This is a genomic window from uncultured Granulicatella sp., assembly GCF_938030755.1.
Lineage (GTDB): Bacteria > Bacillota > Bacilli > Lactobacillales > Aerococcaceae > Granulicatella.
In genome coordinates, this window is record NZ_CALHIF010000010.1 from 1 (window position 1) to 45,367 (window position 45,367).

42 protein-coding genes and 4 pseudogenes are annotated in these 45,367 nt (G+C 38.8%); 4 read left to right on the plus strand and 42 right to left on the minus strand.

Going from position 1 to position 45,367, the window contains the following annotated elements:
• On the minus strand, positions 1-280 hold a 280-nt coding region (locus Q0594_RS00765; RefSeq protein ID WP_298729107.1), incomplete at its 3' end, for a hypothetical protein.
• Positions 281-787: 507 nt separating this feature from the next.
• Between Q0594_RS00765 and Q0594_RS00770 the strand changes: the two are divergent.
• Positions 788-1,143: pseudogene (locus tag Q0594_RS00770) on the plus strand (helix-turn-helix domain-containing protein).
• 67 nt (positions 1,144-1,210) lie between these two features.
• Here the strand turns inward: Q0594_RS00770 and Q0594_RS00775 are convergent.
• Together Q0594_RS00775 and Q0594_RS00780 are read right to left on the minus strand one after the other, a co-directional pair.
• Positions 1,211-1,360 (minus strand): cysteine-rich KTR domain-containing protein, encoded by a 150-nt coding sequence (locus Q0594_RS00775; RefSeq protein WP_083281642.1) that lies wholly within the window; start codon positions 1,358-1,360, stop codon positions 1,211-1,213.
• Between the two features lie 48 nt (positions 1,361-1,408).
• Entirely contained in the window at positions 1,409-2,026 is a 618-nt protein-coding gene (locus Q0594_RS00780) for a Type 1 glutamine amidotransferase-like domain-containing protein (RefSeq protein ID WP_070445635.1), read from the minus strand.
• Positions 2,027-2,117: 91 nt separating this feature from the next.
• Here Q0594_RS00780 and Q0594_RS00785 point away from each other — a divergent pair, with 91 nt between their 5' ends.
• Positions 2,118-3,059, plus strand: a complete 942-nt coding sequence (locus tag Q0594_RS00785) for a YafY family protein (RefSeq protein ID WP_298729108.1) — start codon at positions 2,118-2,120, stop codon at positions 3,057-3,059.
• A gap of 58 nt (positions 3,060-3,117) precedes the next feature.
• Here the strand turns inward: Q0594_RS00785 and Q0594_RS00790 are convergent, their stop codons facing one another.
• The 9 genes and pseudogenes from Q0594_RS00790 to Q0594_RS00830 all read right to left on the minus strand — a co-directional run bounded on the left by Q0594_RS00790 (position 3,118) and on the right by Q0594_RS00830 (position 9,981).
• Positions 3,118-3,504: a conjugal transfer protein gene (locus Q0594_RS00790; RefSeq protein ID WP_298729109.1), complete on the minus strand. Its 387-nt coding sequence runs from the start codon at positions 3,502-3,504 to the stop codon at positions 3,118-3,120.
• Between the two features lie 16 nt (positions 3,505-3,520).
• Positions 3,521-3,835 (minus strand): annotated as a pseudogene (locus Q0594_RS00795) (YdcP family protein).
• A gap of 200 nt (positions 3,836-4,035) precedes the next feature.
• A complete protein-coding gene (locus tag Q0594_RS00800) occupies positions 4,036-4,863 on the minus strand; it encodes a trypsin-like peptidase domain-containing protein (protein ID WP_070445625.1) in 828 nt (275 codons plus the stop codon).
• 183 nt (positions 4,864-5,046) lie between these two features.
• The gene (gene rlmD / locus Q0594_RS00805; protein WP_298729110.1) at positions 5,047-6,405 is read right to left on the minus strand and encodes a 23S rRNA (uracil(1939)-C(5))-methyltransferase RlmD; all 1,359 of its coding nucleotides are present in this window, start codon (positions 6,403-6,405) and stop codon (positions 5,047-5,049) included.
• A 111-nt stretch (positions 6,406-6,516) separates the two neighbouring features.
• On the minus strand, positions 6,517-7,542 hold the full coding sequence (locus Q0594_RS00810; RefSeq protein WP_298729111.1) for a YdcF family protein: 1,026 nt from the start codon (positions 7,540-7,542) through the stop codon (positions 6,517-6,519).
• Positions 7,543-7,631: 89 nt separating this feature from the next.
• Complete coding sequence (locus Q0594_RS00815) at positions 7,632-7,922, minus strand: helix-turn-helix transcriptional regulator (RefSeq protein WP_298729112.1); 291 nt, start codon at positions 7,920-7,922, stop codon at positions 7,632-7,634.
• A complete protein-coding gene (locus tag Q0594_RS00820) occupies positions 7,864-8,136 on the minus strand; it encodes a hypothetical protein (protein ID WP_263090524.1) in 273 nt (90 codons plus the stop codon). Before Q0594_RS00820 ends, Q0594_RS00815 begins: the two co-directional genes overlap by 59 nt.
• A 326-nt stretch (positions 8,137-8,462) precedes the next feature.
• On the minus strand, positions 8,463-9,164 hold the full coding sequence (locus Q0594_RS00825) for an ABC transporter permease (protein WP_298729113.1): 702 nt from the start codon (positions 9,162-9,164) through the stop codon (positions 8,463-8,465).
• Entirely contained in the window at positions 9,157-9,981 is an 825-nt protein-coding gene (locus Q0594_RS00830; protein ID WP_005607705.1) for an ABC transporter ATP-binding protein, read from the minus strand. Before Q0594_RS00830 ends, Q0594_RS00825 begins: the two co-directional genes overlap by 8 nt.
• 267 nt (positions 9,982-10,248) lie before the next feature.
• On the opposite strand from Q0594_RS00830, the gene Q0594_RS00835 reads away from it, so the two are divergent.
• On the plus strand, positions 10,249-10,803 hold the full coding sequence (locus Q0594_RS00835; protein WP_298729115.1) for a GNAT family N-acetyltransferase: 555 nt from the start codon (positions 10,249-10,251) through the stop codon (positions 10,801-10,803).
• A 335-nt stretch (positions 10,804-11,138) separates the two neighbouring features.
• Here the strand turns inward: Q0594_RS00835 and brnQ are convergent, their stop codons facing one another.
• The 16 genes and pseudogenes from brnQ to Q0594_RS00915 all read right to left on the minus strand — a co-directional run bounded on the left by brnQ (position 11,139) and on the right by Q0594_RS00915 (position 30,613).
• Positions 11,139-12,482: a branched-chain amino acid transport system II carrier protein gene (gene brnQ / locus Q0594_RS00840; RefSeq protein ID WP_298729116.1), complete on the minus strand. Its 1,344-nt coding sequence runs from the start codon at positions 12,480-12,482 to the stop codon at positions 11,139-11,141.
• A gap of 76 nt (positions 12,483-12,558) precedes the next feature.
• A complete protein-coding gene (metG, locus tag Q0594_RS00845; RefSeq protein ID WP_298729140.1) occupies positions 12,559-14,616 on the minus strand; it encodes a methionine--tRNA ligase in 2,058 nt (685 codons plus the stop codon).
• 500 nt (positions 14,617-15,116) lie between these two features.
• Positions 15,117-16,379, minus strand: a pseudogene (locus Q0594_RS00850) (nucleobase:cation symporter-2 family protein).
• Positions 16,376-16,956: pseudogene (locus Q0594_RS00855) on the minus strand (xanthine phosphoribosyltransferase). Before Q0594_RS00855 ends, Q0594_RS00850 begins: the two co-directional pseudogenes overlap by 4 nt.
• A gap of 216 nt (positions 16,957-17,172) precedes the next feature.
• Positions 17,173-17,604, minus strand: coding sequence for a GtrA family protein (locus Q0594_RS00860; protein WP_298729117.1), 432 nt, complete (start codon positions 17,602-17,604; stop codon positions 17,173-17,175).
• Positions 17,605-17,713: 109 nt separating this feature from the next.
• Positions 17,714-18,325 carry a DNA-directed RNA polymerase subunit delta gene (rpoE, locus tag Q0594_RS00865; protein ID WP_298729118.1) on the minus strand — a complete coding sequence of 204 codons (612 nt, stop codon included), beginning with the start codon at positions 18,323-18,325 and terminating at the stop codon, positions 17,714-17,716.
• A gap of 77 nt (positions 18,326-18,402) precedes the next feature.
• The gene (locus Q0594_RS00870) at positions 18,403-18,822 is read right to left on the minus strand and encodes a DUF1934 domain-containing protein (RefSeq protein ID WP_298729119.1); all 420 of its coding nucleotides are present in this window, start codon (positions 18,820-18,822) and stop codon (positions 18,403-18,405) included.
• Between the two features lie 511 nt (positions 18,823-19,333).
• Entirely contained in the window at positions 19,334-20,764 is a 1,431-nt protein-coding gene (gene gatB / locus Q0594_RS00875; protein WP_298729120.1) for an Asp-tRNA(Asn)/Glu-tRNA(Gln) amidotransferase subunit GatB, read from the minus strand.
• Between the two features lie 14 nt (positions 20,765-20,778).
• Complete coding sequence (gene gatA, locus Q0594_RS00880) at positions 20,779-22,236, minus strand: Asp-tRNA(Asn)/Glu-tRNA(Gln) amidotransferase subunit GatA (protein WP_298729121.1); 1,458 nt, start codon at positions 22,234-22,236, stop codon at positions 20,779-20,781.
• The gene (gatC, locus tag Q0594_RS00885) at positions 22,233-22,541 is read right to left on the minus strand and encodes an Asp-tRNA(Asn)/Glu-tRNA(Gln) amidotransferase subunit GatC (protein WP_005607728.1); all 309 of its coding nucleotides are present in this window, start codon (positions 22,539-22,541) and stop codon (positions 22,233-22,235) included. The genes gatA and gatC overlap by 4 nt, the downstream gene beginning before the upstream one ends.
• Before the next feature lie 65 nt (positions 22,542-22,606).
• Positions 22,607-23,734, minus strand: coding sequence for a CamS family sex pheromone protein (locus Q0594_RS00890; RefSeq protein ID WP_298729122.1), 1,128 nt, complete (start codon positions 23,732-23,734; stop codon positions 22,607-22,609).
• Between the two features lie 12 nt (positions 23,735-23,746).
• Entirely contained in the window at positions 23,747-25,753 is a 2,007-nt protein-coding gene (gene ligA / locus Q0594_RS00895; RefSeq protein WP_298729123.1) for an NAD-dependent DNA ligase LigA, read from the minus strand.
• 3 nt (positions 25,754-25,756) lie between these two features.
• A complete protein-coding gene (gene pcrA / locus Q0594_RS00900) occupies positions 25,757-28,078 on the minus strand; it encodes a DNA helicase PcrA (protein WP_298729124.1) in 2,322 nt (773 codons plus the stop codon).
• Between the two features lie 24 nt (positions 28,079-28,102).
• Positions 28,103-29,227, minus strand: a complete 1,125-nt coding sequence (locus Q0594_RS00905; RefSeq protein WP_298729125.1) for an ATP-grasp domain-containing protein — start codon at positions 29,225-29,227, stop codon at positions 28,103-28,105.
• A 43-nt stretch (positions 29,228-29,270) separates the two neighbouring features.
• Positions 29,271-29,981, minus strand: coding sequence for a glycoside hydrolase family 73 protein (locus Q0594_RS00910; RefSeq protein WP_298729126.1), 711 nt, complete (start codon positions 29,979-29,981; stop codon positions 29,271-29,273).
• 71 nt (positions 29,982-30,052) lie between these two features.
• Positions 30,053-30,613, minus strand: a complete 561-nt coding sequence (locus Q0594_RS00915) for a hypothetical protein (RefSeq protein WP_288294453.1) — start codon at positions 30,611-30,613, stop codon at positions 30,053-30,055.
• Positions 30,614-30,724: 111 nt separating this feature from the next.
• On the opposite strand from Q0594_RS00915, the gene Q0594_RS00920 reads away from it, so the two are divergent.
• Entirely contained in the window at positions 30,725-31,231 is a 507-nt protein-coding gene (locus tag Q0594_RS00920) for an aromatic acid exporter family protein (protein ID WP_039849251.1), read from the plus strand.
• A gap of 40 nt (positions 31,232-31,271) precedes the next feature.
• On the opposite strand, the gene Q0594_RS00925 is transcribed toward Q0594_RS00920, so the two are convergent.
• The 14 genes from Q0594_RS00925 to Q0594_RS00990 all read right to left on the minus strand — a co-directional run bounded on the left by Q0594_RS00925 (position 31,272) and on the right by Q0594_RS00990 (position 45,179).
• On the minus strand, positions 31,272-32,450 hold the full coding sequence (locus Q0594_RS00925) for a hypothetical protein (protein ID WP_298729127.1): 1,179 nt from the start codon (positions 32,448-32,450) through the stop codon (positions 31,272-31,274).
• A gap of 13 nt (positions 32,451-32,463) precedes the next feature.
• Positions 32,464-33,267 (minus strand): hypothetical protein, encoded by an 804-nt coding sequence (locus Q0594_RS00930; RefSeq protein WP_298729128.1) that lies wholly within the window; start codon positions 33,265-33,267, stop codon positions 32,464-32,466.
• Positions 33,264-33,953: an ABC transporter ATP-binding protein gene (locus tag Q0594_RS00935; protein WP_298729129.1), complete on the minus strand. Its 690-nt coding sequence runs from the start codon at positions 33,951-33,953 to the stop codon at positions 33,264-33,266. Before Q0594_RS00935 ends, Q0594_RS00930 begins: the two co-directional genes overlap by 4 nt.
• A gap of 18 nt (positions 33,954-33,971) precedes the next feature.
• Entirely contained in the window at positions 33,972-34,325 is a 354-nt protein-coding gene (locus Q0594_RS00940) for a GntR family transcriptional regulator (RefSeq protein WP_298729130.1), read from the minus strand.
• A 155-nt stretch (positions 34,326-34,480) separates the two neighbouring features.
• Positions 34,481-36,361 carry an acyltransferase family protein gene (locus tag Q0594_RS00945; protein ID WP_298729131.1) on the minus strand — a complete coding sequence of 627 codons (1,881 nt, stop codon included), beginning with the start codon at positions 36,359-36,361 and terminating at the stop codon, positions 34,481-34,483.
• 242 nt (positions 36,362-36,603) lie between these two features.
• Positions 36,604-37,410: a ferredoxin reductase gene (locus Q0594_RS00950; RefSeq protein WP_298729132.1), complete on the minus strand. Its 807-nt coding sequence runs from the start codon at positions 37,408-37,410 to the stop codon at positions 36,604-36,606.
• Between the two features lie 8 nt (positions 37,411-37,418).
• Positions 37,419-37,742 (minus strand): hypothetical protein, encoded by a 324-nt coding sequence (locus Q0594_RS00955; RefSeq protein ID WP_298729133.1) that lies wholly within the window; start codon positions 37,740-37,742, stop codon positions 37,419-37,421.
• Between the two features lie 103 nt (positions 37,743-37,845).
• Entirely contained in the window at positions 37,846-38,433 is a 588-nt protein-coding gene (locus tag Q0594_RS00960; protein ID WP_298729134.1) for a TetR/AcrR family transcriptional regulator, read from the minus strand.
• A 738-nt stretch (positions 38,434-39,171) separates the two neighbouring features.
• Positions 39,172-40,443, minus strand: coding sequence for an NAD(P)H-dependent oxidoreductase (locus tag Q0594_RS00965; protein ID WP_298729135.1), 1,272 nt, complete (start codon positions 40,441-40,443; stop codon positions 39,172-39,174).
• A gap of 16 nt (positions 40,444-40,459) precedes the next feature.
• Positions 40,460-41,074, minus strand: a complete 615-nt coding sequence (locus tag Q0594_RS00970) for an NADPH-dependent FMN reductase (RefSeq protein WP_298729136.1) — start codon at positions 41,072-41,074, stop codon at positions 40,460-40,462.
• A complete protein-coding gene (locus Q0594_RS00975; RefSeq protein WP_298729141.1) occupies positions 41,067-41,993 on the minus strand; it encodes an FAD:protein FMN transferase in 927 nt (308 codons plus the stop codon). The genes Q0594_RS00970 and Q0594_RS00975 overlap by 8 nt, the downstream gene beginning before the upstream one ends.
• A gap of 651 nt (positions 41,994-42,644) precedes the next feature.
• Positions 42,645-42,974, minus strand: a complete 330-nt coding sequence (locus Q0594_RS00980; protein WP_298729137.1) for a zinc ribbon domain-containing protein YjdM — start codon at positions 42,972-42,974, stop codon at positions 42,645-42,647.
• A gap of 31 nt (positions 42,975-43,005) precedes the next feature.
• A complete protein-coding gene (locus Q0594_RS00985) occupies positions 43,006-44,247 on the minus strand; it encodes a U32 family peptidase (protein WP_298729138.1) in 1,242 nt (413 codons plus the stop codon).
• A gap of 11 nt (positions 44,248-44,258) precedes the next feature.
• Entirely contained in the window at positions 44,259-45,179 is a 921-nt protein-coding gene (locus Q0594_RS00990; RefSeq protein WP_298729139.1) for a peptidase U32 family protein, read from the minus strand.
• Between the last annotated feature and the right edge of the window lie 188 nt (positions 45,180-45,367).

Here is a 45,367-nt window from a genome sequence, read left to right on the forward strand (position 1 = left end):
CACGTTTCTTGTCTGGCAACTCACGTAATGCTTCACTCAACAAATCATTTTCAACACCAACGGATATTCCATTGAGCGATAAAATCTGAAAATCAGATGAATAAGTATCTGTCGTTGCAAACTGATTGACAATATAATCGCCAATATCCGAAAAGGACACTTCTCGATTTGAAATCCTTGAAAGATAAAGCATATAATTCTTACGTTCGTCTTCCATCGCACGTTTACAGATATAGTCAAACTGATTTTCTATCGTTGTTTGAAAAGAAGATGGTTTCATGTTTCTCACCTCCTTTCTTTTGAAAGGAAGTGAGCCTTGCTCTTTTATCTCCTTTCACTCTTAGTCCCAACGTGAAAGGGGAATTTGTTGCATTATCGATTAAAAAAATTGAATATATGCTCTAAACAACCAAAAAAGCACATAAACAGATTGATTTATCTGTTTACATGCTTTAATTGTTCTTTCTATATGATTTGTAAAACACATTGAACGACGTATTTATCTATCGCTGGCTCATAATTTTTTTTGATAAATATTCAATGTAGGGAACTTGATTGTATATGATATACTTCATGGCGACTTAAACCTCCAACGAACCGCCATTTGGAAGTAATCAATAGTTTTCACCAGCACAAAATAGCACTACCAAATAACGATTTTTTTATTGGTGTTTAGTAGTGCTTATTATGAAATGCATCAAACACGAACTCATAAACAATATAATGCGTTTTTCTATACCTGTTTCTAATTTAATAGGAACAGTAAAATGTATAGAGGTGGTTTATTATGCGTAAAAAAGAAGATAAATATGATTTTAGAGCCTTTGGTTTAGCCATTAAAGAAGCTCGATTGAAACGAGGTTTAACTCGTGAACAAGTGGGAGCATTGATTGAAATTGACCCACGGTACTTAACCAATATTGAAAATAAGGGACAACACCCCAGCATACAAGTTCTTTACGACCTTGTATCATTACTTGATGTCTCCGTTGATGAGTTTTTCTTACCACGTAATGATCTGGTGAAATGCACCAGATCATTACGTGGTAAGAAAAACTATTGGATAACTTCACTGATAAAGAACTGTCATTGATTGAAGCTTTAGCCAATGGTATCAAGGAAGTTAGAAGTATTAAAGACTAAGCATAATGAGAATACATAACAGAAAGAGCCGATAAGATGAGATTGATTAAACCTCAAATTATCGGCTCTACGTCTTTGCGTCTGGCTCTTTGATTACTGTTATTTTGAAAGAATCCACACTTATTAAAGTTTCTTGTTTGCATTTAGGGCAGTATAGCGGAAAGTTCTGAACTAGGGTATCTTTCCGTATCTTTACTCTTGTTTTAGATTTACAAATTGGACATAATAATCAATATTTAACCCCATGATTATCACTCATTTCAATTTAGTTTGCTTTAGTAACTGTTTCTTTGCCATCTACCAAAATTACTTCATTATTACTAATTGGTTTTAATATCAATTCAGATGAATAATCTTCAAAAATCTTGTGTGCTATTTTCATAAAAGGCTGATTGGTATAATGAGGTAACACATGAAAATCAACAAAGCCAAAACCTTTAATATCGATTAAGTCAGGTGCTTTTTCTGGGCTATCCATCGACTTAATATACTCTATACTTGGAGCAGTTATAACCGCTCCCGCAGATTCTCCAATATATAGTTTTCCTGAATTAACTTCATTGATAATTAACTTATCTGCACCTGTTCTTATCATTTCCTGAAGTAAGAAAAATGTATTGCCCCCAGTAACATAGATAATATCATTATTGGTTATTTTTGATTCTATTTCTTCGGCAGTTGCTGTAGACAACTCTAATTCATCAACAATTAATCCAAGTTCCTCAAGTGCCTTTTTGCCTGATTCAACAAAAAATGCTACTTGCTCAACGATACTTGCAGTAGGTATAAAAGTTACCTTTTTGCCTACAAGATTTTTCTCGAATTCTGGAAGTAAGGTCACCACATCTTCGAAAGATGATGATAAGAAAAGTTTTTTGCTCATTTTGATTTCCTCCTGTATTTTTGATATATCTATAGTATACTATATAAAGATGTCATTTCATGACACCTTTATTAGCGAAAGGAGTTATCTTATGAATAAATCAGAACGTCTTCATGATATGATGATATATCTAAACAATAGGAATTATTTTAATTTAAGTGATTTAATGGAGAAGTATAATATTTCAAAAAGCACTGCACTAAGAGATATTCAATCTCTGGAAAATATCGGTATGCCAATATTTTCTGAACATGGTAGATACGGAAGATATGGCGTTCTACAAAACCGTTTATTATCCCCGATTATCTTTACTCTTGATGAAATGTACGCTATTTATTTTTCAATGCTAACTTTAAGGGAGTATCAATCAACCCCTTTTGACTTAGATTTACAGAAATTGAAGCAGAAATTTGAATGCTGTATTTCTAAAGAACATCAGCTAAATTTAGATACAATGGAAAGTGTCTTTAGTTTTGTTTCTTCAAAACAGGTAAATGAATGCCCACTCTTAAAGGATATTTTATATTCTGCCATAAACAATTCAGTAAACGATATTACTTATAAAAGGTTAAACACGAATCATTCATATACAGTTCAATTTCTGAATATTTCTACATCATTTGGTCAATGGTACGTTACTGCTTATAATCATGATAGCGAGAAACTCCAAGTATTTCGTTGCGATAAAATACTGTTATTAGCAAGTAACGAAAATAGGTTTCCTATTGATTCTGAAATACTACAATCTCTCACTGAACAGCAATTTAAGGAAAAGGACGCAACTGATTTTGAGGTATCAATAACAGATAAAGGTGTTGATATATTCATAAAGGAAAATTACCCCTCAATGAAATTAGTCTATACTGCTGGAACTCCGATGATTAAAGGCTACTATAATAAAAAGGAGGAAAATTTCATTTCAAATTACTTTCTGTCTTATGGAAAAGAAGCCATATCTATCAAACCAACTAAACTAAAGAATCTAATTGTAGAAAAAATGAAAGATAATCTATCTTATCTTAATAATATATAGTTTCAAAAAACAGCGTATAGATCACAGAAATATGTGTGGGCTATACGCTATTTTCATTTTACTTTATAATTTTCCAGTTACTACTGCTCTTTTCAAGTGTTAAATTGAATTGAGATACTTGTGTCGCTTTTATCTGCTGGTCAAGATATTTTACTGACAGCGAAACCGTCACTTGATTATCCTTTCGATTGTAAATCGGATTGACCAGCTCTTGAAAGATATAGTCTTTGCCAATAGTTTTCAAAATACCCTCATTCACATAATAAGATAATTCACTCATGGTTGAAGTAGGATAGAGCTTAAAAAATGTTGTCAAGAACTCATTGATTTCATCTGATACTGTACCGTCTTCATTTTGGATTCTTACTTCACGACGGAGTGCAGAGAACTTTAATTCCCCGAATGTAGGGTCTTTTTCTAAAACAATGCCATTGGCTAATCTCATAATTTTTCCTCTCTTTCTATTCCTTAATCATATCGTCAGCTTCTAAGACGTAGTTGGTAAAGCCACGAGTGCCGATTTTATAGCCCTCGGCAGTAATACGCGGATTGATGAGTTTTACACGTTCTTCAAAGCTAAAATGTTTTTCGCCAGCTTCAGCGGGAAGTACCACCACAATATCATCTGCACGTTGTACATCTGATTAGAGGTTATAGCTTCTTGACAAGATGGCAAGCTGTCCGTTGATTCTTCGCTGTAGGATTTTATCCTCACCAGCAAATTCTAAATTTCCGAATGTTTTTTCCATGTTGGGAATCACAAATTTAAGTTCCATATTGTTTCCTATCCTTTCTTATGGTTGAATGAATCTCATTTGTTTGATGGTTTTTCACGGTGGTGAGCGACCTTTGTTTTCTTGTTTTTCTATTTTCGTAGTACCACGTCCTTTCAAAAATTGGTAAAAAAATAGACGCTCCTTTTAATCAGAACGTCTAAGCATATTTAGATTTATTTGTTTTTGAGTAATAATTAATTTCAATTGTTATTTTGCTGGGCTATTTTCTCTTGAATAATGGTTTTAAATTCAAGTAATTCTGCAGATTTAACATAATAGCCTAGATTAGTCATTACTGATGTTCTGCTGACTACTTTTTGTTGTGTAGGTATATCAATGACTGATACCTCACCGTTTGCATTCATTGTTGGACCCGCATAAAGAATACCTAAAAAAATTAACCTGCTATTCCCAAAATACGTGTTACCTTTTTTATCAGAGTAACTACTTTCATTTAAAATATAAATTGGGGACCCAGATGACCCTGGAAATGCAGAAATGTCTGCTAAAGCTATCCCTTTTTTGTTAAAATCATAAGCAGGGTGTGACGCTGTATATCCTTTTCTAAAAATAGGATAATTATTCTTACTGTCCCATAATCCTATTGGATATCCAATCATTACAATTTCTTCTAAAGCACTCAATTCCATTAATTTCTCTAGACTAGGAATCAAGCTTTCCTCGCTAGCTAAATAAAACACTTCTTTTCCTGTTCGCTTTTTTACTTCCTCAAATATTGGATTTATAAATGTGAAACACAAATCTTTTTCAGAATGAAAAAACCATTCTGTCTGTAATGTAAGTGCATAGTTTTCTTTAGTTTCATCATCTTCTTCTCTTAAATGTAGAAGAAACTTTACTGTTTCCGTTCTATTATAGTTTACAACATGTTTGTTGGTAATAAGAACAGGAATCGTAAGCTCTCCTTGCTTAAAGTTAAAAAAGAATCCTGTTCCAGAAGAGCCATCAAGAGTTTCTATTCTCACAGTATTAAACATTAATTTTTCTGCCAAACTAATCGGTTTCATATTAACCCTCCTAAATGTAAATAAGTTTCCTATAAACGTAGCCTGCCTATTTCCTTGTATCTCCACACTCCATATCAATCACTACAGAAACATTGATGTAGTCTTTTATCTCCTTATTTCTTATTTTATCGCCTTGTCCTGTAAAGACGATATGCTTAAAAAAGTGCTTGAAATAAAGGATTTCTACGTATCTGCTCGTTGTAGCAACACAATTGTCTCCACATGCGCAGTCATCGGGAACATATCCACGGGTTGCACATACTGTGCCTTGTAGCCTCGTTCCTTGAAGTGTACAAGGTCGCGAGCAAGGGTTGCTGGGTTACAGCTGACATACACGATGCGTTCAGGACCTGTTGCACACGCCGCTTCGATAAAGGCAAGGTCGAGCCCTTTGCGCGGTGGATCCACCACAATCACATCTGGCTGGATGCCTTCTTCCTTCCAGCGTGGCATGATTTTCTCAGCCGCACCCGTTTCAAAGTGCACATTCGTCACACCGTTGAGTTTCGCATTTTCCTTAGCCATTACAATCGCATCATCCACGATTTCCATGGCATAGACTTTCTTCGCATCGCGGGCAAAAGCCAAGCTCATTGTCCCGATTCCGCAATACGCATCCACGACCGTCTCGCCGCCCTTCAAATCCGCAGCGTCGATGGCTTGTTGATAGAGCACTTCGGTTTGCACGGTGTTCACTTGGAAGAACGAACGCGCGCTAATCTTGAACGTGAATTCGAACAACTTCTCCTCGTACACATCTTCCCCGAATAGCACTTTTGTCTCACGTCCCATGATGACATTCGTTGGCTTCGGTTGGATATTTTGCACGATAGAGACCACTTCTGGATGATCTGCTGTAATGTCTTTTACAATCGCATCCGTTTGTGGCAGCACCTTTGTTCTCGTCACGAAAATAATCATCACTTGCTTCATACGCAAGCCGCGTCGCACAATAATATGCTTCAAATCACCAGTATTGTTGGCTTCATCATACGCCACCACTGGATACTTTCTTAAAATATCACGCACGGCCACAATCAAGCGGTCGATTTCAGGGTCTTGAATATGGAAGTCTTCAATCGGAATCAAATCATGCGAGTTCTTCTTGAAGAAGCCCGTCGTCAACTGACCCTCTACTGTACGCACTGGAATTTGCGCCTTGTTTCGGTAGCCCAGCGCACTCTCCATCCCAAGCGCCCTACGCACTTCTAATTCTGGCATCTTCGCGATTTTCGTCATCACATTTTTCACTTGTTGCTGCTTAAAGGCCAGCTGGCTCTCATACGTCATATGTTGCAACGGCATGGTTCCCACACGTGTACCGAGGGCGTCTTTTACCTCCACACGGTTCGGGCTCACTTCCAGCCACTCCTCCACACGCGCGTAGCCATAACTTTTTCCAATCTTCATTGTCTTCACACGCACGACTTCACCTGGAATACTATTCTCGATAAATAGCGGGAATCCATCGACCTTCCCAACCCCAAGTCCTTCATGCGTTAAATCCTCGATGCTTACTGTATAAAATTCGTTTTTCTTCATTTCTGTTCCTCCAGAGTTTATCACGTCTATTATACCGTCTTTTAGCATAAATAAAAAGGCAATCCCCCCATACAAAAAAGCTACTCTAACCATGTTAGAGTAGCTTTGCTATTACCATAAAATCCCCTTGTAAGAGAGCGTAATCGCCATTGCCAGAAGCAAGTAGAATCCGATAAACATCCATTTCATTTTCACACAAAGAGCCACATACTCCCGGATAAAAGCAGAAGGAATATAATAGCTCGCCGTTGTACAGCCAAGCCCATCCCCTTGCATGCCGATCATCTTAGCGTAGGTACTGGTTCGAAAGACATGATAGTCGTTCGTTACAAATAAGAATCGGGGTTCTTTGAGGATTGTTTCCCCTAATCGTTTTGAGAACAATAGATTCTCATAGGTCGTTCTCGACTCTTCTTCGAGCAATACGGACTCTCTTGGAACATCCGTTTCTTCCATTAAGTAATTCAAAATCGCCTGCGCTTCCGAAACCTTCTCATCGGCTCCTTTCCCACCACTTGCGATTAGTTTAATATTGGGATTTTTTGATTTTTTAAAAGCCTCGACCGCCTTGTCAATCCGACGTTTTAACAGCGGCGTTACTCGTTCTCCGTCTAATAATCCAGCCCCATGAATAATGATGAAATCATATTGTTTTCTCTTTGGAATAAACACATACAAAATCGAATAAAACAGGAAGCCGAAAAAGGCAAACCCAAAAATGACATAGGTGTAGATAAAAAAGATTAAGAAAATATTCACCCAGTGATTTTCATAAAAATACTGATTATTGAGTGCACGAATAATGATCACGCCAAAGAATAGTAAAATCAAAAAGCCCATCCCAAGCGATAAGAAATTCGACTTGGATTTTCCCTCACGCTTCAAAAGAACGATTCCATTATAAATAAAGAAAAAGCCACTCAGGAAAATTACAAAGGGCACGCCTAAAAATCCGACCATTAACACGAGAAGATGTCCTGCCTCGCTTCCAGATTGATAGACCACCTGAACTACTGATAAATATCCAAAAAACACCGCAATAATAAGGAGTGCTGGGTTCCATAAGCTGCGATTATCCCGCCACATTGAAAAAATAAGAGCTGCCACTACCACTCCAGTAATCAGATAGATTCCCATTTTCATTCCTCCAATTCTACTCTTGTATTATAACAAACTCCCAAGAGAAACGATAATCTGATAAGAAATGAAGCGACAAACTACCTGCCTTAGAATTTTTGAGGTTTCAACTGAATATCCACCTCATATCCGTTTTTGTAAGCTAGTTCAATCAACGTCGATAGACTAGGCGTTCCTTCCCCACGCTCCAACCTAGCCAGCGCTGTCCGTTTAAAGCCTACTTTCTTTGCATATTCCTCTCGGGATAAATTACTTTCCATTCTAAGACGAATTATACGGAGTACAGCCCTATGTCTCGCCAATTCTTTCGCTACATCCTCTTTAAAGTTCGGATAGCGCGATGCAATAATCGAGAATGTCTCTTCTCTTAAAGAACTCACTACCATTCACCCCTTCCATAATATCTTCTACTTCGAAAACCAGATACATAATTCCTTCTTCTTCGTCATAATCTCCCCATTTTTCAATCATCTCTGGAGTAACACCTTCTTCTTCAATCAGTTGTAAAATCGCTGCCGCCTTTACCATTCTCCCATACGGCATCTCCAGTAACTCTTCAAAGTTCTGCTTTGTAAATTCACGTTTATACCTCATAAATACACCTCCATTTTCTTGAGTGTAACATTTTTGTTACGTAACAAAAATGTTACATCTTGCTTTTTTTGGATACTTTTTTGCTCCAAAAAAGCCTATCATTCTCATGTTTTTTATGCTTAAACATCAACTAAAAAAGTTGCTTTCCCACAGTTGTAGAAAAGCAACTTTGTCATTCGCTAATTCATTGTGCCGTTTATTTTAACATACCATCTATTCATGTAAACTTTTGGAAAAAATAGCTAATTCACTCTGAAAAATCATGAAATGCAAAAAGAGCAGCTTTGCTTTATAAAGCAAAACCACTCTTTTTGAAGTTGTTTGTTTTAGTTTTGAGCTTTTGGTTTCAATAGGAAGAAGTTTAACACGATGAGCACAGCCATCCACACGATTGGAACGAGCATGCTTTGGAAGTTCAACGTGAATCCTTTGTCTAAGAAGAAATCGATGAAGTTCCCCATGAATGTGTAATGAGCCACTTTTGAAATAGACTCACTAAATTGAGAGAACATCGGTAGAAATGCAACGGCCATCATCGGAATAACTCCATTTACTTGTGCTTTCGCTTGAGTATCGGTCACTGCCCCCACCAATAAATTCACTAAGATAACACAGATTGCAACACTAGTCATCACTATTCCATATTCCACTATATGGTTTGAAAGATTCACATTTAAAATGAGCGGGAAGCTAACAATCGTAATGCAACCAAGGATAATTGGATAGAATAAGATGGAGATTAGATACTCGGCTGAATGAATTCCACTAAGGAATAAAGTTTTCAAATTCTTTTTCTCTTTTTCTTCCGCCAACATAATTGTAATCATGGTTCCCATTGATAAACTAAACGCGAGCGGTAACATGATAAACAAGATTTGAGTCGACTTGCTTGGGTCATGGTCTGGATTTAAAAACCGATCATAGAGGATGAGTAAAGCATATGGGAAAATAATTTGGAACAGCATTGCTCCATTACTTACAATCATTTGTGTACGTAACCAAATTAAGGCGCTAATTCTTCTAATCATTTAATTTCTCTCCTGTCAATTGAATAAAGATTTCTTCAAGGGTTGGTTCCATTGAGTGCATCATTTCTACTGTCGTTAAGTCTTGCTCTTTTAACGCTTCAAAAGGCACTACTTTTTCAGTATGGTCTTTAAACGTTACTTTCACTCGTTTTTCTTTATTGTATTTTTGAATAATGTCTCGTGGTGTTCCAATTTCTACTAAGTCCCCTTGGTTTAGCAAGGAAATGCGATCACACATCTCTGTTGCTTCCACCATGTCATGGGTGGTGAGGAAAATTGTTGTTCCACTTTCCTTCAGCTCATTTAATAATCGGTGAATTTTTTGAGAGGTCATTGGATCTAAACCACTCGTTGGTTCATCTAAAAAGAGTAATTCTGGTTTGTTGAGAAGCGCTCTTGCTAGAAACATTCTTTGGCGCATCCCTGTAGAAAGTTTTTCTGCAATCACCTTTTTACTATCCAGAAGTCCTACTTGTTCTAATACTTCATCAACTCGACTATTCGGAAGTCCATAAATTTTTGCGTAAACGATGAGGTTTTTCTCGAGGGAAAGTTTTTCATAGTATCCACTCGAATCTCCCACTAATCCGATATGCGCTAAATCTTCTGGTGCTAAATTCTTCGTTTCTTTTCCAAGGAGCTCTGTCGTTCCTTCATCGGCTTTCAATTGTCCAGTTAAAATATTGATGAGAGTTGTCTTCCCAGCTCCACTTGGTCCTAAGAACCCAAAAATTTCTCCTTTATCAACATTGAATTCAATTTGGTTTAATGCTGTCTTGTTTCCAAAACGTTTGCTAATTTGATGTACTTTAATCATGGTCTGCCTCCGTACTTGTTCTTGATGATTTAACTTTATCAAAAACCAAGGTCACTCTGTAGGCCCTCCAGTCACGAAGTACCATGACTAAAGTCACGATAAAAAATGTCACCAGAATTTGACAACTTCTATCAAAGAAATAGGAAAATATCCGTTTCTTTCAGATATTTTCGGAACCCTTTTCATTATTGTTATAAAAGCAATTTGCACCCTTTACTTTCCAACAGATTACGACTATAATGCAGGTAGAGAAAGGGGGTAACGATTATGAACGTACCTACACTAGAATCACAACGTATCACTCTTAGGCCCTTTCACGAAACTGACATGGAAATTATCAAGTCATTGCTAAACGATCCTTTAGCAACGTCTAACCTTCCATGGGTATCTGCACCGTCTCACTTAAATGCAGAGAACTTTTATACACGACTAATCGCGAATTCTCCGTACTTTTTTATCATCGAAATGAAGAATTACGACCTTCCAATTGGCTTTATGAAAGTCTCCACAGAACAAAACAATCTAATGGATTTCGCATTATTGCAAGAATACTGGCAACGTGATGTTTTGATTGAAGCATTTCAATTAATTCAGCCGTACCTCGTTCAACAAGGAATACCGAGCCTTTCAATACAAATTGCAAGTGACCATGAAGACTCTTGTAATTTCGCCAAACGTACTGGATTTTTATATGAATACTCCTATTCCATTGAAGATGGAAGCACGGTCCGTCTTTATCAGAAGATTCTCAATCCCCAAAAAGCTAGATTTAGTCCAGATATGTGGAAAGAATATTCCGAACACTTTATCGAAGCCATTTAGATACAAAACACCGACTGGAATCCCAGTCGGTGTTTTGCTTGTTTAGAACAAATTTATCTTTTTATTGGAACTTTTTTGAAGCCTTCAAAGCATTTCCACAAAATAAAAACCACAAACTAAATAGATGATTACTCAGTATCCTACGGATTCTATAGCAATGGAAATAATGTGTGTAACCGAAATGAATTAGGGCGTCAGTGGATTCATCAACTTGACGCCCTTTGAAGTTCGGTAGGCAAAGAGACCTTGGCTCTTGTCGGTACAGTTATTTCCATTACTATAAAGACATCCGTAAGGATACGAAGTAATCATCTAGCAGTAACCATTTAGCAGTTTTATTTTGCTTGAAATGCTTCGAAGTCGAATGCTTCGCCTTTGATTTTGTCCGGTAAGATGAGCGCGATTAAAATACCGATCAGCGCCGGTCCCATCCATCCCAGTGACAAGCTTTGTAGTGGAAGAATGTCCAAGGCTTTTACTAATCCTTCCAATTTCAATGCAGAAGCAACACTGGAAACAGTTGAAATAATCGTTGTCAACGCAACCGTCAGCTGCATCCCACTCTTCGAGAACGCCACTTTCTTGTTCACTAATACTAAAAACGCAATCACAACCGTAATTGGATATAAAATCATCAATATTGGAAGTGAGAAGGCAATGATTGTTTGAAGTCCAAGCGTTGCTACGCCAAATCCGATGAGCGTAAACACAGTCGCATACACTTTATAAGAGAAGCGCGGGAATGTTTCTTCGAAGAACTCCCCTACTGATACGATTAATCCTACTGTTGTTGTCAAGCAAGTAATCACAACCATTACCGCCAAAAAGGCTTGTCCAAACGTTCCGAACAACTCACGTGAAGCCATGGTTAATACGTAAGAACCCACGTTTAATGTTGAATCTTGTGCTAGGGCACTCGCCACGTTGAAATGATTCCCAAGGAACGCAAGACCGATATACAACACACTGAATCCAATGGCTGTTACGAACCCCACGCTCATAATTGTTTTCATGTACTCTTTTTTAGAGTTGAAATGGAACTCTTTTAGCGTGTTTACAGCAACGACTGAGAAGGCTACGGCTGCTAAGGCATCTAGGGTATTATATCCTTCCACAAAACCATTTCCAAAAGCGATCGATACGGTTAGAGTTGTTTGTCCTGCTAATTCTGGTGAGCTTTGTCCATATTTAAACGCTCCAACGACCACTAAGATTAAAATTAATCCTGCAAAAATCGGTGTTAAGATTTTACCGATGCTGGATAAGAGTGATGAACGGTTATACGCCAAGAAAAAGGCTACCGCAAAGTAAATCGCTGCATAAATCAGAAGACCTGAATTAGAATCCGGTAAAAACGGCGCTACCCCGATATTATACGATACCGTTGCTGTACGCGGAATCGCAAAGAAAGGTCCAATGGATAAATATAATACTACTAAAAATGCTAATGAGAAGATTGGATGAATCTTTTCGTCCAATTCTTTTTTGAATCCACCATTAATCACTGTTCCAATTAATAACGTTCCAATCGCCAGCCCCACTCCAGATACAATAAATCCGATGACTGCTGGCCAAAATTGATCAGCAGATTGATAGCCTAAGCTTGGTGGAAAAATTAAATTACCTGCTCCAAAGAAAAATCCAAAGAGCAATAAACCTGTTAATAAACCTTTTTTCATCTCTACTCCTTCTAAAAAAAGACCCTTCAAATGCCTTTCTTTGCATCCGAAGGATCCTTTTTTTATTCTTAGTTCATTAAGCTACTGTTGAACCGTTTGGCATCCCTTCTGGTGCAAACAACACTTGGAGAACACCATCTTTTTCAGCCGAAAGAATCATTCCTTGGCTGATTTGTCCACGCATTTTACGAGGTTTCAAGTTCGCAACAATCACGACTTTTTTACCAATAAAAATACTTGGATCTGGGTACCATTCCGCAATCCCTGAAAGGATTTGACGGTGACCACCCGCATCTCCAGCGTCTAAGCGGAATTGAAGCAATTTATCTGCTCCTTCTACCGGACCACATTCAATGACTTCTGCGACTTTCAATTCAATCTTGTCGAAGTCGTCGTATTTGATACTTTCTTTATCGCTTGAAAGTTCTACTTCTTCTGGATTCCAGTCTGAGTTTTCTTCTTCCACTGCTGCTCCACCCATTTTTGCTTGGATATAAGCCACTTCTTCTTCAACGTCTAAACGTGGGAAGATTGGTTGCCCTTTTTCAACCACTTTCGTCCCTTCAGGAATGACACCGAATGTGTGTAATGAAGGGTAATCCATTAACGCACTGTCCGTAATTCCTAATTGAGCCAAGATTTGGCCAGGAGTTTGCGTTAAGAATGGTTGTAAGGCAACGGCAATGATTCGTAAGCTTTCTGCTAAGTAGTTCATTGTACGCGCTAATTCTTCTTGGCGTGCTTCATCTTTCACAGCTGCCCAAGGAGTTGTTTCATCGATATATTTATTCGTACGAGAAACAAATTTCCAGATTGCAGCAAGTGCCACTGAGAATTGCATGTTTTCCATCGCTTCTTCGACTTCCACGATCATCGCTTTGGAAGCATCGACTAATTCTTGGTCAAATGTGGAAACAGGTGCAGTATATGCAGGAATGGTTCCATCGAAATACTTATTAATCATCGCAACAGTACGGTTTAATAAGTTTCCTAAGTCATTGGCTAAGTCATAGTTAATTCGTTCTACGAATGATTCTGGAGTGAAAATTCCGTCAGAACCGAATGGCACTTCACGTAATAAGTAGTAACGAAGTGCATCTAATCCATAACGTTCGATTAATGTATTAGGGTCTACGACGTTTCCTTTTGATTTAGACATTTTGCCGTCTTTCATCAATAACCAACCATGTGCGAAAATTTTCTTCGGTAATGGTAAATCTAAGGCCATTAACATAATTGGCCAGTAAATCGTGTGGAAACGAACGATTTCTTTTCCGATGAAATGCACATCCGCTGGCCAGTAGCGATTAAATAATGTTTCATCATCGCTACCATATCCTAGTGCTGTAATATAGTTCGATAACGCATCAATCCATACGTAAACCACGTGTTTTGGATCGTTTGGCACTGGAATCCCCCAATCAAACGACGTACGCGAAACCGCTAAGTCTTCCAAACCTGGCTTGATGAAGTTGTTAATCATTTCATTTTTACGTGATTCAGGTTGAATGAAATCTGGATGCTCTTCGTAGTATTGCAATAAGCGGTCAGCATATTTGCTCATTCTGAAGAAATAAGATTCTTCTTTAACAAGCTCTACTTCATGTCCACTTGGCGCAACCCCACCAATCATATTTCCTTCAGCATCACGGTATACTTCTACCAATTGTGTTTCTGTGAAGTACTCTTCGTCGGATACAGAATACCAACCTTCGTATTCACCAAGGTAGATGTCTCCATTATCGACAAGCTTTTGGAAAATCTTTTGAACAGCTTTCGTATGGCGTGGTTGAGTTGTACGAATAAAATCATCATAAGAGATATCTAACTTTTTCCACAAATCTTGAATGCCGAAAATGATTTTATCGACAAATTCAATTTCTGAAACGCCTGCCTCTTTCGCTTTTTCTTGGATTTTTTGTCCGTGTTCATCTGTTCCTGTTAAAAAGTAAGTGTCAAAACCTTGTAATTTTTTGTAGCGGACCATCGCGTCACTGGCTACAGTTGTATAGGCATGACCAATATGTAAATTACCACTCGGATAGTAAATCGGAGTCGTTAAATAGAATGTTTTTTTGTCTTCAGCCATGTTGGGAAGAGCCTCCTTGAAATTCTTTAAACATAGGGTTAGTATACCATACCTATCAAAAAAATACGAGAAGTGAAAACAAAGTGGAGCGTGCTTAAATAAGAACTTCACTAATTTCTGCAAAGATTTAGTTTGATGCTTCTAGAATTTGTTTTGAGTTGATGATTTCTTCGAATCCTTGCGGATTCTTTTTATAATCGCTGTTACGGGGCACCGGTGCAAGCCTAGGTCTTGCACCTTCGAAGCTTCAAACGCGGAGTACGGGATTTTTCCCTACTCCGCGTAGTTCACATTCGATGCGATTCCCCGTTACTGCGATTATAAAATCCGCAAGCTTCTCCGAAATCATCTATATAGAAATCCAACTGAATTGAGTTCTTTTTCTGCTCCACAATGTTTTCAGTTTGCTTCTCGTATTTTTTTGAGTGCTTGGGTACTAAGACCGTTCCTGGAGATTAGATGGATGGAGTAAAGAAAACTTCAAAAGAGAATAGAAAAAAGAGAAGGGGGAGACCTTCTCTTTGGGTGGAGATAACGTATTCTATTTATTTCTTTTTACGATTTAGAATCGCGTTCAGGATTACGGCAAGGATGCTGGCCATCACGATTCCGTTTGAGAAAAACATTCGAAATGCAGTTGGGAGGCTATTGAAGAGATTGCTATTATTGAATCCAACCCCTACTGCAATAGACACCGCTGCAATGAGAAAGTTATGCTCATTATTGACAAAATCTACACGAGCAAGCATTTGCATTCCTTGAAGCGATACGAATCTAAACATAACGATCATTGCCCCACCAATGACGGGACTTGGAATGATTTGTGCAAGAGCTCCAAACTTTGGAAGTAGTCCAAGGAGAACAAGAAAGCCTGCTGCATAGTAAATCGGTAGTCGTGTTTTAATTCCGGACATTTTCACTAAACCAACATTTTGAGAGAAGCCTGTATAAGGGAATGTATTAAACACCCCACCAAGGAGTACCGCTAATCCTTCTGCTCGGTATCCGTTGCGAAGTCGTGTTGCATCGATTGGATCCTTCGTAATATCGGATAAGGCAAGATAGACCCCTGTTGATTCCACCATTGATACCGTCGCAATAATACACAACATCACGATGGAAGAAAATTCAAATGTTGGAGCCCCAAAATAAAACACGGTAGGAATATGAAAGATGGGTGCTTAGCTCACAGGTGTAAAGTTCACTTGACCCATTCCTGAAGCAATCAAGGTCCCAATTACTAAACCTAGTAGGATCGAAATGGATTTGAGGAATCCTTTTATAAAAATATTAACGACTAAAATAATGAGAACTGTAATGAGAGCGAGTATTAAACTATCTAGAGACGGATTTGCCACGTTATTTCCCATATTTCCAATGGCAACCGGAATGAGTGTGAGTCCGATAGTCGTAATCACAGAGCCGGTGACAATGGCAGGAAAATAGTTCGCCAGTTTTGAGAAGATTCCCGAAACTAAAACTACAAAAATCCCAGAGACAATCAGCGCACCAAATATCGCTCCACTTCCATGGCTCTGTCCAATAATCGTTAATGGGGCTACCGATTGGAAAGCCACGCCTAAAACGACTGGAAGACCAATTCCAAAATATTTATTGAGTTGTAGCTGAAGAAAAGTGGCTACCCCACACATAAAAATATCTGTTGAGACTAGATATGTCAGTTGTTCGCTATTATAGCCAAGCGCCTGTCCAATCATCATCGGTACTAAAATCGAACCTGAATACATTGCTAATAGATGTTGAAGTCCCAGTACCATTGCCCTGGAATGCTTTTCCTGTTGCATTATAGGTCCGCCTCCTTAAACACGACTTTCCCGTTTTCAAACCGTTCTAGACGTGCAAGAGAAAAGACTGGAATGCTCGCTTCTTCTAATAACCGTCTTCCATCTTGGAAAGATTTCTCGATGACAATTCCAACCGCTTCTACTTTAGCTCCTGCCTGTTGAACAATCTCTACTAATCCTTTTGCGGCTTGGCCATTCGCTAGAAAATCATCCACAATTAACACTTTATCCTTCTCTGAAAGGTATTTACTTGCAATCGATACTGTATTTGTCACTTGCTTTGTAAAAGAAAACACCTCTGCTGTTAGAATCCCTTCGTTCATCGTGATATTTTTGATTTCTTTGCAAAAATCATTGGAACTTTTAAGGCATCTGCCGTATACAGTGCTGGAGCAATTCCTGACGCTTCAATGGTGACCACTTTTGTAATTCCAGCATCCTGAAACTTCTTAGCAAAAACATCCCCAATTTCTTTCATCAAGTGTAAATCTACCTGATGCGTTAAAAACGAGTCTACTTTAAGGATATTTTCACCTAACACATAACCATCTTTTAAAATACGAGCTTCTAATGTTTCCATAACTCCTCCTTAAACCTGGGGATTAAAAAACGGACGTTAATAACTTGCTGGATTGAGATAGTTCTTATTTTACAGTTACAACTCTCGTTTTTCAACTGTTTATAGAGTCTTTTTTCTATTTTTTACGAATAATTAGCTCATTTTCCTTTTTAATGTTCTTTTTGGATCCTTCTCCAACAAAAAAACGAGCAGAAAATCTGCTCGTTTTGCTTCTCTTTAATTGTTTGTAGGTTCGTTTTGTTTAAATGCCCAAAACCTTTGTCCCACATAGTTTAGCAATACAAAAAGGCCCATTCCAGTCACTAAAGCCAAGTTTCCTTGAAGCTTTTCACCAAGACCTTCAAACAAGTACAACACAAGTGGTTTCGCGATGCCATATGCTACGATATAACAAACCGTGATATTAATGGTAAAGCGAACAATCGATTTTTTCGTCGTTTCTTCCACTTTAAACGTAAACTTTTTATTCAGAAAATAACTTAAAACACTGCCACAAAGATAATTCATCGCCGAAGAAACCCAGTATCCCAAGTTTAAAATATTATAACAAAAGAACATGATAGCCATTCCAAATATTGTATTGACCACTCCCACAGCAATAAAGGTTAGAAAGGTCTTATCGAACACCTTTTTCAATTTTTCTTGCACGTTCTCGCCTCCCAAGTCTCAAGTTCATCCTATTATACAATAAACTGCAAAATAAAACACAACTCATGAGATCATAAGTTGTGCTTTGATAGTTGTTATTATAGAAAGATTATTCTTCCTCTTCTTCGTCGAAGTCGCTATCAAGGTCTTCGTCATCAATGATGATTAGATCTTCTTCCACACTCACTTCATCTTCTAGGTCTTCATCTGCACCTAATTCATTTAAGTCAGAACGGTAGGCATCGATTTCATCTTCATCATCGTCGTCTAAATCAACATCGATATCATCGTCTAAGTCATCGCTATCAAGATCTTCATCATCAAGAAGTTCCTCATCTTCTGGATCATCGTCATTGTAATCGATAAGATCATCTTCAGTTCCGAACGCGTTAACTTTCTTACGTTTCTTACGAGGTTTCTTCACTTCTTCATCTTCCATTGATGTTGCAATTTCTTCATCGATTGAGTCAATTGGATACCAATCGCGTAGACCCCAGCGATTATCTCCAAGTGAGATAAAGCTTCCATCAATATTTAAATCTGTGTAAAAACGAGCCATACGAGCTTCTAATGCTTCGTCGCTTAATTCCATGTATTCTTGAATTTCTACTAATAATTGATTGAAATCTAAAACTTCATTCTTCGCTTCTAAAATAGCATGCGCTACTTCGACCATTGATAATTCGTTTTTGTTAATGCCATCGAGTTTCTTTAATTCCAATGGTTACACTTCCTTTCCAGTTCATCTTAAACAGTATAGCATAATTTTTAAAGTTTATGCTAGTTTAGCGAGATTTTTTATACATTTTCCTTGATTTGAAGCTGAAAGGTCACTAAAGAGCTCGTAATCAGTTGTTTTTGTTGGAATAATTGGTATTCCAGTACTAATAACACCATCTCTTCCGTCTCTTCGAGGTGTAATTGTTTGGTTTGAATCTCAAAATGCATTTGTCTTCCTGCGCCTAACTCATAAATCCCTTTAGTCGCCTTCGTATGATTGAAGTCCATTTGACTACGCGCATCGCCTTGACGGTGTAAAGTGACATGCGGGACCGCTTCTGTTGTATTCACTTCTACTTTTACTCGTGTATTCGTTTCTTCTTCTACATAACTGAGTACAAAACCAGAGTCCTTACGAAGACGAGTCGCATCCGCAAACATGCGTTGCTTCATCGTTTCCCCGCCTTGACTCAATACCGTTTCAATCGTTAATTTCATATGCCATCCCCCTCTCAAGCCTGTATCTTGTTTCTTCCTACCCACCCTTTTGGATTGTTAGTGCTCAAGCAAACTCCACGTTGCAACACTTTTCCAAAAGGTTTGTAAATTCAAAAAAGCCTTTGACGGCAGTGAAACCTAAGAAACTTTTTTGGGTGGAAGAACCTTACAAATTCTACTGTAGTTGTCTTGTACACAAACTACAACGCACCCAACCTCATTCTTATCCATCCAACCTTCTTTGAATTCCAAAAGGGCAAGCAAACTCTGCGTTGCAGCTCCATTCCAAAAAGGTTTAAAAATTCAAAAAGCCTTTGATGGCGGAGAATTTTTCGGATTCTATAGTAGCAGTAATAGGGAAAGCATTAAAACGAATAAGGGGGAGTTAGGAATTTATTTCCTTACTCCCCCTTTGAGGCTTTAAAGGCGAGAGACTTTGGCTCGAGCCGTTGCCCTATTACAGCTATTATGAAGACATCCGAAAAATACGTAGCCATCAAACATATATATTTTAGTATTTCGCTAACTCTTGTTGTAATAGTTGGTTGACAATGCCAGGGTTTGCTTTCCCTTTCGTTTGCTTCATAATCTGCCCAACTAAGAACCCAACAGCACGGTCTTTCCCATTCTTGAAGTCTTCAATAGACTGTGCATTGTTAGCCAACACCTCTTGAATAATCGGTAATAATTGAGCAGGATCACTCAATTGAACCATACCGTGTTTTTCAACTACGCCTTTTGCAGTTCCGCCTTCTTCGGCTAATAACAAGAAGACTTTCTTCGCCAATTTCGAACTGATGGTTCCGTCCGCGATTAACTGAATCATTTCTGCTAAGCTTTCTGGCGTTAATTTCAAGTCTTTTAATTCTAATTTCTTGCTATTCATGTGCGCTGAGATGTCACCCATTAACCAGTTTGACGCTTGTTTAGGGTCGGCTCCAGCAGCAACTGTTGCATCGAAGAAATCAGACATTTCTTTTGTTAACGTTAATACCATTGCATCATATTCCGGTAAGCCAAATTCGCTCACATAACGTTCACGACGTTTGCTTGGCATTTCAGGAATCGAAGCACGCACTTCTTCAATCCATTCATTTGAGATTTGGAAGTTTGGTAGGTCTGGTTCTGGGAAGTAACGGTAGTCACTTGAACCTTCTTTGACACGCATTAAGATGGTTTGACCCGTCGCATCATCAAAACGACGTGTTTCTTGTAGGATTTCTCCTCCATTACGTAGGACGTTCGCTTGACGAACTTCTTCGAACGCTAACCCTTTTCGGACGTTGTTAAATGAGTTTAAGTTTTTCAACTCTGTTTTTGTACCGAATTTTTCTTGACCATAAGGACGAATTGAAATGTTCGCGTCACAACGCATGGAACCTTCTTCCATCTTCACGTCAGAAACACCTGTAAACATGATGATTTGACGAAGGGCTTCAAGATACGCATACGCTTCTTCAGGAGAACGCATATCCGCTTCTGATACAATTTCGATCAGTGGAGTTCCTTGACGGTTTAAGTCCACATAGGAGAATCCGTCTGTTCCGTGCGTATTTTTACCTGCATCTTCTTCAAGGTGAACACGTTCAATACGAATGCGTTTTGTTTGTTCTTCTACTTCGATATCAATCCAGCCATCATGACCGATTGGGTAATCAAATTGAGAGATTTGGTACGCTTTTGGATTATCAGGGTAGAAATAGTTTTTACGGTCGAATTTTGTATCTTGAGAAATGGTACAGTTCAACGCAAGAGCTGCACGCATGCCGAATTCTAACGCGCGTTTATTGACGACAGGAAGCACCCCTGGATATCCCCAGTCGATTACGTTTGTATTTGTATTTGGTTCCGCACCGAAATGCGCTGGTGATGGAGAGAACATTTTTGAATCAGTTTTTAATTCAACGTGGCACTCTAAACCAATAATTGTTTCAAAGTTCATGTCATTGTTCCTCCTTATAATTGTGGGCGGCGTAAGTAGTAATCATTTGCTTGTTCAAATGCATACGCTGCTTGATAAATCGTTTTTTCTTGGAAGTAATTTCCGATTAATTGAATTCCGACTGGTAAGCCTTCGCTTGTGAAGCCAGCAGGAACTGAAATTGCTGGTAGTCCAGCTAAGTTTACAGGAACGGTTAATAAGTCCGCCATGTACATTGCAAGAGGATCATCGCTGTGTTCGCCTAATCCAAATGCTGCAGAAGTCGTTACAGGACCTAAGATTAAATCATGGTTTTCAAATACTTTTGCAAAGTCTTGTTTGATTAATGTACGTACTTGTCCTGCTTTCTTGAAGTAAGCATCGTAGTATCCTGAACTTAAGCTGAATGTTCCAAGCATGATACGACGTTTTACTTCCATTCCGAAACCTTCAGAACGGCTCTTCACGTATAAATCTTCTAATGTTTCTGCTTCTGTTGAACGGTGACCATAACGGATTCCGTCAAAACGTTGCAAGTTCGAAGAGGCTTCAGAAGAAGCGATAATATAGTACGCTGGAATCCCGTATTTAGAGTGAGGTAGACTCACTTCTTCAACGATAGCGCCCATTTCACGGTATTGGTCAGCCGCTTTTAATACAGCTGCTTGAACCTGCGCGTCTACACCTTCTGCAAAATATTCTTTTGGCAACGCGATACGCATGCCTTTAATGTCGCCTGTTAATCCTTTATGGTAAGCAGGAACTTCTTGTGGCACACTTGTTGAATCGCGGTGGTCATATCCAGAAATCGCGCTTAATACTAAGGCGTTATCTTGAACGGTACGTGTAAATGGTCCGATTTGGTCTAAGCTTGACGCAAAGGCAATCAAACCGTAACGAGAAATACGGCCATATGTTGGTTTCATCCCAACAATTCCTGTGAAACTTGCAGGTTGGCGGATAGAACCACCTGTATCAGAACCAAGAGATGCTAGTACTTCGCCTGAAGCAACCGCAGCGGCAGAACCACCTGAAGATCCACCAGGCACTTTTGTTAGGTCCCAAGGATTCTTTGTTTTCTTGAAGTAAGAAGTTTCTGTTGAACCACCCATGGCAAATTCGTCCATGTTTAGTTTCCCAACGTTCACCGCACCTTCTGCTTTTAATAATTCCATCACGTACGCGTCGTAAATTGGGTTGAAGTCTTCTAACATACGGCTTGAAGCAGTTGTTAAAAGGTCACGTGTTACGATATTGTCTTTAATCCCGATTGGAAGACCTTGAAGAGAAGCTTCTTCTCCGTAACCTTTTGCATCAGCAGCTGCTGCTTGTTGCAGAGCTTCTTCTTCATTTAATGTCACGAACGCTTCTACTTTAGGTTCTAAAGCATGGATACGCTCGAATGTTTCTTTGGTTAATTCCACAGAAGTGAATTCTTTATTACGAAGACCTTCGTGAAGCTCAACTAATGTTTTGTTTTCAATAATACTCATGCTTCACCCTCCTCGTTTTCACCCATAATTGCAGGCACTTGAATAAATCCATCTTCGCTTGTTTTTACATTACGCATTAATAAGTCGCGGTCTGTTCCTTTTTCAGCAACATCTTCACGCATGACATTCACTAATGGGTAGCCATGTGTCGTTACAGGAACTCCTGTCGTATCCACTTCTTTTAATTGTTCCACCATATCAATGATATCGCTCATTTGTTCTGTAAAATGAAGGATTTCATTATCGGCAAAAGCTAGCTTTGCAAGTTTGGCAACGTGTCTAACTTCTTTTTCCTCAATGGCCATTTCTTTTCCTCGCTTTCAAAATCATTACTTTTCTATTGTAAACACTTTAAGCATTGTTATCAATATTAATCGAATATATGGTAAGTGAACACACCTTGCGTTAAATCTTGCATCAAGAACGCCTCTACTCCATTAATGGAACTGATGCGCACTTCTACTGGAGTGGTTTTTGATAAATATTTATTCGCCGCATCTGTGACATGTTGCGCTAAGGCAATGATTTCAGATTCGCCATAAAATTGCGTCATAATATTCACGACCATTTTTTTCGCCACATTATCTTGATATTTCACTCGAGCTGTAACCCCTGAAAGATTTGGGAAGAAGTTTTGTACTTCCGTCTTGAAATTCTCAAAAGCGGTAGATTCTTCCGTTGCCGCTTCGTTTACTAGCGGTAGCACTGTCACTTTCTGGTTCACATTTGTCCAATTCGTAATTTCGGTTCCTTCAACAGAAGTCGCTTCTAAGACATACACGCCTCCACCAATGTCATCTTTTGAAGTTTGTCTAAAGACCCCAAAGACAATTGGCACAGCTTTAAGCGCATCATTTTGACGCAGTCTTGTTAAGATTTGGTTCACGATCGTTTTAGCTTGTTCAATCATGACTTCTTTTGAAATTTCAGTTTCTGCATCACGATCGCCATTGGTATAGTAATCCACACTATTCATCGCAACCCCAATACTAATTCCACCTAATTCAAAATTGTTCTCTGTTTGAATCATGTAGTCTTGTTCCAAAATTTGCGCTAAATAAAGTGGAGCACGTCCAGTCGGAGAAGTGTCCCCATTATCAGCAGGGTTGAGCCCTTCTGGATTTTTATCACTTTTACGAGCAATCCATTTTGCAGTTGTCTCCGCATCGATGATTTGCCCCTCACGATAAAAATATTGATTTGTAGGAAATACATTTCTTGAAAGGTCTATTAAACCTGTCTCAAAATTTTTCAAGTTAAAGCCCGTATTCAAGCTTAAAGTTGCTCCACGGTTTTGGCTCACTTGATATTTCCCATTTGTAATCAACGCACGATAAAAATTATTGGAGAGTTGATTTGTCGTAGACTGAACCACTTTTGTATTGGTATCATTTTTCGTATTTGTATTTTGGCGATTGGCTTGAGTAATATCTGCGCACGCGGCTAAGGTGAACACACTCATTAACCCTAATAACCCCAAGCGTAATTTATGTTTCATGTGAGTTCCTTTCTATGCAAGAGAATCCAGAAACTGTTGTTCACTCCACACTTCAATCCCTAGTGCGTTGGCTTTATCCAACTTGCTCCCGGCTGAATGTCCAGCAATCACAACGTCTGTCTTCTTAGAAACAGAGCCTGTTACTTTTGCTCCAAGCGATTCCAATTTTTCTTTTGCATCTTGTCTTGTTAATTGTTCTAATGTCCCTGTTAATACAACGGTCTTACCACTAAGGACGTGTCCTGAAGCGATAGAATCGTCTTTTGTCACTCCAAGATAGGTCATATTCACGCCTCTATCTTGCAATTCTTGAATTAACTGTTGAACAGATGGTTGTTCAAAATAAGTTTTTACACTATAAGCAATAATATCACCTAAACCATCAATTTCCAACAATTGTTCAATGCTCGCCTCTTGTAAAGCCTTCATATTTCCAAAATGTTGTGCCAATTCTTTAGCAGCCTTGGTTCCGACATGACGAATTCCCAGCCCTGTTAGAAGGCGTTCCAAGGAATTGGCTTTACTCTGTTCGATAGCTTCAAGAATATTTTCCGCACTCTTTTGTTGAATTTTGTCTAAGACTAATAGCTGATCCATAGTTAAATTGTATAAATCTGCCACATCTAGAACTAGACCTTCTTCAAAAAGTTGCTTCATCACACGTGGCCCAATTCCACTCATATTCATCGCATTTCGTGAAACAAAGTGGCTCATCCTTGCTGTCAATTGAGCAGGGCATTTTGGATTCAAGCAGCGAATCGCTACCTCTTCTTCCAAATGCTCTAATTTTTCATGACAGGCCGGACAAGTTGTCGGAAACTCGTAAGGCTGGCTCGTTGTAGGACGTTTCTCTAAAATTACGCGTGTGACTTCTGGAATAATATCTCCTGCCTTATGAATCACAACGGTGTCTTCTAGACGAATGTCACGCTCCTTAATCAAGTCAATATTATGCAAGCTCGCACGGCGTACCGTCGTTCCTGCTAATTGAACAGGATCCATCACTGCAGTTGGGGTAACCACTCCGGTACGTCCCACCGTCCACTCCACATCGCGGACAACCGTTCGCGCTTCTTCCGCTGGGAATTTGTACGCAATGGCCCAACGCGGTGCTTTTACCGTATAGCCGATTTCTTCTTGAGTGGCAAAATCATTGACCTTAATCACCATACCGTCGATTTCGTATGGTAATTCTTGGCGTTTCTCACCAATCGTCTCGATGTAATTCCACACTTCATCAATCGTTTGGCATTTTAAGCGCTCAGGATTGGTTACAAAACCAATCTCTGCCATCTTCTCCAACAACTCTTCTTGGGTTGAAACATTTAGCTCTTCCACACTTGGACTACTATATAGAAAGACGGACAAGTTTCGCTTCGCCGCAATTTTAGGGTCAAGTTGGCGTAGGCTTCCTGCCGCTGCATTTCTTGGATTGGCAAAAACTTCAAGTCCTTCTTCTTCGCGCGACTCGTTTAATGCCACGAATGATTTTTTCGGCATATAACATTCACCACGCACTTCGATATTCCAAGGCTCTTTTAAAGACAATGGTACTGATTTAATGGTACGCACATTGCCCGTTACATCTTCACCTGTCGTCCCATCTCCACGGGTTGCCCCAAGTTGAAGCTGCCCGTTTTGATACGTCAACGCAATAGAAAGTCCATCGATTTTTAGTTCACATACATACTCGATTGCTCGGTTCGTTAACTTGCGAAGACGCGCATCAAACTCTTCCAAATCTTCCTTCGAAAAGGCATTTGAAAGGCTGAGCATCGGATTGGTGTGAGTGACCTTCTGGAACTGCTCGAGCACTTCTCCCCCCACCCGTTGCGTAGGAGAATCAGCCGTCACGAACTCTGGATATTCCTTTTCTAAAGCTAGTAATTCATGATAAGCCTTATCGTACTCTGCATCTGTTGCAGTGGGTTTATCTTCCACATAATACTCATGACTCCAACGATTTAATTGTTCTTTAAGTTGTTCAATTCTTTGTTGAATCGTTGTATTCATCTTCATCCTCTATTCTTTGATTTTTTCAATTGGGGCAAAACTTGCAAGGAGTCGCTTGATTCCCATCCCTGCAAAAGCCACGTCAAGTTCTTGACGATCTCCTTCACCGGTAATACGGACTACCGTTCCTGTTCCCCATTTTTTATGCGATACTTTCATACCAACTGTCCATCCATCAGTTGAAGTAGACGTTGGCGTTGGTTTTTCTACGCGCTGAATGTTTGCTGTAGAGTGAGGTTTCTTTTGTAAATACCCCTCATTCTTTTGCGCACTCGTGTTGCGGTAACGATCAAATAGTCCCCCACCTGTTGCAGAAGAACCTCTGTTATAACTTGGTTTTTCTGAGTAGAAACTACTTGAATAATAAGAATCGCTAATCGTTTCTCCTTCTTTTTGAAGAAGTTTATCATCAATTTCTTGCATAAAACGAGACTCGCGGTAATGTTGCATTTTCCCGTAGAGCAGTCTTGAATACGCACGTGTCATAAAGAGCTTTTTCTCTGCACGTGTAATCCCTACGTAGGCCAATCGACGTTCCTCTTCTTCATCACCTTCTTGTAAGGTTCTTGCAGAAGGAAAAATTCCGTCTTCCATCCCTACAAGAAACACGACCGGGAACTCTAACCCTTTTGCCGCATGCAAGGTCATCAATGTAATTTGTGAAGCACTCGTTTCTTCTTCATTTTCCATATCCGTCACTAAGGATAAATCCGTTAAGAATTGGACTAAAGCTGTTTCTTCTGCTTCAGAATCGAACCGTTTTTCTTCGAACTCTTTAGCTACGGATAAGAATTCCCGCATATTATCGATTCGCGCATCTGCTTCCATCGTATGCGCCTGTTCAAGAGAAGCAATGTAGCCTGATTTTATCATGACTTCTTCGATTAAATCGGTTAGCGAGACGAACTCTTGCATCTTCGTTAAATCGCTAATCAATTTCGCAAAATCGGCTAATCCTTTTCCTGCTTTCCCACTAATCCCATTAAGAGTCGTCTCAGCGGAAGCTTCTAAAAGAGAAAAACCGTGCATTTGAGCAAAGTCTTCTAATTTTTCAATACTCTTTCCACCAATACCACGTTTTGGCGCATTCACAACACGTCTGAAGCTAAAGTCATCGGTCGGGTTCACTAATAAACGTAAATAGGCTAGTAAATCCTTGATTTCCATGCGCTCGTAGAATCGTTGCCCCCCTACCATTTTGAAAGGCATATTCGCTTTTAATAAATCTTCTTCCAGGGTCCGTGATTGGGCATTACTACGGTATAAAACTGCAAAATCACTATAATCGTATCCGTCAAAATTCACCATCTTTTGAATCGTTCTCATCACATAACGAGACTCTTCATAACCGGAAGCCGCACAATAATAGGTAATCTTGTCCCCTGCTTCATTTTCGGTCCATAGCTCTTTTGGTTTACGATTTTGATTATTTTCAATTACTTGATTGGCCGCTTTTAAAATTGTCTTCGTTGAACGATAATTTTGCTCTAGTAAGACCACTTTCGCCTGTGGATAATCGTGTTCAAACGACAAGATATTCTCCATATCGGCTCCACGCCAACCGTAAATGCTTTGATCGGCATCCCCAACCACGCAAATATTTTTGAACTTATCCGCTAGCAGTTGAACCAGTAAGTATTGTGCATGGTTTGTATCTTGGTACTCATCCACATGGATATAATGAAATTTTTGTTGATAATACGCTAATACATCTGGATGCTCTTTAAACAATTTCACCGTTAACATGATTAAATCATCAAAGTCAACGGTCATATTTTTGCGTTTTTCTGCTTCGTATTCGACATAGCACTTCGCGGTTATTTGGTCCATGAAGTTTGTATGTGTCTTTGCGAAGGTTTCCGCATCTTCAAAATTATTTTTTGCATTACTAATACTTGCTAAGATTCCACGCGCATCAAACTTATCCGAATCAATATTCAACTTCTGCATAATGCGTTTCATTTCGGATAGTTGATCCCCAGAATCGATAATCGTAAACGACTTTGCAAGACCGATGCGTTCACAATCTCTTCGTAAAATACGAACGCACATCGAGTGGAAAGTGGAGACCCACATATCGCCTGCTTGCTCGCCTACTAGAGCACTAACCCGCTCTTTCATTTCGCTGGCCGCTTTATTCGTAAACGTAATCGCTAGAATATTCCACGGTTGAACTTCTTCCTCAGCTAAAATATAAGCCATTCGATGCGTCAACACGCGCGTCTTTCCACTTCCAGCCCCCGCCATTACGAGAAGCGGACCTTGTGTATGCATGACCGCTTCCTTTTGGCGAGGGTTCATTCCCTTAATTAATTCGCTTGAATTTTTCACTTACTCTTTCCTTTCCTTGAGGAACTATTTTCCATTAAAGAACAAATCTGAAACTTCAATCTCTCCAAGTAGATCCACACTGGACCCTCCACTTAATCGAATCACTCCTAAGATATCTGTCGTTCTCTTAGGTGAAGTTTGGAAAAATTCAAAATCCCATTTTGGTTTCAATAGTGTTAATAAACTTGCTTTTTCGAGCATGGATTCATAAATCGGCACTAGAATCATTTCTTCAGTAGGTTCCTTGTATTCCACTGGAAGTCCTGTGGCTACTCGCGTAATGATTTCCGATAATCCTTTTCCTAGTTGTGCACTTCCAAATTGTTGTTGAACTAAAGGCAATTGATTAATCGATTTCACATAAAAAATACCATTATTTCCCATCAACACTTGAATCGATAGCACCACTGACCCTGAAAGATAATCCACGACTTTAAAAGCAATCCTCTTCAACTCTTGAACCCATTCTGGATTCATCCGACGTGAAGCAATACTATACTTTAATTTTCCAGAGATATATACATCTTCTGTAATTGGTAGAATCGTTACACGATCCTCATAGTCGCGAACAACGGTTAATGAAAAATGGCGTTGAGCTGGCACAAAGGCAGTCAACATACTTGGCCCTTCTTCAATTTTTCCCAAAACTCGCTCGTCAATATCTTGATCGTATAATTCGATAGGTTCTTCATATCGACTATGGACTTGATTACTTTCTAGAAAAGCTGGAAGTCCAATACTTTCTAATAAAGTAGGTAATTCCCCAACATGGGTGACAATCCCATAAGGAGCTACGTTGATTGCATGTTCTTCTAAAAATAATTTTTCGACCGTACGATTTTGAGAAATTTCGGCTAGCTCCAATGATTGGTAATATCTTGTTTTACTACTTAGAGCCACTAATGTGTCTACAGAAACTAAATTCGTCATCAGAAGGAGAGTATCTACTTTTTGGGCAAAATCAAGTAAGGATGCACGGTCATCATAGGAAGACACAATTTCATATTCTGCCATCGAAATAGCAGCCTCGTTCGATTGATGGTAGCTATATACAACATACCCCATCTTTCTAGCAGCAATTGCAACAGATGCAACCTGCTCGTCTCCCCCAATGATTCCGACAATGGATCCTGGTAATAATTGACTCATGTTTATCCTCTCCTTTTGCATACGTTAAAATGAATTTAATTTCTTAAGATCCTCTTCTCACAGATACGGTCGTTTCTTCACTTGGCAATTGATCATATTGATACAATTGGTGTTCTTCAATCATTTGAATCAGCTTTTGTGCATAAGTTGGGTCAGTGGCATATCCTGCATCTTGCAAGGCTTGAGCTGCTTGTTTATAATTTCTAGCCCCTAACACTTTATGATATAGCGTTGGATCCCAATCTACCCCATATGCCAATAGTTGTGCATGAGCTTCCACTGAATCCGCCCAGCTATCATATATACGAAAACGACCATTAATCGTAATCCATGTTTCATTGACAAATTCTGCTGTCTCAAGCACTACATTCGGCTGTACAGTCGTCGCTTTTACCCCATATAAATTATAATATTTGCTCGCTAATAAGCTTTCGCCCCAGTTCGATTCGAGGATTGCTTGCGCCAAACTGACACTTGGCAATACTCCATAATCGCGATATGCTTTTTGGGCAGCTGGAGCAATCGTCTCTATGAAGGTCTCTCTTGTAGACGTCTCTGCCTTGTGCTGCGGTTTATTTTCAGACAACCATGTGATGGTTCCGGCTAAAAGAACACTCGTTACAGCTACGAGGAGAAGCGCCGTCAATTTAGATAATGACTTAAACCACTCTACAAGATGAAACGCGAATTTACTTTTTCTTTTCTTTCTTTTCGCCACAATTTCACCACTTTCTTTATCTTTCAATTTTATCATAAAATACCCTATAAAAAAATGGATACCCCCTTGATTTAAAGAGAGTATCCGTGATTTTAATCATTCATTTTTTATTCTGCATCATTTTCTGGAACAAATACGTTTTTACCGTATTCTAAGTATTTCTGTTGGGCTTTTTCGTCCCTGATCCACTCGAGTAAGCCTTGTTTCTTTGTTCCAATTTGTTTATGTGTAATCCCTACAATTCGAATTTCAATAATATCTTGATAACTCCAGCTTCCATAATTAGTCGCAATGCGTAAGATGGTCACATTCTCTTTGAATTTCCCTTTGCTAACAGCAGCTGTCTTCCATTCCACTCGTACATTTTCTTGACGAATCCAATGATTAGCAATTTGGACTTTTAGCCTTAAATACTCTGCCACCGGATCAGAAGCCACTTCAGGAAGAACGTCCGCATTTCTGGCAATTTTGTGCGCCAGCATCCACTCGTAATCCGTAAACAGCATTGAAATCTTCTGCATATTTTCAGATTTCAATCCTCTCTCTCCATTCTTCCATCTTGTCCAACTTTGCCCGCTAATGCCTAATTCTTGTGTGTAAAATGCTTTTTCTGAGAGATATCTTTCTCGAATGGCATTTACAACAATCAATACAAATGCTTCATGCATCTTCATCACCTCTTATCATAATTATACACCTATTAGGTTCATTTTTCAAATTTTTGTCATTTTTCTACCTCGTATATTATAATAACGTTATCTTTATTGAGAGGTGAGAGTGTGTCCCAAACTTCAAAAAATCCATTTCATATCGGACTACGTACTTTAAAAACCGCTATATCCGTATTTCTTTGCGTTGTGCTATTTAGAGTATTACATCGTGGTTCTCCGATGCTAGCTGCACTGTCCGCCATCTTTAGCCTAAGAACCGACCACGAACAAACCTTTAAATTTGCGCTCTCTCGTTTTGTAGGCAACACTACAGGTGGAGTGGTCGCTATTCTACTGTTCCAATTAAGAGCCATTCTTCCGTACCAAGAATATACGGATTTATTACTAGCACCGATTGGCATTATCTTAATCATTTTATTTTGTAATCAATTCAATAAAACCGGCGTCATTAATTCTTGTTCAACTTTCTTAGTCATTTTCTTTAACGTTGAAGCAGGACAAAACACCGCCTATGCGATTCAAAGAATTTTGGATACCCTCATCGGCGCATTGATTGCCATTGGAGTAAACCATCTTCTTCCAAACCCGCACTTGAAAACTGAAGAAAAAGCGTAAACGAAAAACTACGTTAGGATAACCTAACGTAGTTTTTGTTTTAACGATCTCCACCACGATAGCTATCGGCATTCGTAAAGAACACTTTTTCAATCACATCGATTGGTTTGGATAATAAAATATCTTTTGTTTTGAGCGATTGTACTCTTAGTGTTGGTTTTCCATCTACTAAAGAAATCATCACTAAATTCCCTTGATTTAAGTATGGGAGTGGAGCGTATGGATCTGTTTCAATGGTTTGACTAAGCTCTAATCGATGGTTAGCACCTAACTTGTATAGATTCCATTCATTATTCTTCCGCTCGCTTGCTTCCTCATATCCTTGACTTCGATTCCATTCTTTTTCTTTGGCTTTAGAAGATAGTAGATACACTTGATCTTCCACTACATACACACTCGTATTTTCAAAAGCCATTGTCTCGGTCGATTCAATCTCAGTGAATTGTTTCGTCTTCGCATCAAAAGTCATCCAATAGAATTGATTTTCTTTCGAAAAAGACGACCCCATGACAAGACGTTGGGGATCATAGACTCTCTCCCTTGAAGCAGTTCTCCAGTGAAAAGATTGTAATTTTTCTGGCAAATCCACTCTTTCCACTTTAGAAGGAGTTCCCGTCTTCAAGTCAATCGAAAACGTTAATAGATAAGACTTCGACTGTGCTTGACCTGCATCACTCCATTGTATCGCTGCATATAAAGTATCCCCGTCTCTATAGAAGCTAGGCGATTCAATATACGTACGGTCTCCGCGGATTTCTTTTGGAATGGATACCGTATTGGAAACTATCTCTTTCGTCTCGGTATTCATCAATGTATACCCAATCGCTGGATTTGAATTCGTCTGATACACATTGAATTGTGCCCCGTAATAAAGTTTATATCCTTTAAAAGTGATGGAAGTTCCGTAGCGCGGTCTATTGAGCAGTGAAAAATCTCTCATTTCATTTCGTTTACCGTACGAATAAGGATTTTCTCCGAACCCGATTCGCTTCACTTCTCCATCTAAAAGTGCATAAGTAGCACCATTATGATTGGTAATATCTTGTGTATAGGGAGTAAACTGAAACATTGCCCCTTCAACAAGTTTTTTCTCTTCTTGCGATAACTGCAGAGATGCAGGAGCAGGTTTGACATCTTTATAGACTGCAAATCCTACACTACTAAGGAACATGAGACCACCGAGCGCAAAGATGACTGTTGCAAATTTTCTTGATTTCATTGTTCAAACCTCCTTATACGCTCACCTTATGATTTAATAAATAATCACTGAGTAATAAATTTCCGATAATCCACACGAATATTCCCGTCCCTAAATATAGAATTGTTTCAGACCCGATGAAATGGAAAGTCCATTGGTATCTAGAGACTATTCCTACATAAAGAATAGCGATTAAGATATATCCGATGATGCTCATTAATTTCATCGTTGTGGATTTCTTTTCAACTCCTACCACTAATAAAGTGATTTGGAAGATGGTAATAATAGTAGCTACTCCAAATAGGAAGAAGAATAAAAATTGAGTCGCATATTTTGGAACAACTGTCTGCATAACAGTGGAATTCGTTACAAGAGACCACGGTGTCACATGATGGGAATCAAGACTCGGAATAAATAATTTTGAAAGGGTGTAATTTAAGAATACCCCAATCACTTGAACGCCTTGTAGGAAGAACGTGATAATCAGCATTGTTAGTAACTTCGATAAATACACACTAAAGCGAGACCCCGGCAACATCAATAAACGGTAAATGAAGGAGCCTTTTGTACTCCACTCCGTAGACCAAATCACCGCACTATAGACAAGAATGGCCACTCCAGCGAAAAATACAGGTAATCCAATATTGTTTTCCACAAGAATTACTCGAAGAATTTCTTCTTTTTCAGTTAAATTTCTCATTCCACTTAGTAGTCCGGCATTCACTATCGTTAGAAACTGAAGACCGATTTGAATCAACACTTGAATCAGCGCGGTAACGAGAATAAATCCTTTGGCTTGACCTAAATTATAAAGCGTTAGTTGAATGACTTTTCTCATTGTAAGTATACCTCCCTCATCACATCTACGATAGACTTCCCTTCTTCTTCACGAACTTGTTCTGGATAAAATTCTTTAACGATTTTTCCTCCGTCTAGTAAGAGTGCCTTGTCTACAATGTACTCAATATCATTAATTTCATGTGTTGTAATTAATACGCCTCGTCCGTCTAATAAATCACTCGTAAACACGCGTGCAATCTCTTCACGTGTAAAGACGTCAATTCCGGAGAATGGTTCGTCCATCAAAATATAATCCGTGTCTAGTCCCATTCCAAGCAGTAAATTCAACTTGGCTACATTCCCTTTTGAAAGAGACCTCACTTCGTCTTTTAAGTTTAATCGGAAGAACTTCAATAAATGTTCTTCTTTCGAACGATTCCAGTTTGGATAGAAGGTACGCATAAAATCAATCGCTTCATCTACCGTTTGATTTGGGGAGATAATAGAACTATCCGTAATATAGCTGACTTTTTCAGCAAACACCTTACGCACTGGCATATCATCAATCACGATTTGTCCCTTGTCATAAGGGAGTAAACCTGCAATGGAATTCATAATGGTCGTTTTCCCAATCCCATTCACACCGATAAGCGCTGTGACTTCCCCTTTTTTGGCATTAAACGAAATATCATCTAACACTTGTTTTTTTCCAAATTTCTTACTTAAATTTTGTACCGTTAACATTTAGAACTCTCCTTCCTATCACAATTTTTGGCTAAGATGATCGATAATTTCTTTTTGAGAGAGCTTAAGCGGTGCGATGGCATCGACAAAACTCGTAATCGCTTCTTCCAACATTTCTTCTTTCAGCTGTTCGATTCTATCCTCATCTTCTGTCACTCTACTCATTACATTATTTCCCGTTGTCACAAGACCAATAGCCTCCATTTCATGAAATGCCCTTTGAACCGTATTCGGATTCACTTGCATCACCTGAGCCAGTTCTCGTCTACTTGGCATTTCTTGTCCGGGTTTTAGCCGTTTAGATACTATTTCCGCTTTGAAATACGCGACAATTTGCTCGTAAACCGGACTTCTTTTATCAAATACAATCATCGGCTGCTCCTTTCTTTCGATTGCATCAGTGTATTAATCGAATAATACACTTTCTTTTAACTGTATTATGCGCTTAGTACACTCGTTTGTCAATAGCGTTTTCAAAAATATTTTTAGAAAATAAAAAAGACGACCCCTTTGAGTCGTCTCCATCATTATTGTAATTTCAATTTCACGATTTCTTGCAAGATTAAGTTCGCCATCTCGGCTGCTCCAGTATCATTTGGATGAATTTCATCCTCAAAGAGCAACTCTTTCGTACGTCCCCTCGCATAGGTTCCCCAGTCGATTAAATGCACATTTGGATACCGTTCAGCGGCTGCTTTCAGCTGATCGTTTACTTCTTTAGCCCATTTAATCTCATAGCCTGCCGTTACTAAGAAAATGTCACGGTTGCCTGCTGCTTGAATGAGAGAATCGATTTGCGCACTTGCAAAGGCTCCGTTTGAACCGAGTACAAATACGACCGTTTGAGATAATCTTCCTTGTTGCACTAGTTTTTGAACGACAGGAGTACTGTAGTACAATTGACGTCCCACTTCACCGTCCACATAAGCATTTGGAAAGACTTCTCTTAATTTATTGGCGGAAGCTAAGAGAACGGAATCTCCTACAAAGGTGATTGGCGTTTGTCGAACTTGTTGTTCTATATTGGCCTTTACCTCCGAATTTACAGTTGTGACAGCTTCCGTAGTAGGTTCCACGGTTGTTTCTTGAAGCAGTTCCTGATTTTTGCGAATCTTTTCTTCAACTTCATGAACCACACTGGTTTGGTCTTTTTCCTGAGCAAATCCAATTCCTGCTAAGCCAGCAAAGACCAGATACACTAATGAAAAAGCAATTCCGAAGTGTTTCAACCCTTTTGGAAGGTTGGATTTCATATACGCCGTTAACTGATACGGACTATGTGCTTGTCCAATCGGAAGTGGAATCCGTTCTTTTTCAAATAATTGATAAGTGATTTCAGCTAGTACAATTATCGTAATCCATTGAATCAAAACATTCAACCAGTAATCTTCAACCCCCCGTAAAAAGGATGGCAAGATTAAGTGAATCGGATAAAACCATAAGTAATAAGAGAAACTTCTTTTTCCAAAGAAAGTAAAGCCTTTAAAACTGATGATATAGTGAAACCATACGCCTTCACGAATGGCAAAGGAAACCAGTAGTGTCATGACAATGGAAGATACTAGCATAATCATGTAATACACTTCCGCTTGCATCCCATTGAAGGTCACAAGCATCCAAATGAGTGCTCCCATACCAATGATGCTGCCAATATTCAAGTTCCCCTTATTCGAATGGTCTTCTGGGATTAAGAGTTGCCCTTCATGAATATAGCTTAGTAAAGCGCCTAAAGTGAATGAGAACAGTCGAGTTGACACAAGATAGTACACATGCGATGGATCTTGTTCCCACCAATATAAAGCTACCATCCCCACTGCTGATGCAATCGTTAGAAATGCTAACAGTGCGAACTCTTGCATTCGCAGAAAGTTCATCTTCTTCATCAGTCTTCTCAGCAAGAATCCAACAATTAATAATTGGACATATAACGAAACGTACCAAAGATGGACAAAAGGACTTGGATTAGCGGACTGCACAAAATACGATTGTTGACTAAAAATCTGATAATCGTTATTGACAAAGAACAGTGCAGATAGCGCCATTCCTCTAATATTGGATAACATTTGTGGTGCGATTAAAAAGAGGAGTGCTACGGTCGTGATAATCATAAAGAGCATCGGGAAAAACATTCTTTTTAGACTCTTCCATGAGAATCTCTCTTGGTAATTTTCAGCAAAGGTCTTCTTATTCTGTCTAAAGGTTAAATAACCCCCAACTACAAGAAAACCATTTACCGCCAAAAAGCCCCCAGGCAATAAATGTTGAAAATAGTAATATAAAATAATTGCAAGTATAAAAAAACCTTTCAAGCCATCTAAAGCTGCACTCCTCTTCCGTTTTTGTTTTTCAGGAGGATGCGGATGCGCATTTGACTTAGAAAGTCCCGTTTGATAATTTGAAGTCTCCATTGAAATTCTCCATTCATTATGTTCGTCATCATTATATCTCAAAACCGCTACATTTGGATACTATAAACTTTACATTTTTATTACTTTTGAGAAAATCATTTCCAATTGTTTCCGTGGGAAAAACAGAGTTCAAATTTGTCTCTAAAATCAAAAAAACTAGGAAAAAATGCCTAGTTTTTTCATTTATAATAAAATATGTCACTCTAAAATCAAGATGTAATTTAACCCAATGGAGATAGCTGCTATTTCAACCCTTTAAAAGCATCTACTTTAATCTTCTTGCTATCAATCCCTTTTTCTTCAAGGAACTTCTTCATCATTTCCACATCATCAGGTTGACCAGATAAGAGATATGTGGCCTTATTTCCATACTTTTCTGCTGCATTTTTAAGGCTGTCTTGACTTTTAGAAAAGCTAGAAGTTGTTTCATAGGTCAAATTTGTTTCTTTTTTTGATAAATTTGCTATTTCTTCATTAAAAATAAGAACCCCTTTATCCAAGTGACTGATAATAATATCCCGTTTTCCAGCCCACTCTTTGATAATTGGCCGTATTGCTGCAATGCCAACGTCAGAAGCAAAAATAACAAGTGGTTCTTTGCCATCTGAAACAGATAAATTAGAGTAAAGCCAGCTCATCTCGAGTTTACTTCCTGCTTGCAAATTAGTCAATGTTTTTTTATAGAAACTACCACTATTGTGTGTCAAAATGAATATTTCATTCTCATTAGGGTTAGAAGCTATTGTCAGCCAGCCACTATTTTGTTTGTTTTTATCATTGCTCATTGAAGCACTGGATATTACGTCGGTAGTTTCTTGAGCGTTCTCCTTAACATCATGTAATGTAAATTGAGCATAAGATCCAGCTTCCCATGTCACATTGTCAGGTTTCGTCAAACGTATTAAGTAAAGGTCGTCATTGAAATTTTCAATGGATTTAACCGACAAAGTTTGATTCCGTCCAAGATAGGTAATCGCACCCCAAGTAATAAGGCACAGTGCCACCAGAATAGATATAATAATTATCACCATTTTTTTACCTCTTTTCATTATTTCCCTCATTTCCAAAATTTAAAAGATACCCAAAAAGCCAGTGCGATAGTAGGAATAAAACCAATCACTTTGATAACAAAATCGGTATCCGGCAAGCTGTATATATAAATCATGATAGTCACTGCTGCCAACCAAATGCCTGCAATTTGTAAAATAGCAGGTAATCCGGTAATCATACATAACCCTATCGCTAACAAAATTATGCCTCCAGTAGCAAAGCTCATGAAATCAGGGCTGGATAAATCAATTGACTGTAGCATAGCTCCCAATATAATGACCAAAATACCAATAACGGCGACAGAAATTCCTGCAATACTCCATTCATTCATTTTTTTACCTCGTGTTTGTTCATAATAATATCTCTTTTATATTCTTGAATGAATAAATTTTAAATTCATTCATTTTCTCTTAAAAAATAAAGAAATCAATTCTTTATTTTTTTAAAATGCCCTTTACAAAATAAGTTGCAAGTATTTCAACTGTTTTACTGACACCCGGAAAATCATTTTCTGTAATGTGCATATCCATATAGTAAAACAGATTGTAAACTTGTAAGATTTCTTGAATTCTTTCTTGTGAATATCCTTCATTCTCGATTCGATTGGTAAATGTCTCCTCTAAAAACTGATGAAATGAATTTGAAATTTTGCCTTCTTCCGAAGAATAATAATGATGCAACTCATTAGAAATCATAGGATTGTACCATTCCGAAAGAATTTTATTGGAAGAAATATAACTTCGTGACGTTCTAAAAATCTGACTGACAAGTTCGACCATATCCATTTCCCAATCAATTTCGTTTATCATTGCTTGACGTACACGATTATTCTCATCTACATAAACATCTAAAAAAATAGCTTCTTTACTGTCATAATAGTTATAGAAAGAACCGACTGCCACACCAGCTTGTTTGGCAATTTCTGAAATTCCTGTTGTCTTATAGCCTGTTTTAGAGAAGATATCATGGGCAGCTGCCTTTAAAGCCTGTTTTTTATCCAATTTAACAGATCTCCTTTCCATTGTGAATGAATATTTTTTTTATTCATTCACAATGTATCATATTGCATGTTGCCTGTCAACATAATAAGAAAATAAAAGACTTTAAATTAGCAAGCACCTCACTTTGCAGTCTTACAATTTTCCCTCATTCTTTCCAAGCGTCAAATCAAACTACGATCCCTGAATTGCATGAGTCTGTGTGCCAAGATATTAGAAAGTTCCACGCTTTTCTTACTGTCCTTTAATACTTTATATTCCTTCTAATTTTTCATTTTCCTGTTCTATAAACATCAGTCATACAGTTTTCAAATTGCAGTGTATGTTCTCTACCATCTTTGGGAAAAGTGAATTTTCGTTTTTATAGAAATTTAGAAATAAGTGGAACAGCAAGCATAGGAAAGGGTTCTTACCTTTGTGTGTTTTCCTGCATACAATTTCAAGAATCAGGTCAAGAATTTCATCAATACGATTATGGTCAAGTCCTGATTGGCTTCTACTTCGTAACATAAGCATGAAAAAAGCGGTGTTCTTATACTTCCTTTAACAGAAGCGAAAGAGCACCACTTTTACGATTCCCTATTTAATTTTGATTCCCACAACATGCCTTTTATGTCTGTGATAAAGTACTTCTATCTGAAGAGTTTTTACAGCATATCAAGGCTTTTTTCTCAAAAGTAGTAAATTCAATCCACTCTCTTGTAAATATTCTCTTATTTCAAGGGATTTGAGGGTTAATTATTAAAGTTTGCATTTAAACTCTTAATGTTCTGAAGCACCGCTTGTTGCGTCTACTGCTTGTGCTTGAGCTGGAGCTGAATGCCCGCTATCTGAAGCGCCACTTGTCGCATCTGCTGCAGGAGCAGGAGCTGAGTGTCCGCTATTTGAAGCGCCGCTTGTTGCGTCAGCTACAGGAGCTGCCCCATTTGCGCTTACTAAACGTTGGCCAGTTGTTTGTAAGTACCAATCTAACCATGGTTTGAAGTCAAATACGATTTCGTTAATTCCAGCATAAGAACCATCAGGATAGTACATCGCTTGATAGTTGTGTACATTGATGATTTCTGGTGGAGTGTTTGGAACGATTGTACGGAAGTAATCCACGTTTCCTGCACGTAAGTTCGCAATGAGGTATTCCACATTTTTGAATGTACGTGGTGGGTGAACAGTTCCTAAACGGTTACCAGATTGAGATGGCACACGTGGAGCCAACATTTTGTTTGCTGGTTTGTTGAAGTTATAGTACAAGAATTGGTTGTTGTCATCGGCATATGTTACTTCAAATGGTAAAGCTTTTAAGAACATATCGATTTGGTCAACCGTTAATAAACCGTGGTCTAGGCGAACATAGTCGTTTCCTTGAGCAGCACCAACGATTTCACTTGCTTTTTCAACCCATTCTGGATCATCTGGATCTACCCCTTGAACAGTTGTAGAAATTGGGTTTGTGCAGTGTAAATCTTCTGGCGGTGTTGGTAATGGTTTACGTAACACTTTTACAACCTCCACATATTTCACGAAGTTTTCTAAGCATGAACGTAAGAAAGCTACAGTTCCTTCGCTCTTAATATTTCCTTCTTCGTCAAATGCTTCTTTTGCTTTTCCTAATAAGAATTCGTTCCCTGGTAGTACATACGCATTTACCCCTGGAGCATCCAAGATTTTACGTAAATGCACTTGCGCACGTGAAGTACCTTGGTCATAGTGAGAAGCTCCCATGATCATAACTGGTTTGTTTTCGAATGGGTGTAAATTGAATGACATCCATTCTAATGTGCTCTTCAATGCAGCTGTAATTGTGTGGTTGTGTTCCGGTGTTGCGATAATCACACCATCTGCACGAATTAATTTGTTGTACATGTATTGTACTGGGAAGCTCTTAGATTGATCTTCGTCTTGATTGAACATTGGAATATCTTTAATTTCTAAGATTTCAAACTCGAATAAGTCACTGAATTTCTTTTCGATAAATTGTAATAATAAACGGTTATGCGAAAATTCCGCATTTGATCCTACGATACCAATAATTTTCATTTTCTACTGTCACTCCTTATTTTTTAGAACTGTCCCATGAGAAGTTTTTCGCTTCTTTTTCACGAGCTTCGTTTGCACGAACTAATTGTCCTGTAATTTCAATGAATAATAAGTAATCTGCGAAAATCTTTTCTAATTTTTCAACAGTTGCTGCATCTTTTAAGTTGCCTTCTTCGTCGAATGCTTGTAGGGCGTGACCTAATAAGAATTCATCACTTGGTAAAACGCGTGCTTTAATTTCTGGTGCGTCTAAGATTTGACGTAATTGACTTTGTGCACGTGAAGAACCTAATGTTCCGTAAGATGCTCCTGTAATCATGACAGGTTTGTTTAATAATGGGTAGATACCATAAGATAACCATGCTAAAGCGTTCATTAATACAGCTGGACATGAGTGGTCATATTCTGGTGTACTAATGATTACTCCGTCCGCTGCAGCGATTTTATCTGCAATTTCTTGTGCTTCTTGAGGCACTACTTTAGGAGTTGGTTTGTTGAACATTGGTAAGTCTTTAATTTCGACTAGTTCAATTTCCGCCTGTTCTGAAAAATGTTTTTGAATGTATTGTAATAGTTGACGGTTTGTTGATTTTTTAGAGTTTGTTCCGACTAAACCGATTAATTTAACCATTTGAGTACTTCCTTTCGAGTAATTGAATCTTTGAAGCAAGTCCTGATGTGTAGAAGATACGATCATCTTCTAAAATCAACACAGCTTCGATGTTAGGGTGTTGTTCCACTTCGAATAAGATTTCGTGTGCTTTTTTCCCAAAAAGTCGCGTTGTCCAGATTTCACAATCGACCGATTGCTTAGAAACAATAGTGAGACTACTCACATCCGTTTCGGCAGGATATCCCGTTTGCGGGTCGAATATATGATGGTATTTCTTCCCATCTACTTCCAGTACCCGCTCATAGACACCCGATGTCACAATCGACTCCTCATGAATCGGAAGAAGCGCTAGATTTTCTCCTCGTAGAAGTTTTGGATTTTGGATTCCAATCCACCAATTTCCATCTTCATGATGAATAGCTCTCCCTAGCGTGAGAACATTCCCACCCAGGTTAATGAGCGCGGAGGTCACTCCATGCTCTTTCAACTGTTCCATCACCAGGTCTGCAATATAGCCTTTTGCAATACACCCAAGGTCAATCCGCATTCCTTCTTCTTGCAGAAAAATCGTCTGATTCTCTTCATCTAAAACGACTTTTGTTGCATCGGTGAGTTGTAGTTTGGCTTGAATCTCTTCATCTGTTGGTACTCTTGCATCGCTGAAACCTACTCGCCAAGTTTGCACCACCGGACCAATCAAAATATTCATCCGACTCCCCGCAGCCAAACTATTCTCCAGTCCCAATTTCACTAAATGAAAAATCTCTGGATGGACACTAACTGCATGTTTCCCAGCTGCCAAGTTTACCGCCATCAATTCTGAAGTTGGGTCATTCGCGCTAAAACGATGCTCATATCGCTTCAATTGCTCGAACACTTCGCCCACTAAACTCTCGCCTTCTGGATGCGCAATTTTCAATTCGATGACGGTTCCCATCAATCGAATGGTACCTGTATGATACTGTTCCAAGCGTCCATTTCTCCTACGTTTTATTTGTGATAAAAAGCACACAATAGTGTATACTAAAAGCGTTTTCTACCCCTTTATTGTGAATTTACCATATTGAGCATTCAATTTCAAGAAACAACTTTTAAAAAATAACTAAAAGACATCACATTCCTTGATATCATGCCTTTTTCACTATTTATTAAATTTCATTGACAAAATTCTTTTTCAAAAAAGAGCCCCTCTAGTACCTATCCACATTTGTTCATCACCGCACTTATAGAGCATTCGGTCTCTTTTCATTGTAAAGTAGATAATAGAACCTTGCGCTTTCACGAAAGTCTCTAAAACTGAGAATGAACACACTCTTCCAAATCCTTCTCTTACTGTAAAGCAAGAAACTTAATTTGAGCTTATAAAGAGTGTTAGGTTCCTCGAGGGACTACAGCAAAAGCCCTTTGGATTCTATAATAACAACAATAGCGACTAGTAACCGATGCGAATTAGATTCTCTTGAAAATTGATTTTCTAGAGAATCTTTGAGGCTCGGTAGGCGTAAGACCTAGGCTTACGCCGGTACAGCTGTTGTCGTTATTATGAAGATATCCAAAGGGCTTGAATGTAGCCCCTACGGGACTCCCATTAAATCTTTTTAACAAACTCAGATTTAAGTTTCATTGCGCCGAAGCCATCTATCTTACAATCGATATTATGATCGCCTTCCACAATACGAATATTCTTCACACGTGTCCCTTGCTTAATATCTTTTGGGGCGCCTTTTACTTTTAAGTCTTTGATGACTGTAACAGTATCGCCGTCTTGTAATTTATTTCCATTCGCATCGACAGCTACAGGACCTTCTTCTACTTCTGAACCTGGTTCCCATTCATACGCACACTCAGGGCATACTAATAATACACCATCTTCGTATGTGTATTCTGAACCACATTTAGGGCAATTTGGTAATGACATTTACATTCCTTCTTTCTATTCAACATTCATCTTAACGACGTTTACGAATCATATCTAACGGTTTTACTGGTTCCGTTACTTTCATTTTACAAATCATCATGGCATGAGGAGCTGCTTCGATTTCTTCCCCATTTTCATCCCACAACTGAGTTAATACTTCTTCGTGATGACGCATTCCAGGTCCGTAGAACTCGATTTGGTCTCCGACTTTGAAGTTGTTCCGTTGTTGGACGGTAGCCATTTGTGTTTCAGGGTCATATTCCAATACTTGTCCAACGAACGCATATTGAGGAATTTGACGGCGTGGTCCAAATAATTGCTCATGTTCGGTTGGCACTTGGTAATAGAACCCAGTCGCTAACTCACGTTGGGCTGCTTTCCATAACTCGTCAATCCATTCTTGTTTACATACATAGTTATCTGGATCTTCGCAGTAAGAATCCACCGCTGCACGATAAACATTTGATACCGTAGAAACATAGTGAATGGACTTCATACGTCCTTCAATCTTCAAACTGTCTACACCAGCTTCAATTAAATCTGGCAAGTTTTGAATCATCGCTAGGTCAACGGCACTCATGGAGAATTTCTCTTCGATTCCTTCTTCACCCGCACCAACCATATTCTTTTCTCCCGCAAATGGCATATCAAACAGACCGTATTTCCAACGACAAGACTGTGCACAGCCTCCACGGTTAGCATCACGATGCACCATGTGGTTTGATAATACGCAACGTCCTGAGTAAGAAATACACATAGCACCGTGGATAAAGGCTTCGATTTCTACATCCACTTTTTCTTGCATTTCTTTGATTTCATCCATTGATACTTCACGCGCTAATACGACACGTTCTAATCCCTCATCTTTCCAGAAGTTGAGGGTTTCGTAGTTGGCTGCTGAAGATTGTGTTGATAAATGGATCGGTAATCCTGGCGCTTCTGACGCACAAATATCCATTAAGGCCATGTCACTGATGATGGCTGCATCGATTCCGATGTCACGAACCGTGCGGAAGAATTCTCCCGCTCCTTTTTCGTCCCCTTCATGCGTAACCATGTTGGCTGCGATATATACTTTTGCGTTATGTGCATGGGCAAAATCAACGGCTTCTTTCATTTCCGCAAAGTCGAAGTTTCCCGCACGGCTACGAAGTCCGTACGCTTCCCCACCAAGGAAAACCGCATCTGCTCCGTACAAAATAGCTGTTTTTAATTTTTCAAGAGTACCCGCTGGAGCAAGTACTTCAGGTTTTTTCAATATCTTTCTTCCCATTTGACTCTCTCCTATTTCACATCTTCTGGATTTAATAAGTAAAATCCTGCTTCAAGACCACGAACCTCTGGATGAAGGGCACGCACTTGTAATTCAAGACTGGCACTCTTTTCAGTAGTCCATGTGCCTGCTTCGATTTCATTGCGAGCATTCACAAATAATTTCGCCACTTCGACAAAGTTTTCCCCAGGAGCAAGCACTCCGTCTAGCTTCCATTGCGGGATACCCATTTCTGTTAGCTCTAACAAATAGGGTGCTAGAGACACGTCGTTATTCGCGAAAATATGCGTTCCATTCATATCTTCGTAGATGGAATAGTGAGAATCATCATCGGCAGGTTCTGACACAAACAGGCCACGACGTTTTTCAACCGATTCTTTTTTCTCAATATAATTGAAATAGTTGCTTAAAAGTGGACGTTTTGAATGATGAATACAAGTTGCACCATAAACAAGAACCTCAATTGGAATGTCTACACCTGCTGCCAAGATTTTCATCTCTTCACGAGGAATTTCACGCGCAATGACCGCACCAACGGCACCACGTTTTCCCCAGAAGTTGATTTGACGACTACTTGTTACTAATACGGCCGCATCATAACGATACGGAATCGAATACTCAGGATTTTTCATAATTTGAACCACTCCTGGATCTCCTACCGCAATGTTATCCACACCAATTTCCTTTAAAAAGGTTAAATATTCCGGAACGAGCGCAATTCCTTCATTGTGGAAAATCGCGTTTACCGCAACACTCGCTTTTTTCCCATATTGGTGCGCCAATTCTGTTAATTCTTTTTGTTCCTCACGTGTAAACGACATTGGAAGGCGAAGTCCAAATTGGTCTTCCCCAAAATAAATCGTATCCACGCCTGCTTCAAGCAAATCTTTTGCTTGTTGGATCGATTCAACTGTTGCAATCAGCTCTATCATCCAAAGGCCCCCTTTGCTTTCTTTAAAATTTATACTTATCTAGAGTAGCACAAAACAACTGAATTTTCTATTGTTAAAATATAAACAACACTTCCTGATTTTTTATCCATAAAAAATCCACCCCACTAAATATGTGAAGTGCACCCCAAAAGTTAGACACAAAATCTAACTTTTGGGGTGTTTTTATT

Excerpts from the sequence above, each read along its gene's own strand:
- Q0594_RS00930 (WP_298729128.1), bottom strand. The coding sequence starts at position 33,267 with ATGAGAAAAGTCATTCAACTAACGCTTTATAATTTAGGTCAAGCCAAA.
- Q0594_RS00955 (WP_298729133.1), bottom strand. The coding sequence starts at position 37,742 with ATGAATGAATGGAGTATTGCAGGAATTTCTGTCGCCGTTATTGGTATT.
- Q0594_RS00985 (WP_298729138.1), bottom strand. The coding sequence starts at position 44,247 with ATGGGAAGAAAGATATTGAAAAAACCTGAAGTACTTGCTCCAGCGGGT.
- rlmD (WP_298729110.1), bottom strand. The coding sequence starts at position 6,405 with ATGAAGAAAAACGAATTTTATACAGTAAGCATCGAGGATTTAACGCAT.
- Q0594_RS00935 (WP_298729129.1), bottom strand. The coding sequence starts at position 33,953 with ATGTTAACGGTACAAAATTTAAGTAAGAAATTTGGAAAAAAACAAGTG.
- gatC (WP_005607728.1), bottom strand. The coding sequence starts at position 22,541 with ATGGCCATTGAGGAAAAAGAAGTTAGACACGTTGCCAAACTTGCAAAG.
- Q0594_RS00980 (WP_298729137.1), bottom strand. The coding sequence starts at position 42,974 with ATGTCATTACCAAATTGCCCTAAATGTGGTTCAGAATACACATACGAA.
- brnQ (WP_298729116.1), bottom strand. The coding sequence starts at position 12,482 with ATGAAAAAAGGTTTATTAACAGGTTTATTGCTCTTTGGATTTTTCTTT.
- Q0594_RS00790 (WP_298729109.1), bottom strand. The coding sequence starts at position 3,504 with ATGAGATTAGCCAATGGCATTGTTTTAGAAAAAGACCCTACATTCGGG.
- Q0594_RS00800 (WP_070445625.1), bottom strand. The coding sequence starts at position 4,863 with ATGAAACCGATTAGTTTGGCAGAAAAATTAATGTTTAATACTGTGAGA.
- Q0594_RS00990 (WP_298729139.1), bottom strand. The coding sequence starts at position 45,179 with ATGATAGAGCTGATTGCAACAGTTGAATCGATCCAACAAGCAAAAGAT.
- ligA (WP_298729123.1), bottom strand. The coding sequence starts at position 25,753 with ATGAAGATGAATACAACGATTCAACAAAGAATTGAACAACTTAAAGAA.
- Q0594_RS00910 (WP_298729126.1), bottom strand. The coding sequence starts at position 29,981 with ATGATAAAATTGAAAGATAAAGAAAGTGGTGAAATTGTGGCGAAAAGA.
- gatA (WP_298729121.1), bottom strand. The coding sequence starts at position 22,236 with ATGAGTATTATTGAAAACAAAACATTAGTTGAGCTTCACGAAGGTCTT.
- Q0594_RS00905 (WP_298729125.1), bottom strand. The coding sequence starts at position 29,227 with ATGAGTCAATTATTACCAGGATCCATTGTCGGAATCATTGGGGGAGAC.
- Q0594_RS00965 (WP_298729135.1), bottom strand. The coding sequence starts at position 40,443 with ATGAAAATTATTGGTATCGTAGGATCAAATGCGGAATTTTCGCATAAC.
- Q0594_RS00870 (WP_298729119.1), bottom strand. The coding sequence starts at position 18,822 with ATGAAATTAACGATTGAAACGGTATTGAGTCAAGGCGGGGAAACGATG.
- Q0594_RS00970 (WP_298729136.1), bottom strand. The coding sequence starts at position 41,074 with ATGGTTAAATTAATCGGTTTAGTCGGAACAAACTCTAAAAAATCAACA.
- Q0594_RS00960 (WP_298729134.1), bottom strand. The coding sequence starts at position 38,433 with ATGGAAAGGAGATCTGTTAAATTGGATAAAAAACAGGCTTTAAAGGCA.
- Q0594_RS00925 (WP_298729127.1), bottom strand. The coding sequence starts at position 32,450 with ATGAAATCAAGAAAATTTGCAACAGTCATCTTTGCGCTCGGTGGTCTC.
- Q0594_RS00810 (WP_298729111.1), bottom strand. The coding sequence starts at position 7,542 with ATGGGAATCTATCTGATTACTGGAGTGGTAGTGGCAGCTCTTATTTTT.
- Q0594_RS00950 (WP_298729132.1), bottom strand. The coding sequence starts at position 37,410 with ATGAAAAGAGGTAAAAAAATGGTGATAATTATTATATCTATTCTGGTG.
- Q0594_RS00940 (WP_298729130.1), bottom strand. The coding sequence starts at position 34,325 with ATGATTGTATTTGATAAAAGAAGTCCGGTTTACGAGCAAATTGTCGCG.
- gatB (WP_298729120.1), bottom strand. The coding sequence starts at position 20,764 with ATGAACTTTGAAACAATTATTGGTTTAGAGTGCCACGTTGAATTAAAA.
- Q0594_RS00835 (WP_298729115.1), top strand. The coding sequence starts at position 10,249 with ATGAACGTACCTACACTAGAATCACAACGTATCACTCTTAGGCCCTTT.
- Q0594_RS00945 (WP_298729131.1), bottom strand. The coding sequence starts at position 36,361 with ATGGAGACTTCAAATTATCAAACGGGACTTTCTAAGTCAAATGCGCAT.
- Q0594_RS00915 (WP_288294453.1), bottom strand. The coding sequence starts at position 30,613 with ATGCATGAAGCATTTGTATTGATTGTTGTAAATGCCATTCGAGAAAGA.
- Q0594_RS00820 (WP_263090524.1), bottom strand. The coding sequence starts at position 8,136 with ATGAGGTATAAACGTGAATTTACAAAGCAGAACTTTGAAGAGTTACTG.
- Q0594_RS00830 (WP_005607705.1), bottom strand. The coding sequence starts at position 9,981 with ATGATTAAAGTACATCAAATTAGCAAACGTTTTGGAAACAAGACAGCA.
- Q0594_RS00785 (WP_298729108.1), top strand. The coding sequence starts at position 2,118 with ATGAATAAATCAGAACGTCTTCATGATATGATGATATATCTAAACAAT.
- Q0594_RS00890 (WP_298729122.1), bottom strand. The coding sequence starts at position 23,734 with ATGAAACATAAATTACGCTTGGGGTTATTAGGGTTAATGAGTGTGTTC.
- Q0594_RS00825 (WP_298729113.1), bottom strand. The coding sequence starts at position 9,164 with ATGATTAGAAGAATTAGCGCCTTAATTTGGTTACGTACACAAATGATT.
- Q0594_RS00780 (WP_070445635.1), bottom strand. The coding sequence starts at position 2,026 with ATGAGCAAAAAACTTTTCTTATCATCATCTTTCGAAGATGTGGTGACC.
- Q0594_RS00975 (WP_298729141.1), bottom strand. The coding sequence starts at position 41,993 with ATGGGAACCGTCATCGAATTGAAAATTGCGCATCCAGAAGGCGAGAGT.